43 protein-coding genes and 1 pseudogene are annotated in these 44,849 nt (G+C 67.1%); 21 read left to right on the top strand and 23 right to left on the bottom strand.

Annotated elements, in window-relative coordinates; genetic code table 11:
- Positions 1 to 104, top strand: a pseudogene (locus CJZ80_RS15985) (photosystem II protein D2); the annotation flags it as partial.
- A 456-nt stretch (positions 105 to 560) separates the two neighbouring features.
- Here CJZ80_RS15985 and CJZ80_RS14505 read toward each other — a convergent pair.
- The 4 genes from CJZ80_RS14505 to CJZ80_RS14490 are packed head-to-tail and all read right to left on the bottom strand — an operon-like array spanning position 561 to position 7,537.
- Positions 561 to 2,201, bottom strand: a complete 1,641-nt coding sequence (locus tag CJZ80_RS14505) for a DUF2079 domain-containing protein (protein ID WP_094514853.1) — start codon at positions 2,199 to 2,201, stop codon at positions 561 to 563.
- On the bottom strand, positions 2,185 to 3,876 hold the full coding sequence (locus tag CJZ80_RS14500; protein WP_094514850.1) for a glycosyltransferase family 39 protein: 1,692 nt from the start codon (positions 3,874 to 3,876) through the stop codon (positions 2,185 to 2,187). Before CJZ80_RS14500 ends, CJZ80_RS14505 begins: the two co-directional genes overlap by 17 nt.
- 4 nt (positions 3,877 to 3,880) lie before the next feature.
- Positions 3,881 to 5,446, bottom strand: a complete 1,566-nt coding sequence (locus CJZ80_RS14495; RefSeq protein ID WP_094514847.1) for a glycosyltransferase family 39 protein — start codon at positions 5,444 to 5,446, stop codon at positions 3,881 to 3,883.
- A 27-nt stretch (positions 5,447 to 5,473) separates the two neighbouring features.
- On the bottom strand, positions 5,474 to 7,537 hold the full coding sequence (locus tag CJZ80_RS14490) for a glycosyltransferase family 39 protein (protein WP_233133144.1): 2,064 nt from the start codon (positions 7,535 to 7,537) through the stop codon (positions 5,474 to 5,476).
- Between the two features lie 221 nt (positions 7,538 to 7,758).
- On the opposite strand from CJZ80_RS14490, the gene CJZ80_RS14485 reads away from it, so the two are divergent.
- The 3 genes from CJZ80_RS14485 to CJZ80_RS14475 all read left to right on the top strand — a co-directional run bounded on the left by CJZ80_RS14485 (position 7,759) and on the right by CJZ80_RS14475 (position 12,164).
- The gene (locus tag CJZ80_RS14485; RefSeq protein ID WP_094514843.1) at positions 7,759 to 9,360 is read left to right on the top strand and encodes an iron uptake porin; all 1,602 of its coding nucleotides are present in this window, start codon (positions 7,759 to 7,761) and stop codon (positions 9,358 to 9,360) included.
- 286 nt (positions 9,361 to 9,646) lie between these two features.
- Positions 9,647 to 11,347, top strand: coding sequence for an iron uptake porin (locus CJZ80_RS14480; RefSeq protein ID WP_094514840.1), 1,701 nt, complete (start codon positions 9,647 to 9,649; stop codon positions 11,345 to 11,347).
- A 121-nt stretch (positions 11,348 to 11,468) separates the two neighbouring features.
- A complete protein-coding gene (locus tag CJZ80_RS14475; RefSeq protein WP_094514838.1) occupies positions 11,469 to 12,164 on the top strand; it encodes a J domain-containing protein in 696 nt (231 codons plus the stop codon).
- A gap of 23 nt (positions 12,165 to 12,187) precedes the next feature.
- Here CJZ80_RS14475 and ndhO read toward each other — a convergent pair whose 3' ends face one another.
- Positions 12,188 to 12,430 (bottom strand): NAD(P)H-quinone oxidoreductase subunit O, encoded by a 243-nt coding sequence (ndhO, locus tag CJZ80_RS14470; protein ID WP_094514834.1) that lies wholly within the window; start codon positions 12,428 to 12,430, stop codon positions 12,188 to 12,190.
- Between the two features lie 97 nt (positions 12,431 to 12,527).
- Here ndhO and CJZ80_RS14465 point away from each other — a divergent pair, with 97 nt between their 5' ends.
- Positions 12,528 to 13,469 carry a TIGR01777 family oxidoreductase gene (locus tag CJZ80_RS14465; protein ID WP_094514830.1) on the top strand — a complete coding sequence of 314 codons (942 nt, stop codon included), beginning with the start codon at positions 12,528 to 12,530 and terminating at the stop codon, positions 13,467 to 13,469.
- Here CJZ80_RS14465 and CJZ80_RS14460 read toward each other — a convergent pair.
- The 4 genes from CJZ80_RS14460 to CJZ80_RS14445 form a co-directional block, all read right to left on the bottom strand.
- Positions 13,405 to 13,683 carry a hypothetical protein gene (locus tag CJZ80_RS14460; RefSeq protein ID WP_094514828.1) on the bottom strand — a complete coding sequence of 93 codons (279 nt, stop codon included), beginning with the start codon at positions 13,681 to 13,683 and terminating at the stop codon, positions 13,405 to 13,407. The two genes, CJZ80_RS14465 and CJZ80_RS14460, sit on opposite strands and share 65 nt — an antisense overlap.
- Complete coding sequence (locus CJZ80_RS14455) at positions 13,676 to 14,884, bottom strand: lipid-A-disaccharide synthase-related protein (RefSeq protein ID WP_094514825.1); 1,209 nt, start codon at positions 14,882 to 14,884, stop codon at positions 13,676 to 13,678. The genes CJZ80_RS14460 and CJZ80_RS14455 overlap by 8 nt, the downstream gene beginning before the upstream one ends.
- A 23-nt stretch (positions 14,885 to 14,907) precedes the next feature.
- Positions 14,908 to 15,333 (bottom strand): hypothetical protein, encoded by a 426-nt coding sequence (locus CJZ80_RS14450; protein ID WP_094514866.1) that lies wholly within the window; start codon positions 15,331 to 15,333, stop codon positions 14,908 to 14,910.
- A gap of 140 nt (positions 15,334 to 15,473) precedes the next feature.
- The gene (locus CJZ80_RS14445) at positions 15,474 to 15,878 is read right to left on the bottom strand and encodes an iron-sulfur cluster assembly accessory protein (RefSeq protein ID WP_094514822.1); all 405 of its coding nucleotides are present in this window, start codon (positions 15,876 to 15,878) and stop codon (positions 15,474 to 15,476) included.
- A 172-nt stretch (positions 15,879 to 16,050) separates the two neighbouring features.
- Between CJZ80_RS14445 and zds the strand changes: the two genes are divergently transcribed.
- The 3 genes from zds to CJZ80_RS15505 are packed head-to-tail and all read left to right on the top strand — an operon-like array spanning position 16,051 to position 18,636.
- Positions 16,051 to 17,556, top strand: a complete 1,506-nt coding sequence (gene zds, locus CJZ80_RS14440; protein ID WP_094514819.1) for a 9,9'-di-cis-zeta-carotene desaturase — start codon at positions 16,051 to 16,053, stop codon at positions 17,554 to 17,556.
- Positions 17,557 to 17,561: 5 nt separating this feature from the next.
- Positions 17,562 to 18,011, top strand: a complete 450-nt coding sequence (locus tag CJZ80_RS14435; RefSeq protein WP_094514816.1) for an SRPBCC family protein — start codon at positions 17,562 to 17,564, stop codon at positions 18,009 to 18,011.
- A gap of 40 nt (positions 18,012 to 18,051) precedes the next feature.
- Complete coding sequence (locus CJZ80_RS15505; protein WP_198948332.1) at positions 18,052 to 18,636, top strand: hypothetical protein; 585 nt, start codon at positions 18,052 to 18,054, stop codon at positions 18,634 to 18,636.
- Here the strand turns inward: CJZ80_RS15505 and CJZ80_RS14425 are convergent.
- The 5 genes from CJZ80_RS14425 to CJZ80_RS14405 are packed head-to-tail and all read right to left on the bottom strand — an operon-like array spanning position 18,623 to position 23,003.
- Entirely contained in the window at positions 18,623 to 19,432 is an 810-nt protein-coding gene (locus tag CJZ80_RS14425; RefSeq protein ID WP_094514813.1) for a uroporphyrinogen-III synthase, read from the bottom strand. The genes CJZ80_RS15505 and CJZ80_RS14425 overlap by 14 nt on opposite strands.
- 30 nt (positions 19,433 to 19,462) lie before the next feature.
- Positions 19,463 to 20,656 (bottom strand): glycosyltransferase, encoded by a 1,194-nt coding sequence (locus CJZ80_RS14420; RefSeq protein ID WP_094514811.1) that lies wholly within the window; start codon positions 20,654 to 20,656, stop codon positions 19,463 to 19,465.
- A 49-nt stretch (positions 20,657 to 20,705) separates the two neighbouring features.
- Positions 20,706 to 22,388 carry a glycoside hydrolase family 3 N-terminal domain-containing protein gene (locus CJZ80_RS14415; RefSeq protein ID WP_094514809.1) on the bottom strand — a complete coding sequence of 561 codons (1,683 nt, stop codon included), beginning with the start codon at positions 22,386 to 22,388 and terminating at the stop codon, positions 20,706 to 20,708.
- On the bottom strand, positions 22,345 to 22,794 hold the full coding sequence (gene rbfA, locus CJZ80_RS14410) for a 30S ribosome-binding factor RbfA (RefSeq protein WP_094514807.1): 450 nt from the start codon (positions 22,792 to 22,794) through the stop codon (positions 22,345 to 22,347). The genes CJZ80_RS14415 and rbfA overlap by 44 nt, the downstream gene beginning before the upstream one ends.
- 2 nt (positions 22,795 to 22,796) lie before the next feature.
- The gene (locus CJZ80_RS14405; protein WP_094514805.1) at positions 22,797 to 23,003 is read right to left on the bottom strand and encodes a DUF751 family protein; all 207 of its coding nucleotides are present in this window, start codon (positions 23,001 to 23,003) and stop codon (positions 22,797 to 22,799) included.
- A gap of 169 nt (positions 23,004 to 23,172) precedes the next feature.
- Between CJZ80_RS14405 and CJZ80_RS14400 the strand changes: the two genes are divergently transcribed.
- Positions 23,173 to 23,931: a glutathione S-transferase family protein gene (locus CJZ80_RS14400; RefSeq protein WP_094514803.1), complete on the top strand. Its 759-nt coding sequence runs from the start codon at positions 23,173 to 23,175 to the stop codon at positions 23,929 to 23,931.
- On the opposite strand, the gene CJZ80_RS14395 is transcribed toward CJZ80_RS14400, so the two are convergent.
- The gene (locus CJZ80_RS14395; RefSeq protein WP_094514800.1) at positions 23,891 to 24,676 is read right to left on the bottom strand and encodes a DUF6816 family protein; all 786 of its coding nucleotides are present in this window, start codon (positions 24,674 to 24,676) and stop codon (positions 23,891 to 23,893) included. The genes CJZ80_RS14400 and CJZ80_RS14395 overlap by 41 nt on opposite strands.
- On the opposite strand from CJZ80_RS14395, the gene CJZ80_RS14390 reads away from it, so the two are divergent.
- A complete protein-coding gene (locus CJZ80_RS14390) occupies positions 24,675 to 24,944 on the top strand; it encodes a chlororespiratory reduction protein 7 (protein WP_094514798.1) in 270 nt (89 codons plus the stop codon). The genes CJZ80_RS14395 and CJZ80_RS14390 overlap by 2 nt on opposite strands.
- Before the next feature lie 10 nt (positions 24,945 to 24,954).
- Here CJZ80_RS14390 and CJZ80_RS14385 read toward each other — a convergent pair whose 3' ends face one another.
- Positions 24,955 to 25,569 (bottom strand): shikimate kinase, encoded by a 615-nt coding sequence (locus CJZ80_RS14385; RefSeq protein WP_094514793.1) that lies wholly within the window; start codon positions 25,567 to 25,569, stop codon positions 24,955 to 24,957.
- 62 nt (positions 25,570 to 25,631) lie between these two features.
- Between CJZ80_RS14385 and CJZ80_RS14380 the strand changes: the two genes are divergently transcribed.
- Together CJZ80_RS14380 and CJZ80_RS14375 are read left to right on the top strand one after the other, a co-directional pair.
- Positions 25,632 to 26,555: a 6-carboxytetrahydropterin synthase gene (locus tag CJZ80_RS14380; RefSeq protein ID WP_094514789.1), complete on the top strand. Its 924-nt coding sequence runs from the start codon at positions 25,632 to 25,634 to the stop codon at positions 26,553 to 26,555.
- Positions 26,546 to 27,253, top strand: a complete 708-nt coding sequence (locus CJZ80_RS14375; protein ID WP_369803111.1) for a dihydrofolate reductase family protein — start codon at positions 26,546 to 26,548, stop codon at positions 27,251 to 27,253. Before CJZ80_RS14380 ends, CJZ80_RS14375 begins: the two co-directional genes overlap by 10 nt.
- Here the strand turns inward: CJZ80_RS14375 and CJZ80_RS14370 are convergent.
- A complete protein-coding gene (locus tag CJZ80_RS14370) occupies positions 27,238 to 27,687 on the bottom strand; it encodes a hypothetical protein (RefSeq protein WP_233133141.1) in 450 nt (149 codons plus the stop codon). The genes CJZ80_RS14375 and CJZ80_RS14370 overlap by 16 nt on opposite strands.
- Positions 27,688 to 27,743: 56 nt before the next feature.
- On the opposite strand from CJZ80_RS14370, the gene CJZ80_RS14365 reads away from it, so the two are divergent.
- Both CJZ80_RS14365 and CJZ80_RS14360 read left to right on the top strand, forming a co-directional pair.
- Entirely contained in the window at positions 27,744 to 28,922 is a 1,179-nt protein-coding gene (locus CJZ80_RS14365; RefSeq protein WP_094514779.1) for a GNAT family N-acetyltransferase, read from the top strand.
- A 16-nt stretch (positions 28,923 to 28,938) separates the two neighbouring features.
- A complete protein-coding gene (locus CJZ80_RS14360) occupies positions 28,939 to 29,322 on the top strand; it encodes a DUF4346 domain-containing protein (protein WP_094514774.1) in 384 nt (127 codons plus the stop codon).
- Positions 29,323 to 29,348: 26 nt separating this feature from the next.
- Here CJZ80_RS14360 and CJZ80_RS14355 read toward each other — a convergent pair whose 3' ends face one another.
- Positions 29,349 to 30,953: a B12-binding domain-containing radical SAM protein gene (locus CJZ80_RS14355; protein WP_094514770.1), complete on the bottom strand. Its 1,605-nt coding sequence runs from the start codon at positions 30,951 to 30,953 to the stop codon at positions 29,349 to 29,351.
- A 118-nt stretch (positions 30,954 to 31,071) separates the two neighbouring features.
- On the opposite strand from CJZ80_RS14355, the gene CJZ80_RS14350 reads away from it, so the two are divergent.
- Positions 31,072 to 31,188 carry a cytochrome B6 gene (locus CJZ80_RS14350; RefSeq protein ID WP_233133140.1) on the top strand — a complete coding sequence of 39 codons (117 nt, stop codon included), beginning with the start codon at positions 31,072 to 31,074 and terminating at the stop codon, positions 31,186 to 31,188.
- A gap of 52 nt (positions 31,189 to 31,240) precedes the next feature.
- On the opposite strand, the gene CJZ80_RS14345 is transcribed toward CJZ80_RS14350, so the two are convergent.
- Both CJZ80_RS14345 and rimO read right to left on the bottom strand, forming a co-directional pair.
- Positions 31,241 to 32,458: an MFS transporter gene (locus tag CJZ80_RS14345; RefSeq protein WP_094514764.1), complete on the bottom strand. Its 1,218-nt coding sequence runs from the start codon at positions 32,456 to 32,458 to the stop codon at positions 31,241 to 31,243.
- On the bottom strand, positions 32,455 to 33,930 hold the full coding sequence (gene rimO, locus CJZ80_RS14340; protein ID WP_094514760.1) for a 30S ribosomal protein S12 methylthiotransferase RimO: 1,476 nt from the start codon (positions 33,928 to 33,930) through the stop codon (positions 32,455 to 32,457). The genes CJZ80_RS14345 and rimO overlap by 4 nt, the downstream gene beginning before the upstream one ends.
- A gap of 168 nt (positions 33,931 to 34,098) precedes the next feature.
- On the opposite strand from rimO, the gene CJZ80_RS14335 reads away from it, so the two are divergent.
- Positions 34,099 to 35,025, top strand: a complete 927-nt coding sequence (locus tag CJZ80_RS14335) for a vitamin K epoxide reductase family protein (protein ID WP_233133138.1) — start codon at positions 34,099 to 34,101, stop codon at positions 35,023 to 35,025.
- A 110-nt stretch (positions 35,026 to 35,135) separates the two neighbouring features.
- Here CJZ80_RS14335 and nadB read toward each other — a convergent pair whose 3' ends face one another.
- From nadB to CJZ80_RS14320, 3 genes are all read right to left on the bottom strand, one after another.
- The gene (gene nadB, locus CJZ80_RS14330) at positions 35,136 to 36,806 is read right to left on the bottom strand and encodes an L-aspartate oxidase (protein WP_233133145.1); all 1,671 of its coding nucleotides are present in this window, start codon (positions 36,804 to 36,806) and stop codon (positions 35,136 to 35,138) included.
- Positions 36,807 to 36,963: 157 nt separating this feature from the next.
- Positions 36,964 to 37,341: a photosystem II complex extrinsic protein PsbU gene (gene psbU / locus CJZ80_RS14325; protein ID WP_094514757.1), complete on the bottom strand. Its 378-nt coding sequence runs from the start codon at positions 37,339 to 37,341 to the stop codon at positions 36,964 to 36,966.
- A gap of 198 nt (positions 37,342 to 37,539) precedes the next feature.
- Positions 37,540 to 38,160, bottom strand: coding sequence for a DUF3120 domain-containing protein (locus CJZ80_RS14320; RefSeq protein ID WP_094514753.1), 621 nt, complete (start codon positions 38,158 to 38,160; stop codon positions 37,540 to 37,542).
- 255 nt (positions 38,161 to 38,415) lie between these two features.
- On the opposite strand from CJZ80_RS14320, the gene CJZ80_RS14315 reads away from it, so the two are divergent.
- The 5 genes from CJZ80_RS14315 to CJZ80_RS14295 form a co-directional block, all read left to right on the top strand.
- Complete coding sequence (locus tag CJZ80_RS14315) at positions 38,416 to 39,291, top strand: undecaprenyl-diphosphate phosphatase (protein WP_094514749.1); 876 nt, start codon at positions 38,416 to 38,418, stop codon at positions 39,289 to 39,291.
- A 120-nt stretch (positions 39,292 to 39,411) separates the two neighbouring features.
- Complete coding sequence (locus CJZ80_RS14310; RefSeq protein WP_094514857.1) at positions 39,412 to 40,800, top strand: TIGR03279 family radical SAM protein; 1,389 nt, start codon at positions 39,412 to 39,414, stop codon at positions 40,798 to 40,800.
- Between the two features lie 68 nt (positions 40,801 to 40,868).
- Positions 40,869 to 42,623, top strand: coding sequence for a TolC family protein (locus tag CJZ80_RS14305; RefSeq protein ID WP_094514747.1), 1,755 nt, complete (start codon positions 40,869 to 40,871; stop codon positions 42,621 to 42,623).
- A gap of 67 nt (positions 42,624 to 42,690) precedes the next feature.
- On the top strand, positions 42,691 to 44,091 hold the full coding sequence (locus CJZ80_RS14300; protein ID WP_094514743.1) for a BCD family MFS transporter: 1,401 nt from the start codon (positions 42,691 to 42,693) through the stop codon (positions 44,089 to 44,091).
- Positions 44,088 to 44,849: inositol monophosphatase family protein (locus CJZ80_RS14295; RefSeq protein WP_094514740.1), on the top strand; the 762-nt coding region annotated here is incomplete at its 3' end. The genes CJZ80_RS14300 and CJZ80_RS14295, both read left to right, overlap by 4 nt.

Here is a 44,849-nt window from a genome sequence, read left to right as displayed (position 1 = left end):
TTCTTCTGAATGAAGGTCTGCGTGCCTGGATGGCACCGGCTGACCAGCCGCATGAAAACTTCGTCTTCCCTGAAGAGGTTCTGCCCCGTGGTAACGCCCTCTGAGCCCTAAGTCAATCAGGCAGTTCCAGAGGATCAATTCAAATTTGGCGCCCTTCGGGGCGCCTTTTTTGTTGGGTCCCCAACTGTTGCCGATCTCTCAGGTTTTCTTCTAAGATCAATGGGTTGTGTCAGCAGTGCCGTGGGGCGAGGCTTCGGGGTTTTCTCCCTTGTTTCGCTCCGAAGGCGTCACCGGCTGGCGTTATCCCCCAAGGGAGGAGGTGCTTGTGAGCCAAAGTTCCATGTGCAAGGGTCTGTTGATCGCGGAGAACGCCGTCTGATGCCAGGCAGCTTGATCTGAGTTCATTCGGTTCCGCGCCAGAGCGGACCCGGCGATGCCCCCATTCAGCAATCGGCTGAATGGGGGCATCGTTCATTCTGGAGACAGGGTATTGATTGAAGAGCAGTCTTTCTATGGGGAAAGACTTTTCATTTTCGATCGGGTTCTTTGTTCCAGGGAAGTCACTTTTTGGATTCCCGCTCCAGCTTCAATGATCCCACCAGGCGAGCAAGGCGCTCCTGGGCATCGGCATGATCGACTGCGCCTCTGGCCATTAACACGATGCCCCCATCAACATCTACAACCCCATAGCCGGGCGAAAGATCGGGGATCATTTCAAGGATGCGCACCAGCTCTTTGCGATCACCATCAGACACCCTGAGATTCCTGTTGAGCATCTCAAGATCTGCAGCAATCCAGTCAACCTCCTGGGGCTTTCCTTGCCTGTCGAGATAGCGCCAACTGCGGGGAAAACGCACCAGCACCTCCCGCTCAGCAAGCAAAGGAACCAGCGGGGTGGTGGCTGAAACGGTTGCCGTTGGGGGGATCTGCTGGAGAACGCGCCGGGCGGCCTGGCCATGGGCCCAGAGCTGGGCTGGGTTGGAGTAAATCCAGGGCTGCACGCTGTCGGGAATGACGAACGAGAGGCTGCGATTGGGGTTGCTGCTGATCGTCAGCAGGATCGACAGCCCGATTGCCCCGATCCAAACGGCACGAAACTTGGGTCGACGGAAGGTGTCCTGATGGTGCTCCCACCAGAGCACGGCCCCTGCAAACAAGCCCGGGACCACCAGCAGCGCGTAGCGCACATTGATGGCCAGTGGTGGTGGCTTCCCGTCCGCCAGCAGCAACCCTAGAAATGGCAACCCCATCAGCAGCCAGCTGTCCAGGGAGATCAAGGGAATGAACAGCAGCGGCAGACTCTGGGCGAGCAGGTAGCGAAGCGTGTGCCCAGGTTCGCTGAACAGTTCCATGATCAGCGCCATGGGCGTTGAAAGGATCCTTCCCGCCACCTCCAGGCTGCTGGCGCGATCCTGATCACCGAGAAAGTGGCCGAAGTTCTCCACCATGAACCGGCGTGAATTGTCTTCGCTGAACAGAGGCATCAACACATTGGTGACGATCAGGACCCAGCTGACCCCCACCCCACCAATCAGGAGCGCCAAAGGCCACTCTTCCCTGCGTCGTCGCAGCAGCATCCACAGACTCACCCCCACCAGCAGCACGCCGGTGTCCTCCCGGATCAACGGAATCAGCAGGGTGCAGAGCGCCACCAGCCACCAGCTCCGTCGGCGCAATCCCCAGATCAGCAGAAAAAAGGCCAGGGGCAACTGGCAGAGATCCGTGAAGTTGCCCCAGGTGGGGCCGAGTACGGCATTGGCTCCGAAAAAGGAGCAGGCCAGCAGAGCGGCCAGCCGATCGTTGTTGCTCCCCAGGATCTCGAGGGCAAACCGATGCAGCGCCAGACCTGCCGCCGTCATCAGCCCCACCTGAACCAGGGGCAAGGCTGCCGCTCCCAGCAGACCCACCAAGGGAGCCCAGAGCAGCAGCACCGGGGTGAAGTGCTGCCCCAGGCGGTGATAGCCCAGGCTGGGCAACTGGCCGTCGTGGACCACGCTGGCGGAAAGCTGGGAGGAGAGGGTGCTCTCGAAGGGGTGGCCCCGCAGGCTGTTCCAGAGCACCTGCAGAAAGATGCCCTGGTCGTAGGAAGCGGCGAGAACCTGGAGGCGCCATGCCTGCAGGGCCAGGCCAACCACGGCAAACAGCACGGCTGCAGTCAGAACCGCGCGGCTCCAGGAGCGTCGTTCAGGGGCGAGGGTCATCGGATTGAGACGCGAGTGTGCAGCGCCAGAGGCGCCAGTCCTGCTCGCCCAGCCCACTCAGGCGGCAGCGGACGCCGGGCTGGAGAAGCATGGGCGGAGGGGGGGCGGAGGCTTTCTCAATGAACAGGAACGGGCTCGGAGAACCGGGGCTTGCCCGGGACGGCAACCGTTCGATTGGCCGTTGGGCATACCAGCTCAGGCTTGGACGTCGCCCGGATTGTCCGGCCATGTAGATCGGCATCGGGCGATGGTCCGGCTCGGTCGCCGCACCCCTGACCAGGCTGGCCACGGGGCGAACGTCGTCATGTTCGTTCAATTCCCAGTTCCAGAGGGAACTATGGAAGAGCAGCAACAGGGAGAGGCACCAGCCCGCGAGCAGCAGGACCAGGCCGCGGCGGCGCTGCCGTTCGGCCGGGCGCAGCAGCAGCAGCCCCCCCCCAAGCAGCCCTACGCCCGCCGGCAGAACAAGAAGACTGGTCCCACTCGGCAGTCCGGTCCGGGCTGTTGCGGCCGCCAGGGCCAGCAGGATCAGGCCGCCACCCAGCCAGGACCACAGGATTGGAACGAGCTGGAGAGGCGGACGGGTCTGCCGAGCCTGCAGCATCTGCGCCAGCAGCGGCCCGCAGAGCAGGGCGAACGGCAGCCAGAGCGGGTGGCTGTACCAGGGGAGCTGGGTGCGCAGCGGCAGGATCGACCCGGCGATCACCAGCTGCAGCACCAGGCACCAGCGCCCCCAGCTGCGGTGGCGCTGGCGCCAGGCGATCACCACCGCCAGGGGCCAGAGCGGCAGCCAGGGCCAGCCACCTTCCAGCATCTCGATCACCGGCACCCGCCAGCCCAGCTGGCTGCCTTCGCCCGCATCCAGCAGAACCCGCGTCACGCCGTCGCCGCCCCAGAGCCAGAGCGCATCGCTGCCGCGCATGAGCGCATGCCAGCCGTGCCAGGCCAGCCCGGGCAGCAGGCCCACGCCAAGGGCCGCCAGCAGCGGCGCCAGCGAACGGCGCGGCCGCTCCGGATCGAGCACCAGGGCGGCCAGGCCGGCGGCCAGCACCGGCAACAGGATCGGGGCCTTCAACATCAGCAGCGCACTGCCCGCCAGGCCGGCGACCAGCCCCCAGCGCCAACCCGCTCCAGTGCGGCCGGAACGGCTGCGCAACAGTGCCCACCAGAGCAGCCCCATGGCGGTGAGCTGCGCGCCGTCCAGCATCGCCAGCCGCCCGTGGCGCGCCACCGGCAGCAGGGTGAGCAGGATCGCCGCGGTCGCCAGGGCGGCACGGTTGTCGCCCGGCCGCAGCTGAAGCTGCACCAGGCCCCCCACCGGCACCACCAGGGAGGAAAGCAGTGCCGGCACCAGCCGCACCACCCATTCCGGCGGTAGCGCCTCCGCCGGCGCCTGGCTGAGCTGGCGCCAGAGGCCGATGGCGGCGGCGATCAGCACATGCAGCCCGGGCGGCTTGTTGAGGTAGGGGCTGCCCCAGATCGTGGGCAGCCAGCCTTCCGGCAGCCCCCTGTTGGCGATCTCCAGCGACACCCGCGCCACGATCCCCTCATCCCAGTCGCGCAGGGGCAGGTTGCCCAGACCCACGACAGCCAGCACCACGGCGGCCAGCCAGAGCAGCAGCAGGCCCCGCCAGGGAATGGCGCGGGGCGGGGTCTGGGGGTGCAGGACGGTCATGGGCTCAGCCTGCCGGCCGCCCGGCCCCTGGAGCCAGCGGAATCACGAAACCGGGCCCGCTCTGGCAGCCCGGTGGCTGGTCGCAGACCCAGCGTTTCAAGCGCGTTTTGGCCTCGCCTTCGGGGAAGGGCGCATAGCTTTCGATCACCGCATAACTGCCGGCCAGGGCATCGGCGCCGTCGGCTCGCCAGGCTGCCGCATCACGCCGCATCAGCCGCTTGGGACTCACCAGCCATCCCTTGCGGTTGGCGAGATAAAGAACAGTGGGGTCGGAACCGCTCATCACCACGACTCTGGCCCCGGGCGGTGTGCGCGCCTGGATCTGCTGCGCCAGCTCCCACACCGGGGATCCGGCCACCCGCTCCCGACTCCAGTAATCCACAGCCAGCACCGTGAGGCTCACCACGACCAGCAGCGTGAGCAGTGCCCAGGCCCCCTGCCGCCCCCAGACACCGGCCTGGCGCCGCAGCCGCACCCAGCCCAGGCCCATCATTGGGCAGGCGAACAGCATCAGCGGCAGTTGGTAATACTCATGCACCGCGCTGGATTCAGGTGCCAGAGCTCCGGCCAGCAGCACGGCCACCAGCCCCACCGGCAGCACCTGCGCCTGTGGCCCCGGCAGGGCGTCGGGGGGGGCAGCGGCGCCTCGATTGGCAGCGGCGTCGCCATTCCCGCGCGGCAGCAGGCCGAGCACCAGCAACGGCACCCCCAGCACCGCCAGGTTGCGCACGGCCACCCTCAGGCCAAGGCCGAGCCAGTAGCCAGGCGCGAAAAGGTCGGCCCAGCTATAACGGTTGGCCTCGCCTCCCCAGAAGCCGAAGCTGAGGCCGCTGGCCTGCCCCAGTTTGTGGGCATGCCAGTACCAGGCCGCCGTCACCACCACCGCCGACAGGGCAAACATCCAGCTGCCTGATCGCCGGAGGATCCTCCACTGGTGGGCCTGGCCCCATAGCCATAGCAACGGCAGGCCCAGCCACACGAACGGCAGAACTTTGATCAGACAGGCGGCGGTGAAGGCCAGCCAGGAGATTCCCAGGGCTGCCAGCCTGCCGGTGCGCAGCCAGGCCAGAAAGCGCTCCAGGGCCAGAGCCGCCAGCAGCATCAGCGTCGCCTCCGGCTGCACCGTGCGCCCGTAGAACACCGAAATCGGCAACACCGCATAGAACAGTCCGCCCCACCAGCCGGCCCGCTCCCCCAGCAGCTGGCGGCCGATCCGCACCACCAGCACGATCGTGAGCAGGCTGCAGAGCACGGAGAGGCCCCGCGCCAGCCATTCCTGCACCCCGAACAGGCGGTAGAGCAGGGCAACGCTGTAGGGATACAAGGGAAATTCCGCTTCCACCACGCCGCTGCCGGCGCCGCCCCAGTCGATCTGGGGTGTGAGCAGGTTCATGCCCTGCTCGGCGAAGTTGCGAGCCATCGCCGCCGTGTCTGCCTGCCTCCAGCTGTGGATGCCGAGGACCGGGGCCTGGATCTGGATCAGCCGCAACCCGGCCCCCACCAGCAGTGGCAACCACAACGGCAGGGCCGCGCCGGGCTTGGAAGGGGAAGCTGGCGCCGCAGGGGCCATCAGCAGAGTTCAGGCGTGGGCAGGAGGCTACCGGCCCTCTTTGGCGCCGGCCTCGATGCGCGCCTCCACCGAGGCGATCGCCGCCTCGACGGCGGCGCGGGTGCCAGGGAGGCGGCGCAGATCGCCGCCGAGGACGCCGGCCACATGGATCAGCCCGTCCAGCACCGGTTCGTCGTGGCGCAGGCGCGCCGCCTCGGCCACCGCCGCCGCCTGCCAGGGGCGCCAATCGGCCAGCAGCACCACGGAGCGGTAGGCGCTCGGCCACGGGTTGGCCGGGTCCACCGCCTCCAGCTGTTTGAACCAGCCTTCCGCCGCGGCGGGCCGGTTGAGCAGCACGTCCAGCAGCGCCAGTGCCCAGAGCGCCTCGCGGTCGTTGGGGTTGGCGCTGAGGCGGGCCTCCGCCCAGCGGCGCACACGTGCTTGGTAAAGGAAATGCCCGTCCAGCTGGTGTTCCGGTCCGATCGCGTCGAACACGGCACCCAGGCCGGCCGGGCCCTGCTCCAGGCCGCGGGCGAGTGTGATGAAGCGGCGATCGAACGGCACGGCCGCGGGCGCAGCGGCGCGACGTTGCCAGAGTTCGAGCTGGCGGCCCTTGGTCCACGGCCAGCTGCCCACGCGCTCGAAGCGGCCATCGCTGCGCACGCTCCGGCTCAGCTGCCTGGATTCCTTGCGCTTCGTGCCCTGGTCGCCGCTGGCCAGCAGTAGCCACTGGGCCTGCTGCAGCACCAGGTCATGCTCCCGTTTCTGCTTCCCGCTTTCCCGCCCGAGGATCTGCCCGCCCCCCAGGCGTCCGAAGGTGCTCACGTTGTGCTGGTTGACCTCAGCGGTGCTGGGGATCACCAGCACGGTGGTGGGAGCTGTGCCCACGCGTTGACGCACCGCCTCGATCGCCTCAGGCACCGGGGACTCCGCGCGCCGCTCCAGCTCGCCGACACGCTCTGAGGCGGTGGTGGCACCCGTTCCCAGCAGGCCTACCCCCAGCAGCACGGCCCCCAGCCAGGGTCCGAAGCGGGCACGGGCCGCCTGCAGCAGCACCCACCAACCCCGTGCCAGCAGCAGCACCAGCAGCGGCAGCACCGGCGCGATGTAACGCGGATCCTTGTTCGGGCTGAGGCTGGTGACCAACCAGCCGGCGAGGGCGCAACCCAGCAGCCACCCCCAGCCGGAGCCCGTGCCACCGGATTCCGTAGGCGGCCCTGAGTCCTGATCGGGCGGCTCAGCAGCAGCATCAGCAGGGCGTCTGCGCTGCCAAAGGGCCAGTGCCCCTCCGGCTGCACCGACAGCGAGCATCGGCGCACCGAGCTGGGCCGGGAAGAGCCTTGGATACCAGAAGAGGCTGGCCAGGCTCAGGGGCGATGGATCCCCTTCGGCGGCGCCCGATTCGATCACCGCCCGGTTGGTCCCGCCGAGGGTGGTGATCCAGTTGTGCTTCAGCCAGGGCAGGGCCACGGTCAGCACCAGGGCCAGGGCGGCCAGGGTCTGCAGGCGGCGCTGCGGCTGGCCCAGCCCGGTGCCCGCCGCCCACAGGCATGGCAGCAACAGCACCAGCAGGGCGCTCTGCTTCACCATCACCGCGGTGGCCACCGCCGCTGCCGCCACCAGCGCCTGGCTCCAGCGTCCGCCCCTCGGGGCGGGGGCGTACCAGCACCCCAGCCGCCAGAGGGCAAGCATGGCGGTGGCGGTGAGTGGAAGGTCGAGGGTGAAATCCACCCGCAGCGCTGCCAGGGCCGGCGCCAGGCACACGAGCGCGGCGGCCAGCAGGCCGAAGCGCGGCCCGCCCAGCTGCCGGCCCCAGCAGGCCACCACCGCCAGCAACAGCAGCTGCCAGATAGCAAGCGCCCAGCTGGCCTGATCGGGGCTGTCGCCGCTGAAGGCCATCACGCTGCCATTGACCAGGCTGGCCAGCGGGGGAATCTTCGGGGAGAGATCGAGCAGGGCGCTCCACCCCTGCCAGCCGCCGCCGGCCAGCAGTCCCAAGGCGCGGCCATGGTCCACGGCGCTGTTGATGTATTCGGCCTGATCCCAGGCAGGCAGCCGCTGGTCGAGCTGCAACCAGAGCCGGTCGGCGAAGGTGCCCGCCAGCCAGATCACGCCCAGACCCAGCCACCACAGCCAGGGGCGAGAAGAACGGAAAGCCAGGGTCTGCGGGCCGGGCCCCTCACTCTGGACCGGCCGGTGCTCGCCCGATGGCGGCCTGGCAAGCCATGGCGCTCACTGTCCATTGTCATTTCTGTCACATCCGGCCTGGTGGCTGCTTGAACTGCCGTGAAGATGTGGTCGGCGCATTGCGCCCCTTTTTGTGTGAGGACACAATGAAACTCTTCCAGCAACTGCTGCTGGCACCTGCCGCTCTGGGGCTTCTCTCCCCGATGGCCGTGTCTGCTGCAGAGCTCAACCTCGACGGCGTCAACCAGTACGCCTCTGAGGAGCAAGTCACCAGCATCAACCAGTTCTCCGACGTTCAGCCCACTGAGTGGGCCTACCAGGCGCTCTCGAACCTGATCGAGCGCTACGGCTGCGTCGCTGGCTATCCCGACGGCACCTTCCGCGGCAAGAAAGCCCTCAGCCGCTGGGAAGCCGCTGCTCTGCTCAACGCCTGCCTCGACCGCATCACCGAGGTGACCGACGAGCTGCGCCGCCTGCTCAAGGAATTCGAAGCTGAACTGGCCGTGCTCAAGGGCCGGGTTGATGGCCTCGAAGCCAAAGTCGGCGAGCTGGAAGCCAGCCAGTTCTCCACCACCACCAAGCTGAACGGTAAGGCCACCTTCGTGGTCGGCGCCAACTCCTACAGCGGCTCCAGCGACGGTCTTGTGGACGCAGCCCGCGCTCTGCAAGGCGCCACGGCCTTCAACTACGACATCCAGCTCAACTTCGATACCAGCTTCACCGGCAAGGACCTGCTGCGCACCCGCCTGCGCGCCGGCAACTTTGCTGACGGCCCCTGGGCCGGCGGTCCGGTCGTTGGCCTGAACGCCCTTGAAGCTGCCTTCGAGGAGAACTGTGGCACCGGCGCTGATTGCGGCGACGTGGTCGCGATCAACCGCCTCTTCTATCAATTCCCCATCGGCACCGGCTTCACCGCCACCGTTGGTGGCCGTGTCCGTCAGGACGACATGCTGGCCGTCTGGCCCAGCGTGTACCCCGCTGACACCGTCCTCGACATCTTCACCTACGCCGGTGCTCCTGGCGCTTACAGCCTGAACCTTGGTGCAGGTGCCGGTCTGTGGTGGAAGAGCGGTGGCTGGACCATCAGCGCCAACTACGTCTCTGCCAACGGTGACTCGGGCAACCCGAGCGAAGGTGGCATCGGCACCTCTGGCGCAGCCCAAACGGGTACTGCCCAGATTGCTTACACCCAGCCCAACTGGGGCCTGGCTGTGGCCTACGTCTACACCACCCCTGAGGGTGGTCAGGCTGGCCTCTACAGCGGCAATGGCACCCCTCTGGCCGTCACCGGCTTCGGGCTCTCCACCTCGGTGAGCTCGGTGGGCATCAGCGGTTACTGGCAGCCCTCCAACTCCGGCTGGATCCCTTCGATCAGCGCCGGTTGGGGCATCAACGGCCACAGCGCTGACTCTGCTTCCGCCGGTTCTCTCGAGAGTGTGATCGACGGTGCTCAGACCCAGTCTTGGTACGTCGGTCTTCAGTGGAGCGATGTGTTCATCAAGGGCAACTCCCTCGGTATGGCCGTCGGTCAGCCCACCTTCCTCACGAAGTCGGGCGACAACGACACCCTGTCACCCAATGACGGCAACTATGCCTGGGAGTGGTGGTACAAGTTCCAGGTCACCGATAACATCAGCGTGACTCCTGCGATCTACTACCTGAGCGCTCCTCTCGGTCAAGATCAGAAGTTCAACAACGAATCGTTCAGCAACTTCGGCGGTATCGTCAAGACCACCTTCAAGTTCTGATTCTGCCTTCCTTCACTTGAATCGTCTCCTCTGAGCCCCTCACACATTGCTCAGGCGACTACGTCGATTCAAGTGAACCTTGACGAAGCATTCAGTTCTTTCGCCCCGCCATCTGGTGGGGCTTTTTGTTGGCTGGATTCCAGGCTGGGCCCCACTTCAGGGGAGGCATGGAATGTCGCCTGGAATACATGCTCGGGTAGCTCAAGCCAGGCTATACGCGTTGTCAGTTCATACAATTTGCAGGCTTCACTACAGAAGCATCCCCTCAATTGGTGTGAGGACTCTCATGAATCGCATTCAGCACTTGTTGCTGGCTCCTGCCGCTCTTGGCCTGCTCGCCCCCGTGGCAGCTTCGGCCTCAGAGCTGAACATGGATGGCGTCAATCGCTATGCCAATGTCAAGGAACAGGTCACCAGCATCAATCAGTTTTCTGATGTTCAGCCCACCGAGTGGGCCTATCAGGCGCTCTCGAACCTGATCGAGCGCTACGGCTGCGTCGCTGGCTATCCCGACGGCACCTTCCGCGGCAAGCAGGCCCTCAGCCGCTGGGAAGCCGCCGCTCTGCTCAATGCCTGCCTCGATCGCATCACCGAGGTGACCGACGAGCTGCGCCGCCTGCTCAAGGAATTCGAAGCCGAACTGGCCGTTCTCAAGGGCCGGGTGGATGGCCTCGAAGCCAAAGTGGGTGAGCTGGAAGCTACCCAGTTCTCCACCACCACCAAGCTCCAGGGTCAGGCCACCTTCGTGCTGGGTGCTGTCAACGCCGGTGGCAACAGCACGAGTGGGCGCTTCAGGACATCCTCAATCACCAGTGGCAATGACAGCGAGAACTACAACGCTCGCTTCGGTGCCACCTCGTTCAACTATGACGTTCGCCTGAACTTCATCACCAGCTTCACGGGCAAAGATCAGCTCTATACCCGCCTGCGCTCCGGCAACTTCAACAACGCCTTTAATGGCAACGGTCTCAACCTCACCGCTCTGGACATCGCCAGCAACGGCTTTGGTCAGACGAGCTGCACCGGCAACCGGAACTGCTCCGATGTGGTCGGCATCGACCGTCTCTGGTATCGCTTCCCTGTTGGTCGCGACGTAGCGATCACCGTTGGTCCCAAGGCCCGGAACACCGAAATGCTGGCGGTCACCCCGTCGGTGTACGGCAAGGGCGACAAGATCCTTGATCTCTTCACCCTTCACGGTGCTCCCGGCGTCTACAACAAGGCCACTGGCGCTGCTGCTGCTATCACCTGGCGGCAGAACGTTCCCAAGGGCAAAGGTCGCTTCAGCGCCGGCGCCAGCTATGTGGCGCAGCAGGGTGATTCGGGCACTTCGTTCGATGGCAACCCCTTCAGCTGCTCCAGCGATGAAGGTGGCATCGGCACCGATTGCGCCCGCGGCAACTTCCTCGCTCAGCTGAACTACACCACCCCACAGTGGAACATCTCAGCGGCTTACCGCTACGGCCAACAGGCCACCAACTTCCGTCGCGGCACCAACTTCGCCGCTTCCAACAGCTGGTTCCTGGCCAACGGTGATTCCAACAGCGTGGCAGTCAACGCCTATTGGCAGCCCAAGAAGAGCGGTTTCATCCCCTCCATCAGCATTGGTTGGGGTCTCAACAGCCTCTCCGGCAACGAGACCCAAGCCAGCGGCGTTGAGTTCGCTACCCCCTTCGTGAGCGAGTCGCAAAGCTGGTTCGTCGGCTTGGAATGGTCTGATGTGTTCGCCAAGGGCAACGCCGCCGGTATGGCGGTGGGCCAGCCGGTGTTCGCCACCCAGCTGAAGTCCGGCACGACCTCGGGCCTGGAAACCACCCCGAACGACGGCAACTTCGTCTGGGAATGGTGGTACAAGTTCCAGGTGACCGACAACATCTCCGTCACCCCGGCGATCTTCTACCTCAGCCGCCCGCTCGGCCAGCAAACCGGCGCCGACCAGACCTTCAACGTGTTCGGCGGCCTCGTGCAGACCACCTTCCGTTTCTGAAGACCGGCACTCGGTTCAACCTGCCCTCACACACCACCTCACGGCCTCCCGGAAACGGGGGGCCTTTTTTCGCGTTTCCGCCCTCGGCGTGGAGATGATGGCTCCGCTACCGGGCTGTTGGATGGCCGCTTCCCCCACCTCCGCAAACCCTTATGCCGTGCTCGGCGTTGGCGTTCAGGCCAGCGCGGCGGAGATCAAGGCGGCTTATCGCCAGTTGGTGAAGCAGCACCATCCCGATGCGGGAGGCGATGCGGCCACGATCGTGGCGCTCAATGCCGCCTGGGAGGTGCTGGGAGACCATGAGCGTCGCCGGCTTTACGACAGCACCCACAGCCCGGCCCTCGGGGATGGAGGGCCGCCGCCAGCGCGAGGTGCGCGTGTGCAGACCCCAGCCGCAGGCAGCAGGGGTGCGGCCCGTGACGGGGAGTTGCTGGTGTGGCTGCAACGGGTGTATGCGCCGATCGATCGTCTGCTGGGGCAGGTGATCCTGGCCTTCCCGGGTGAGCTGCGCGCCCTCGCGGCCGATCCCTACGACGACGTGCTGATGGAGGCGTTCTGCGCCTTCCTGGAGCAAAGCAAGGCCAAGCTCGACAGAGTACAGATGCTCTACAGGTCCATGGCCTGCCCGTCGGCGGCCAAGGGTTTTGGCCTCAGCCTCTACCACTGCCTGAGCCAGGTGGAAGATGCCTTGGCGGAACTGGAGCGCTACACGCTCGGCTACGTGGACAGCTACCTCCACGACGGTCGCGAGATGCTACGGGAGGCCAAGCAACGCCGCTCCCTCATGAAGGAGGAGCGGCGCCGGCTGGATCTCTGAACCGGCTGGATCTCTGAAACGGTTCAGCAGGCTTCGAGCTGATCGAGCCGCAGCCATACGTCGGGAACAGGCAGGCGCCAGCGCAGTTGGGCGTAATCGCCTTTGACGGCGAGCACTTCGCCGGGACCCTCGAACAGGTAGGCCGGTGGCTGGGGATCGCTGGCCGCCGCTTCCAGGCTGCTGGCATAGCGCGCCGCGCTCACCTTGACCAGGCTGCCTTTCTTGATCGGTGCGGGCTTCGTCGGTGCGGGTGCAGTGTCAGCCATCACGACAGTGATCGATGCGCGCAGGTTAGTGCCCCTCTTCGGTCGCCTTTGCCACCGGTGCCAGCCCTACCGTTGATCAACGTGCGTCCTCCCTGCTGTGCGGCTGTTTCTGCTCGGATGTACCGGCTTCATCGGTCGTGAACTGGTGCCCCTGCTGCAGCGGGAAGGGCACAGCTGCACGCTGCTCAGCCGTCAGCCGGCCAGCTCCAGCGCCAGTGGCCTAGGGCCTCCGGATGTGGCCCGGCTGCAGGGGGATCCTGCCGAGCCGGCCACCTGGAGGCGCCCCGAAGTGCTCGAGGCTCTGGCGGCTGCCGAAGGGGTGGTGAACCTGGCCGGTGAGCCGATCGCCGACCACCGCTGGACCCCGCAACACCGCCAGCGCCTGCTCGACAGCAGGCTGGTGACCACCACAGAGCTGGTTGAGGCCATGGGCCATCTGGGCACCCCGCCCCGCGTGCTGGTGAACGGTTCAGCCGTGGGCTACTACGGCACCAGCCCGAGCGGCAGTTTCACCGAAGCCTCACCACCGGCGGCTGATTTCCTCGGCCAGCTCTGCGCCCAGTGGGAGGCAGCGGCTGATCGAGCCGCAGTGCGCATCCGCGTGGTGAAGTTGCGCATCGGCATCGTGCTCGGCGCTGACGGCGGCGCCCTCGGCAAGATGCTGCCGGTGTTCCGCACCGGCTTCGGGGGGCCCGTGGGTTCGGGCCGCCAATGGATGAGCTGGATCGAGCGCACCGACCTCTGCCGGTTGATCGCCGCCGCCCTGGTGGACCCGGCCTATGTGGGGGCTTACAACGCCGTGGCGCCCACGCCGGTGACCATGCAGTCGTTCGCCACCAGCCTCGGGGACGTGCTGGGTCGCCCGAGCCTGCTGCCGGTGCCGGCCCCGGTTCTGCAGCTCATGCTCGGCGATGGCGCCAAGGTGGTGCTGGAGGGCCAGCATGTGGTGCCCGAACGCCTGCAGCAGCAGGGATTCAGCTTCCAGTATCCGGATGTTGCCGCTGCGCTCGCCGCTGCCACCAGCCCAGGATCCCGCTGAGCACGGCCGCCGCCATCAGCAGCCCGATCGCCGGGGTGAACAGGGGCTCCCACAGCTGCTGAAACAGCTTCAGGGGGGCGTCGACGCTGCGGCTGTGCAGGGCGATCGCCAGGCCGAACCACACCGCTCCGGCGATCACCAGAAACACATTGGCCACCAGGAGGCTGTCGAGCCAGCCCTTCAGGCGAACGCTCAGGGATTGCGGCTCAGACATCGCTTAACACCGCATGGATCTCTCGGGCCATCCTGGCAGCGCCGCCGGGACCCCCGATGCGCTCGTGGCCATTGCGGCGACAGCGTTCTGAAAAGGCAGGATCCGCAAGGGCCGTGAGCAGGCCGGTGGCCAGTTCCGCCGTGCCCGCCAGGCTGTCTTCCGAACCGGGCTCGCCATCGCTGCAGGCCAGGGACGAGCCCAGCAGCCGGCGTTGCGCCTCGGCGAAGCTGACCGTGAATTGCGGTCCGTGGCCCACCAGCTGCAGCACCGGTTTGCCCAGACCCACGGCCTGTTCGGCTGCCGTGCCTGTCATCGAGAGCAGCAGATCGCTCTGCTGAACCACCGCCGCGAAGCCTCCCCATACCAGGTGCAGCACGAGCGGGCCCCGTTTCAGCCGATCGCCCTGCAGGGTCCACCCCAGCGGGGCGGCGCAGCGGCCCACCAGCTCCCGGTGAAGATCCTTCACCAGCGCCGCCACCAGCTCCAGCCGCTGCTGTTGCTGCCAGGACGGCGGCAGCCGCATCAGCACTTTCAGCATGAGCTCCAGATTGCGCAGCGCTTCCGGCAGCCGGCTTCCAGGTAGAAGCCCCAGCAGCCTGGCCCCGGAGCTGCTGTGCGGCTCCAACGGCTGCAGCGGGGGCGCTGGCTCCCGCGCCCGGTCCAGGAATGGATTGCCGAGGAAGTGCACCGGGCGGCCCAGCTGGGCCGTGAGGTCAGTGGCGGTGAGGCTGTCGCGGCTGTACACCCGCTGGAAGCGGCCGCTGCGCAAGCACCAGCCGCAGGGCCAAGGCAGGCGCAGACGCCCTTCGTAATGGCTGGAGTAGGCCACCAGATAGGTGACCACCGGCCGGCAGCTCAGCCAGGCCGCCACCACCGGCAGCACATCGCCGATCACCACGACCAGATCGAAGTGCCGCGCCTGGCAGAGGAAAAGGGCAAGGCGCCTGAGCACGTAGCTCACCTGCCCCTGCAGCAATTCCGTGAGGCGGCCCGCCAGGCTTGTGTAGCCCAGCCCGCCGGTGCTGTAGGTGCGGGTGCGGCCCAGCACCTGTATCCCCGCCTGCCGGTAAGCGTTCCCGTGGCCCACCAGGGGCAGCGCCGCCACTTCGGCCCCGTGCGCCACCAGTTCCTGGCCGATCAGGCTGCCGCTGAGATCTTCCCCATGCCCATTGCTGATCAGCAGGACGCGTTTCGGGACCATGGCTGGGGCCGGCACCGTCCCGATCACCCCTTCAGCCAGGCGTTGACTTTCTCCAGCGAGGTCCAACCGGGACGACGCCGCAGGCCATCGGTGATCGATTCCTGCAGCTCCTCACCCAGCTCCGGCGCCACCGCCGTGACCCTGAGCACCATGTCGATGTGCTCGCGCACGCCTTTGGCGCCGGTTTCGAGCATGGCGACCGAAAGGTTCACGCGCGACTGAGGATCCTGCGGATTGAGCTTCACGGCCGTACGCGCCGACCGCAGCGCCGCCACGGGCTGATCGTCGAGCAGCTGCAGCCAGGCCAGGCAGGTCCAGCCTGCGGCCAGCCGTGGGGCGGCGGCCGTGATCGCCTGGAACTCGGGGATCAGTTCAGCGGGCTCGGCACCTTCCTGGTAGCGGCGGATGGCCTGCTCGAAGGCGGATTCGGTGGAAGCGTCCGTGGCCATCGTGGACACTGCGGCGAGGTAGAGCCCCTCAGATTCCCACGGCATGGAGCAGTGGCTCAGCTCCGCAGGAGGCCTGCATGTCGTGGTGCCGGAGGTCGGTTCAGAGTGCTGGGGTCAGGCCGTGCCATCAAGCCGCTGGCTCAGACCGCGAAGGAGCTGCCGCAGCCACAGGTCTGGCTGGCGTTGGGGTTCGTGAAGTTGAAGCCACCACCGATCAGAGCGGAGCTGAAATCCAGCTGCATGCCATAGATGTACAGAAGGCTCTTTGGATCACACACCACGCGGAAGCTGGGGGCTCCATTGGGTTCGTAGGTATACACCTCATCGTCGGCGCGGATGCCGGCGGCTTCGATGAAATCCATGGTGTAGCTCATGCCGCTGCAGCCACCGGAGCGCACGCCCACCCGCAGCAGCTTCTCCTCACCCTGTTGCCGCATCAACGTGGCCAGCTGCAGCATGGCCGGGGCGGTGATCAGGATCCCCTTGCCATCGCGGCCGGTGTGGGTGAGGGGAGCTGCTGGGGCCGCTGGGGTGGAGCTGCTCATGGGCGGAGCCTGGGGGAAAGGGAAACGTCGTGCGATCACTCTATGGAGGGTGGCCGGTTTTCGAAGCCACGTCCCGCTGACGCCCGGGCCGCCGCAGCCCTGGCGGGAGCGGCCATCCGAACGCCGCCGCCCACTCCGGCTCCATAGAGTCGCCGGGTACGGGAGGTCAAGGGTGCGGGTCGCCATCGTGGGTTCGGGTCTGGCCGGTCTGGCGGCTGCAGTGGATCTCTGCGACGCCGGCCATCAGGTGGACCTCTACGAGGCGCGGGCTTTCGTGGGCGGCAAGGTGGGCAGCTGGGAAGACGCGGGCGGCAACCACATCGAGATGGGGCTGCACGTGTTCTTCTTCAACTACGCCAACCTCTTCGCCTTGATGCGCAAGGTGGGGGCCTTTGAGAACCTGCTGCCCAAGGAGCACACCCATCTGTTCGTCAACAAGGGCGGCGACCTCCGCGCGCTCGATTTCCGTTTCCCCGTAGGGGCTCCCTTCAACGGCCTCAAGGCCTTCTTCACCACACCGCAGCTCGACTGGATCGACAAGCTGCGCAACGCCCTGGCCCTTGGCACCAGCCCGATCGTGCGGGGCCTGGTGGATCCCGACGGCGCCATGGGTGTGATCCGGGCGCTGGATCGCATGAGCTTCCGCGACTGGTTCGTCGGCCATGGCGGCAGCCCGAAGAGCATCGAGCGGATGTGGGATCCGATCGCCTACGCGCTCGGTTTCATCGACTGCGCCTCGATCTCGGCCCGGTGCATGCTCACCATCTTTCTGATGTTCGCCACCCGCACCGAGGCCTCCAAGCTCAACCTGCTGAAGGGCTCGCCGCACCGTTGGCTGCATCAGCCGATCCTCGACTACATCGTTGCCCGCGGCGCCAGGCTCCACCTGCGTCACCGGGTGCTGGAGCTCTGCACCAGCGACGGAGCCAACGCTGAGGGGCAGAACAGCCCTGCCACGGCGGCGCCGCAGGTCACGGGTCTGCGGTTGGGCACGCCCGAGGGAGAGATCCACGTGGAAGCCGATGCCTACCTGGCCGCCTGCGATGTGCCGGGCATCCAGAAACTGCTGCCCAGCGCCTGGCGCCGCTATGAGCAGTTCGACAACATCTATAGGCTGGAGGCCGTGCCGGTGGCCACCGTGCAGCTGCGCTACGACGGCTGGGTGACCGAACTGGGGGACGGCGAAGCCCAGACTGCCGCCCGCTCCGATCTTCAGCACCCCAGCGGGCTGAACAACCTGCTGTACACCGCAGACGCCGATTTCAGCTGCTTCGCCGATCTTGCCCTGGCCAGCCCTGCCGACTACCGCCGCGAAGGCCAGGGCTCCCTGCTGCAGTGCGTGCTCACTCCTGGAGATCCCTGGATCGCCAAGAGCAACGAGACGATCGTGGCGGCCGTCGATGCCCAGGTCCGGGAGTTGTTTCCGTCCGCCAGCCAACTCACGCTGCTGTGGAGCAATGTGGTCAAACTGGCCCAATCGCTCTACCGGGAGGCTCCTGGCATGGAACCGTTCAGGCCTGAGCAACGCACGCCGGTGAGCAACTTCTTCCTGGCCGGCAGCTACACCAAGCAGGATTACATCGATTCGATGGAGGGGGCCACCATGAGCGGTCGCCTGGCGGCCGGGGTGATTCTTGGTCAGCCGGTGGCGATGGCGTCCATCGGCGCGGCGGCCTGACGATCATGGGCCGTTGGCTGGAGCACAGCGTCACCACGGAGATCAAGGCCCCGGTGCAGCGGGTCTGGGAGGTGTGGAGTGATTTGGAGGCCATGCCCCGCTGGATGCGCTGGATCGAGTCGGTGGTCACCCTCGACGATCCGGACATCACCGATTGGACCCTGGCAGCCCAGGGCTTCCGCTTCCACTGGAAGGCCCGCATCTCCCAGCGTGTCGAGGCCCAGCAACTGCACTGGGAATCGGTGGGGGGGCTTCCCACAAAAGGCGCCGTTCGCTTTTATCCTCAGGGCGATTCGCTCACTGTCGTCAGACTGACGGTGAGCTACGAACTCCCTGGGGTGCTCGCACCACTGATGGAGCCTTCCATCCTTGGCGGCATCGTCACCAAGGAATTGCAGGCCAATCTCGATCGCTTCAGGGATCTTGTTGAGCGTGGAGACGATGGCCAGTCCTGATCAGCTTTCCGCTTCCGGTCCCTGCTTCGGGGCTTGCCGTTTGTCCAATAAGCCTGGGAAGACGTTCCTGGCTTCGGCAGCCCTGCTGCTGCTTTCCAGCCTAATGGGGTGCGGCGGCGCCCCCGAGGCGAGTGCGCCGCCTCCGCCGCCTCCCGCCCCGGCACCAGCGGCCCAACCCGCCGATGCCGCAGCCGCCCCTGGTGCTGCGGCCGCTCCCACGGCCGGAGCAGGTGTACTCGCCGGCCTCACCCCCCTGCCCAGCAGGCAACAGGTGCTGGCGGCTGCTCCAGCCGATCGCGCTGATCCCTTCGCCCCGGTGATCCGGCCCCGGCCCACGGGAGCGGCCGCTGCTGCCGGCGGCGATCCCACCCGTCCGGCCGCTCCGGCGCCCCTGCGCCTCCCCGATGATTTTCGCTTCAGCGGCGTGATTGACATTTCGGGTGTGCCCCAGGCCCTGGTTCAGCGCTCTGAACAGAGCGGCACCGTGGTGGTCGGTGACCAAGGCGGTCGCTCCACGCGCCTTCTTCCCAACGGCTGGGTTGTCACCTCCATCGATGTCCAGAACGGCAGCCTGCGCATGCGGCAGGGCAAGCAGACGATCAGCGCAGCGCTCAGGCCCTCCTGAACGGTCCGCTGATCCCTGCCACGCAGGCGCGCACCAGCCCCTGAAGGTCATGGGGGTCGGCCTCCGCATCGACCCGGCCCAGCAGCTCCAGGCAGCGGGCACTGGTCTGCGGACCGATCGAGATCAGGGCGACCCCCTCCAGAACCTCCTGCCACGCGTCGCCGAAGCTGTGCTGCAGCAGAGCGCAGGTGTGCTGGACGGTCTTGCCGCTGCTGAACGTGAGGGCATCCACCTGGCCGGCCCGCAGGGCGGCTGCCGTCGCCAGGGGCAGTTCCTGCGGACAGCGCGATTCGTAGGCCGGCACCTCGACCACGCGGGCGCCGGCGGCGGCAAAGGCGTCGCCCAGGATGGTGCGGCCGCCGCTTTGCACCCTTGGCAGCAGCAGCCGCAAGCCCCAGCCTGAAACGGGGAAATGCTCGATCAGGCTGTCGGCCACGAAGGCCGGCGGCACGAAATCGGCCGGGGTACCGAGCCGTTCCAGCCGGCTGGCTGTTGAGGCCCCCACGGCGGCGATCTTCACGCCCCGGGGCCGGTCCGCCAGGTTGCTGCCGATCCGCTCCAGCCGCGCCTCCACCGCCTCCACGCCGTTGGCGCTGGAGAACACCAGCCAATGGAAGTCTTCGAGTTCGGCCAGGGCGTCGTCCAGGGGGCCCCAACTGTCTGGTGGGCCGATCACCAGCGCCGGCAGGTCGAGCACCCGGGCGCCGGCTGCCTCGAACAACCGGCGTGCTTCACCCAGCTGGCTGGCTGCGCGGGTGACGACCACGCAGCGCTGCTGCAGCGGCGGCGACGTCATGGGCGGCGGTGTCAGCGGCTCCGGCACGGCTCAGCCCTCCAGCTTGACGATGGCGCCGGCCTGCTGACGAAGCCGGTCGGCTTCTTCAGCGCGGCCCTGCTGGCGCAACAGGCTGATGGCTGTGCGGAAACTGCCGCGCGCCGCCTCGATGTTGCCACCCAGCAGCTGGGCGGCTGCCAGGTTCTGGTGGGTTTCGGCGTGGTCAGGGGCGAGCTGGCGGGCCGCCTCGTAGGCCTCCAGGGCACCGGCGATGTCTCCCTGGCGCCGGCGGACCAGACCAAGGTTGTACCAACCCAGCGCCACCTCGGGACACAGTCGCACCGCCGCGTCACAGAGACGGTTGGCCTCCTCCAGCGCACCGCGTTGCACCAGAAGGGCAGCAAGGTTCAGCCGCGCCGCCAGGCTGAGGCGGGGGTTGAGGCCGAGGGCCAGGGCCTCCTGGTAGAGCTGCTCGGACCGCGCCGGTGTGGTGCTGGCGTGGCCGATGCCCAGATGCAGCAGCAGCTCGTAGCGCTCCACGCGGGCCGAGGCGGGGCAGTGGGCGAGGGCCGCCTCCAGCAGGGCGAGGCCCCGCTCCCGGTTCCCTTCACTGATCTCCAGGCCGCCCAGTTTGGCGCTGGCATAGGGATCGTTGGGCGTCGCGATCAGCTCCTGCTCCATCGCCTGGCGCAGGCGCTCTGCCTTGCGGCCGGCCAGCAGCAGATCGGGGCGGTAGCCGTCATGCACCAGGCAGGGCTGGGAGCAATCGGCGATGCGCCAGTGGGGTTCGGCCGTCAGCACCGCCGCCACGCTGTCGTCGACCATCGCGTGATACGCCTTGCTCCAGCGGATGCCTGGATGGCGGCGGAACAGGCGGCTCACGTTCGAATAGGGCGACTGCCGGGCGCCCCGCTCGTAGCGCAGCAGGTTGATCAGCAGCACGTCCGGCTGGGCCATCAGCGCCTTGAGGGCCGGCCGCGCTTCCGGCAGCAGCTGCTCATCGGCGTCCAGCACCAGCACCCAGTCGCCCTGCACCAGTTCCAGGGCCGCGTTGCGCGCCGGGGCGAAGTCGCCCGGCCAGGGCAGCGCATGCACGGTCGCCCCCTGCTGCCGGGCGATGGCCACCGTGTCGTCGCTGGAGCCGGTGTCCACCACCACCATCTCCTGCACGAAGCCCGCCACCGAGTCGAGGCAGGCCGCCAGCCGCTCGGCCTCGTCCCGCACGATCATCGACAGGCTGAGCATGGGAGCGGCTCGGGTCTGGGGGCGAGGCTAGTGCCCCTCCCTTACGGGTTCAGTCGGTGAAGCCCCCCTCCAGGGCGCTTCGCGGCAGGCCCAACTGCTCCAGCAGCTGGGCCTGGGCCAGGGGCATCTGGGCCAGGCTCAAGCCGGCCGGGAGGTCGGGCGGCAGCAGCGGCTGCAGAGTTTCCCAGAGGTAGGGGCTGCCGTAGACCGCCAGGCCGGCCAGGCGGGAGGCCGCCAGCAGTTGCCGCACCACGGCGGCCCAGTTTTCCTCGCCGCCTGCGCTGCCCCGGAAGGGATTGCCCCGCACGAACAGCTGGAGCAGCACCGGCCCCTGGGGCAGCCGCTCGATCGCCAGCGGCGCTTCCGGGTCGGCGCGCCAGGGACTCGGGGCGCGGCCATCAATCAGCACCGGCGCGTAGCCCTTGCCCAGCGGGCGCTGCAGCGCCGGCGCCAGTACGGGCAGGAAGGGATTGGCCAGGGCGCTGTCGACCCGGATCAGGTTGACACCGGGCCCCGGCGGCAGGCCGCTGGGCCCCTGGCTGCCGGTGCTGAGCTGCACCAGCTCTCGGCTGAGCTCCAGATCCTCTGCCGTTTCCAGTTGAGCCACCGCGTGGGCGAGCTGCAGCAGGGGCCTGGCTGCCATCGGGTTGTCAGCGGCTGCGGCCGGCGGGCGCAGGCGGGCCAGCGCGGCGTCACGCCGGCTCAGGCTCTGCGTGAGTCGCGCCAGGCTGATCCGGCCGCTGCTGAGGGCTGCCACCAGCGCGTCGATCGCGGTGTGGGCATCGGCCGGCATGAGCAGCAGGTCGGCTCCGGCTTCAAAGGCCAGCACCGCCGCTTCCCCCGCTCCCCAGCGCGCCGCGATCGCCTCCATCACCAGGGCGTCGGTCACCACCAGACCACCGAAGCCGAGATCCACGCGCAGCAGGCCCTCCAGCACCCGGGCCGAGAGGGTGGCGGGACGCTCGGGGTCCAGGTCGCTCAGCTGGAGGTGCGCGGTCATCACCGCGCCCACACCGGCGGCGATGGCGGCGCGGAAGGGTGGCAGCTCGATCGCCTCCAACCGCTGGCGGTCGTGGGGGAGCACCGGCAGAGCCAGGTGCGAATCCACAAGGGTGTCGCCGTGGCCGGGGAAGTGCTTGGCACAGCAGAGCACTCCTTCCGCCTGCGCCGCCGCCACAAAGGCGGCGGCCAGGGCTCCTGCCGTGGCCGGATCCTCCCCCCAGGCCCGCACGTTGATCACCGGATTGGCGCGATTGTTGTTGACATCGCAGACGGGGGCCAGCAGCCAGTTCAGGCCCAGGGCGCGCGCCTGGCGGGCTGTGCAGCGGCCATAGCGGCCAGCCAGCAGCAGCGCCTGCTCCGGGGCGCTGGCGAACAGGCGACCGAGTGCCAGCGGAGGAACCAGCCAGGTGGCGCCCTCGAACCGCTGCCCGACCCCCTCTTCCACATCGGCGCAGAGCAGGAGGGGATGGCGGGCCCAGCCGCTGAGCTGCTCTGTGCGCAGGCGCAGTTCCGCGGCGCTGCCGCCCAGCAGGATCACGCCGCCCACACCGGCGGCAAGCAGGTCCTGCAGCTCGCCGTTGGGAAGCTCCCAGCGGGGATAGCGGCGCTGGCCGTCGCTGAGATGGCCGCTGCCGCGCACCACCAGCAGGCGGGCGACCTGCTCCCGCAGGCCGGGGGAAGGGGCTTCAGTCACCCCGGTCGTCGGCGTCGCTGCCGTCGGACACCGCATCGCCGCTCATCGGTTCCTGATCGCTGCCTGGGGGCACGTCGCCCCGCCGCTCCCGTTCGCGTCCCAGTTCATTGAGCAGACCGAGCACCGCGGTGCCCCGCTCCAGGCCACGGTCGAGATGGAACACCACCTCAGGCGTTCGGCGCATCTTCAGGCGACGGCCCAGCTCGCCTTTCACGTAGGCGCTGGCGGAGCGCAGGCCCTCCATGGCTTGTTCGCGATCGGCGTCGCTGCCGTAGATGCTCACGAAGATCTTGCAGTGCTGAAGATCGCCGGCCACGTCCACATTGGTGACGCTCACCATGCCCAGCGACACCCGCTCGTCCTTGATGCCGTTCACGAGCAGCTCGCTGATCTCACGCCGGATCAGAGCTGCGACCCGCTCGACCCGTCGGGTCTGTGCCATTGCTAAGCCAGTGGTGCTGAGCCAACCATCGCACGCAGCACCAGTGAAAGGCTCACCAGCCCACTCACCAGCGCCCCCACCAGCGCCACGGCGGTGACCGGGTTGCTGCGCCGCCGGGCCAGCGGTTCAAGCACCGAGTTGAACACCCCGAGGCTGAAGGCGATCAGATAACGCGGGTAGCGCGTGACGTTGAGGAAGAACTCTTTCATGGGGCAGGCCTTGGAACGATGGTGAGGAGCAGGAGGCGCGGGGTGCGGGGCAGTGAGGCGCGGGCCTGGGCATGGCTCAGGGGGGGTGCTGAAGCCGAAGCCGACGCACCCATCTGCACGCGGGTCTCGTTTCGATGGCTACTCTGCCGCCACCGGGTCAGGGCCGCCGATGCTGGAACTTCACCAGTTCAGACATTCCGCCTTCTGCGAGAAGGTGCGCCTGATTCTGGCCGCCAAACGGCTGGACTACACCGTGGTCGAGGTCACGCCGGGCTTCGGCCAGCTGGCCCTGTTCCGCCTCTCTGGCCAGCGCCAGGTGCCGGTGCTGGTGGACGGCACTGAGGTGATTGCCGATTCCTCCGCGATCGCTCTGCATCTGGAGGCCCACTACCCAACGCCCTCACTGCTGCCGGTGGACCCCCGCGCCCGCGCCCAGGTGCTGCTGCTCGAAGACTGGGCCGATACGGCGCTGGCGGCCGGAGGCCGCATGGCCCTGCTGCAGGCGATGGGCACCGACAGCGTGGTGCGTGGCGCTCTGTTGCCCGACGCCACCCCGGCTCCCCTGCGCTCCCTGCTGGGTGCCCTGCCGACGGATCTGTTCGCCGGCGTCGGCGAGGTGATGGGCCGCTCGGAGCGCCAGCAACTGCAGACCAACCTTGAGCAACTGGCGGCGCTGGTGAGCCGCCACCCTTACCTGATCGGCGATCAGCTCTCGCTGGCCGATCTGGCGGTGGCGGCCCAGTTGTCGTTGCTGCTGTTTCCCGCCAGCGCCGGTGCGCCACTGGCGGGCCGCGGCGTCGCCGGTGTGGCGGACCATCCCCTGCTGGAGGGGCTGTTCCGCTGGCGTGACGCCATCTACGCCGAGGTGGGTCGGCAGCCTGAACCGGTCAACTCACCTGACCCTCAGACGCCGGCAGCGGCGTCGTAGGAATCCGCTGCAGATCCAGGCTGAAGCGGTGGGTGCTGAGCGGCACGGCCGCCAGCCCGTCCTCCGGCGAGGGGTAGGTGGCCTGCCACTGCAGCGCGCGTAAGCGGCCTGGCTGATCGAACCCTGCGCTGCTCGCGGTGCCGCTGGGCCCAGGACCTGACGGGAACGCAGCCAGCTCGTAGCGGGTCAGGGTTTCCACCCGGCTGATCCGGGTGCCGCCGGGGCTATGCACCACCTGCAGGGCCAGCTCATCGGCGATGAAACGGTCGCCAGCTGCCGCCTCGGTCCGCCGCCCCACCACCGTGGATTCCAGTGACAGATCGCCGCGCAGAGTGGCGAGCTGCCGGTTGGGGTTGGCCGGGTCGTTGGCCACGGTCAGCAACTGGGGTCCCAGCAGCGCCTTGCCAACCTGGGCGGCATTGAAGGCCCGATCCCCCACCAGCTCGCCGCGCCGGTTGCGCGCGAAGCGCACCCGATACGTCAGTGGAGCAGTGCTGCCGGGCGCCACCTCCTCGCTGCGCACCTCCCAGGTGCCTTCAAAGACGTCGGGGTACACCAGGTCGCGGCGGCCGGGGCGCGGCAACGGCGCCGGCAGGTTCCAGTCGGGCCACATGGCCAGCCGTTCCGCCAGCACTCCACCCCCGGCAGGGTTCAAACCCGTCCCCGCGTCCAGCCCCAAGGCAGCACCCGGGGGCCAGATCGCCAGCAGCACCGCCAGGATGGGGCCCATCAGTGCGGCTGCCATGTCCGATCCCCTGCTGCGCGAACTCGATCATTACGTGGTGCTGGAGCCGTCCGCTGCGGAAACCTGTCTCACGGCCGCTGAAACGCTGCGTTGGCTGGAGACCACCCTGGCTGCCATGGCCACACCACCGGCCGAGCTCGCCCACCTGCCCAGTGATGCGGCCCGCGCCCAGCGCCTGCTCGACACCGCCTGCGAGCTGGAGGTGGAGCCGGGCGTGGCTGTGCAATGGTTCGCGGTGCGGCTGGAGGCACCCAGCCGCCCGGACTGAGTCCCCCGGTTCAGGAGGCCGGATCTGACGGACCCTCAGGTGCTTCCGGCGGCTGCGGCGGCTCCTTGAGCACAGCGGGAAGGGCCGCCAGCAGCTGGTCGGCCACGGCCTGCGGCGCGCGGCCGTCCTGCAGCACCTGCAGATCGGCCTCGGCATAGAGCGGCCGGCGCTGCTGCAGCAACTCCCGCAGCCGAGCGCCTGAATCCGGGCTCTGCATCAGCGGGCGGGGGGTGGGATCGGCGGCGAGCCTCTCCAGCAGCAGTCCTTCAGGGGCATCGAGCCACACCACCACGCCTTGCCGCAGCTGTCCCCAGTTGGCCGGCCTTGTGACCACCCCACCGCCGGTGGCCACCACCAGCGAGTGCCAGCTGGCGATGCTGCCGAGCACCTGCGTTTCCAGCTGTCTGAACCCTTCTTCTCCATCGGTTTCGAACACCGCGGCGATCGAGCGTCCGGCCGCTGCCTCGATCACCTGGTCGGCGTCGATGAAGCGGTAGCCGAGCGCTTCGGCCAGGGGCCGGCCGACGGAACTCTTGCCCGCCCCCATCATCCCGATCAGGTAGATGTTCATGCCGCTGAGCCGTTTCCTCAGGGCCTGGTGCGGATGCGCAGGGGCGGCGGACATGGTGGGGAGATGGAACGATGCAGGGAGGAGATCCCTAGGATGACTCCTGAGGCTTTCCGGTGATGACGGCACCTGCCACCAGATCCCAGCGCCATGGCCGCGGCCGCGGCTGCGTGATCACCCGCAGGGCCACCTTCAGTGCCAGCCATCTGTATGTGCTGCCTGAACTCACGCCCGAGCAGAACCAGGAGCGCTTCGGCCGCTGCAGCCTGGCTCCCGGCCATGGCCACAACTACGAATTGATCGTGGCGATGGCTGGCCCGCTCGATGGTGACGGCATGGTGCTCAACCTCTCCGAGGTCAAGCACGCCATCCGGCGTGAGGTCACCGATGCGCTCGATTTCCGGTTCCTCAACGCGTGCTGGCCGGAGTTCGATCTGCGCCGGCCCGAGGGCCGCCTGCCCACCACCGAAGCCCTCTGCCAGGTGATCTGGCAGCGGCTGGCTCCCCACCTCCCCGTGGTGGGTCTGCGCCTCTACGAGCAATCCAACCTCTGGGCCGATGTCCTCGGCGATTCCATGGAAGCCTTCCTCTCGATCCGCACCCACTTCGCCGCAGCCCACCGTCTGGCCCGGCCCGAGCTCTCGATGGCTGAAAACGAAGCCATCTACGGCAAGTGCGCCCGCCCGCACGGCCATGGCCACAACTACCTGCTCGACATCACCGTGCGCGGCGCGATCGATCCCCGCACCGGCATGGTCTGCGATCTGGCCGAGCTGCAGCGGTTGGTGAATGACCTCGTGGTGGAGCCCTTCGACCACACCTTCCTCAACAAGGATGTGCCCCATTTCGCCGACTGCGTGCCCACCGCCGAGAACATCGCGCTGCACATCGCCGATCTGCTGAGCGCTCCCGTTTCCGCCACCGGTGCCACGCTCCACAAGGTGCGGCTGCAGGAGAGCCCCAACAACGCTGCCGAGGTCTATGCCGAGGTGCCGCAGCTGGAGATGCGCCCGCTGGCGCTCGAAGCCCTCGCCTGCGCCTGAGCCACTCCGCCGCCACCCTCCCGCTGCCCCAGCTGCGGTTGGTGCTGGCGATCAGCCTTGATGGCCGCCTGGCTCCCGCCGGGGGCGGTGCTGCCCAGCTCGGCGGTTCCGGCGATCGCGCCGTGCTGGAAGAGTCCCTCGCCTGGGCTGATGGCTGCCTGATCGGAGCCCGCACCTTGCGTGTGCACGGCAGCACCTGTCTGATCCGCGAGCCCGGCTTGCTGGCCCGGCGCGCCGCCCAGGGCCGTTCACCGCAGCCGCTGGCCGTGGTGGTGAGCCGCAGCGGCCAGCTCGAGCCCGCGTTGCCGTTTTTCAGCCAGCCGCTGAGCCGTTGGCTGCTGCAGGCCGCCGGCCCAGCTCAGCCGCTGCCGCCGTTACCTGCCGGCTTTGAGCGCCGGCTGCAGCTGGATCACTGGCCCGCCTGTCTGGCGGAGCTGCGCGCCCTGGGGCTGGAGCGTCTGGTGCTGCTCGGGGGTGCCGAACTGGCGGGAGCCTTGCTGGCTGCCCAGCTGGTGGACGAGCTGCACCTTACCCTGTGCCCGCTCCTGCTGGGCGGGACCCACAGCTGGCTGCCGGCGTCGGCGCTCGCCGCGGCTTCGGCCTGGGAGCTGCTGGAGCACCGCGACCTCGGTGGCGGGGAACTGCTGCTGCGCTACCGGCGCACAGATCCCCTGGCCCCCCGTCAGGGGGAACCCTGAGAGCTGAAGCGGCGCCCGAGATCTTCCAGCGACACATCCTTCAGGCTCTCGGGCGGCAGGCCCAGCAGCTTGGCGGCGCAGCGCTTCGCCACCACCTCGCTGTCGTCGCCGAAGCGGCCGCCCACCATTTCGGTGATCACGCCGAGGGTGCGACCGGTGGCTTCCGATTCCCGGATCAAGCAGGTGCTCACGGGCCCCGCCAGCTGGCGGCAGGGTTGGCGCAGGCTCTGCTCCAGCCTGGTCTCGCCCCCTGCGCCCAGGCGCACACACAAATCGGCCAGTCGGTTCTCCAGCTGGGGACGCATCAGCAGCAGCAGGGGTTGCAGCAGGCTCGCCTGCGCCGGCTGGCCGCTGCCAGCGGTGGCAACGAGCAGGCCCAGCCCCAACAGCCTGGCCAGGGGATGACCCCTGAGGGTTCGGTGGCGCACCGTCATCCGGCTCCTGTGGTTAGTTTTGCGTCCGGCGCGATGCACGAGCGTGGTCCGGCGGCATGGCTGAACTTGAGACCCGCTGGCACCCCTCCACGGCCGGGCTCAGCGAAATCCAGTGGCAGGAACTCTGCGGCGCTGCCGGGATCCCGTTCTTCAGCTGGCGCTGGCTGCATGGTCTGGAGGCCTCCGGCAGCATCGTTCCCCGTCAAGGATGGCAACCCTGCCACCTGGGGGTGTGGCGCGGCGACGCGCTGGTGGCCCTGGCGCCGCTCTACCTGAAGGGCCACAGCTACGGGGAGTTCGTTTTCGATCAATCCTTCGCGCAGCTCGCAGGACAGATGGGCCTGCGCTACTACCCCAAGCTGGTGGGGATGAGCCCGGTGAGCCCGGTGCAGGGGTACCGCTTTCACATGGCCCCCGGCGAAGACGAGGCCGCGCTCACCCGCCTGATGCTCGAGGAGATCGATCACTTCTGCCGGGAGCAGCGGCTGTTGAGCTGCAACCTGCTGTACGTCGATCCGAGCTGGCAACCGCTGGCGGAGGCCGCGGGCTGGGCCACCTGGCTCAACCAGCAGAGCCTCTGGAGCAACCCCGGTTTCGCCAGCTTCGACGACTATCTGCTCGGCTTCAATGCCAACCAGCGGCGCAACATCCGCCGTGAGCGCCGCGCCGTTGCAGACGCCGGCCTCACGGTGAGCCCACTGGTGGGGGAGGAGATCCCGGCAGTGATGCTGGCGCGCATGCATGGCTTCTATGAGCAGCACTGCGCCCGCTGGGGGGCCTGGGGCAGCAAATACCTCACCGAGGAGTTCTTCCGCTACGCGGCCGAACACCTCCGCCACGACCTTGTCCTGTTCAGCGCCCACCGCGGCGATCCGCTGGTGCCGGTGGCGATGTCCCTGTGCGTGCGCAGTCAGGAAGGGCTGTGGGGCCGCTACTGGGGCAGCAACGAGGAGATCGAGAACCTGCACTTCGATGTCTGCTACTACGCCCCGATCGAGTGGGCGATCGGTCAGGGTCTGCGCTGGTTCGATCCCGGTGCGGGCGGCAGCCACAAGCGCCGCCGCGGCTTCGTGGCTCAGCCGCGGGCCAGCCTGCACCGCTGGAGCGACCCCCGCTTCGACCGCCTCGTGCGCCAGTGGCTGCCGCAGGCCAACGCCCAGCTGCTGGAGGAGATCGAAGCCGTCAACGCGGAGCTGCCGTTCTGTCGGCGGGAGTTGCCCCTGGCAGCGGCCTGATTCCTACGATCAGCCGATGAACACTCTCCTCAGCGAGCGTGACAGCCTCGATGAACGGCTGTCGCAGCGCTCCATCGCCCTCGATCCCGCCGGTTACTTCCTGATCAAGGTGGATGCCGTGGCCGGTGAGTTGGTGGCCGAGCACTACAGCAACGGCATCGATGATCGCGGCCTCGCCACCGACCCCGACACCGGTGAGGTGCTGAGCTGCCGCGGCAACGGGTCACGCACGCCAGTGGCCACCTACCGGGGCCGGAGCGCCAAGGAACTCGGCATCCGGCTCACTGAAAGCACGGAACCGTTGCCGCTCAGTCGCCTCGACCACGCCCTCTATATCGGGCGCGAACTGCAGAAGGCGGAAGCCTGCCTCCACAGCGGGCTTCCGTATGTTCAGGATTGAAGCCTTGGGGGGAAGCCTGCCGGAGTTCAGGCGGGCTGCAGCTCCTTCTCCACGCTGGTGGCGGGAGGGAGTTCGGGCGGCAGTGTCTTGAGCTGCTCCTGGATCTCCATCGTCACCACGCTGCGATATTCCAGGAAGTGCTCGTTGTGGGCCAGCACCACCAGGAACTGCTCAAGCTGGCTCGGATTGCGACGGGCGATGTCGAGCATGTAGCGCCAGAAGCGGGTGCGGGTGTTGCGCCTGATGCCTTGCCTCCACACCACGATGCTCAGGGCGCGCACGTCACTCATGGCGGGAAGTTTGGGCAACCCTGTCGACGGTCGCAGGAACTGATGCCAGCGCGGCGCCCCTACCTTGAGGTAGTAGCTGTGCACCCGGTCCATGTAGGCATTGGGCTCGTAGAGCGCGCAGAACGCATCGACGTATTCATTGGCGATGTCACGGATCGGCCGGGTGGGCACGAAGTTGAGCAGGTTTGTCTGGTTCACGCCCTTGGCGGCGGCTTTGTCCTGAATCAGACGGCCTTCCTTCTCCAGCCGGTGCCACAGCCCGGTGTTCGGCAGGGCCTGGAGCATGCCCATCATCGCGGCGGGGATACCGGTGCGAGTCACGAACTCCACGATGCGCTGGCCGGCACCGGTCTTTTCACCATCGAAACCGATGATGAAGCCAGCCATCACCCGGATGCCATACGAGGTGATCCTGTCGACGGACTCCTCCAGGGAACTCCGGGTGTTCTGGAGTTTTCGCGCCGTTTCAAGGCTGGCTTCGTCCGGTGTTTCGATGCCCAGGAACACGCTGTCGAAGCGGCTCTCCGCCATCATCTGCATCATCTCCTCGTCGGAGGCGAGATCGACAGAGGCTTCAGTGGCAAAGCTGAAGGGGTAGTCGTGTTCGATCTGCCACTGCTTGAGTGCAGGCAGCAACAATTTGGCGTTGCGTTTGTTGCCGATGAAGTTGTCATCCACCAGGAAGATCGAACGCCGCCAGCCCAGGTCGTAGAGGAACTGAAGTTCGGCGATCAGTTGTTCCGGGGTCTTGGTGCGTGGCTTGCGCCCATACAGCACGATGATGTCGCAGAACTCGCATTGGAATGGGCAGCCCCGCGAGAACTGCACCGACATGGAGTCGTAAGCATCCAGCTCAAGCAGGTCAAAGCGAGGGATCGGCGTGCCGGTCACATCCGGCTTCTCGCCGTTGGAGCTGAACCGGCCACTGGAGGCGCCGCTTTCGATCGCCTCGATGAACATCGGCAGGGTGATCTCCCCCTCGTCAAGCACCTTGAAGTCGGCGAGATCGAGCTCAGGTGCGTCGGGTGTGGAGCTGGCGAAGGGGCCGCCCACGGCCACCGGCAGGCCCCGCTGCTTGGCTTTGGCAATCTGGGTGGCCATGTCGGCCTTCTGCACGATCATCCCCGAGATGATCACCAGCTCGGCCCAGGCCCACTCCGCCTCGGTCACCTCGCGCACGTTGCGGTCGGCCAGCTTGAACTCCCAGTGCTGCGGCAACAGGGCCGCCACAGTCACCATGCCGAGTGGGGGAAGCAGAACCTTCCGGTTGACGAGCTCGAGGATCTTCTCGTAGCTCCAGAAGGTCTTGGGAAATTCCGGGTAGATGAGCAGGGCGCGCATGCCGTTCCGGGTGAGGGGGAGACACGAAACCCACGCCGCTGGAGGCGGCAGGGAACTGCCGTGAGTAGCAGCCACCCTAGGGGCTCCTCAAGGAAGAAGGCTTGTTCTGCTCTAATGGGTGGACGATTTCGCATCCATCGCCATGGGCATTGCGCTGTATCTGGGTCTCGTGGCTGGTGGTCTGGTCACCGCCTTCGCGCTTACCACCGTGCTGCGCGGCATCAAGCTGATCTGAGGCGACACCCCAGCCTTCAGCAGCTCAAGGCAGTCAGCGGCTCTGAGGCCCCTCAGGCCTCCAGGAGCAGCAGCCGTCCCCGACCTCGGGCCAGTTCCAGCACGGCAAGTGTGAGTCCCACCGACCCCATCAGGGCGAATGTGGCGGGCAGTCCCACCCGCAGGCTGAGGGCCGCGGCCAACAGGCCGCTCAGGCCCCCACCCCCAAGAAAGGCGATCTGAGCCAGCCCGGCCATGCGGCCGCGCAGCACCACCGGGGCAGCCACCTGCGTGATCAGGCTGCTCCCTGCCAGCAGGCAGGCGGTACCGGCACCGATCAGGAAGGTGGTGAGCAGGTGGAAGCCGCTGCCCAACGGCGCGGCCATCAGCAATTGGCCCAGGGCCGTGAGCAGTGTGGCGCCACCCAGCAGCAGGGAAGGGCGGCGGCTGAGCCAGGCGCTGTGGCGCTGCAGCAGCAATCCTCCACTGATGCTGCCGGCCGCCAGCACGCTGGTGAACAGGCCGAGGTCCTGCGGGCTGGGCCCGAGCACCTCCGCGGCGATCAACGGGGCCAGCCCCGGATGGAAGAACACCGCCAGGCATGCCAGGCCGGTGAACACGAGCACGTGGCGCAGCGGCGACCCGCACTCCCGCCAGGCGGTTCCCAGGCTGGAGGCCGAACCACCGCCACTGCGCTGCTCCGCTTCCCGGTGCGGCGCCAGTAGCCACACCACCGTGGCGATCGGCAACAGATAGGACGCGGCATCAATCGTGAGCGTGACCGCCGGGCCGCTCAGGGCGAGCAACATCCCTCCCACCGGAGGACCCACCAGCTTCCCCACGTTGAACACCACCGCGAAACTGGTCAGATAAGGGGCCAGCTGCTGTGGCTCCTCCACCAGCAGGGCGCAGTACTTCTGGCGCGCCGTGAGCTCAAAGGCGCTGGCGAGCCCCACCACGAGCGTGCTCAGCATCAACAGCGCCACCTGGGCCGTGCCGGTCAGCAGGGGAATGGTGATCGCCCCGAGGGCAGCGCCGCCCACCAGCCCCCACTGGGACAGCACCAGGATCCGCTCACTGCCGAGGCGGTCGGTGAGCACCCCGGCCGGGCCGCTCACCAGCAGGCTGGGCAGGGCCAGCGCCGCGAAATTGATGGCCAGCAGCAGAGGGTTGCGCGTGCCGTCCATCAGGATCCAGGCCTTGGCCGTGAGGCCGGCGAAGGATCCGGCCGTGCTCACCCCTGAAGCGATCAGAAAGGTGGTGCGTTGATGCCGCCGGATCCAGCCCTTCAATCGCTGCTTCCGCGCGAGGCTCGGGCCTGAAGCACCATTGCCGCCGAGCCCACCACTTCCCCTTCCAGGTCGTAGGGATGGGCCGCGGTGATCCGCACCGGCACCATCTGGCCCGGGGAGGCGGTCAGGCCGCCCTCGCCCGGCTTCACCCGCACATCGCCATCCACATCGGGCGCGAAGCGGGCGCAGCGGCCGATCAGTTCGCCGGTGGCAGGGTTCTCCTGCTCGATCAGCACATCGACGATCCTCCCCACCCAGGCGCCGTTGCGTTCGGCGGCGATCGGCTGCTGCGCTTCCATCAGCCGGTTGCGGCGCTCCTGGGCCACGGCGGCGGGCACGGCATCGGGCAGATCGGCGGCCGCCGTTCCCTCCTCGGGCGAAAAGGTGAACACCCCCACGTGATCGAAGCGCTGCGTGGTCACGAAGTGGAGCAGGTGCTCGAAGTGCTCCTCGGTTTCGCCTGGGAAGCCCACGATGAAGGTGGTGCGCAGCACCGCCTCGGGCAGCAGCTCGCGGATGCGATCCAGCAGGTCGCCGTTCACGTTGGCCTGCCAGGGGCGGTTCATGGCTCGGAGCACGTCCGGATGGCTGTGCTGCAGGGGTAGATCCAGGTAGGGCAGCACGTTGGCCACTTCCCGGTAGGCGGCGAGCACCGGGGGCGTCAGGCCCGTGGGGTAGGCGTAGTGCACGCGGATCCAGGGAATCTCCACCTCGCCGAGGGCGCGCAGCAGCTCCGCCAGCTGCGGACGCCCGTAGAGGTCGAGGCCGTAATTGGTGGTGATCTGGCTGATCAGGATCAGCTCCTTCACCCCCTGAGCCGCCAGTTGCTGCGCTTCCGCCACGATCGACTCGATCGTGCGGGAGCGCTGATCGCCGCGCAGCTTGGGAATGATGCAGAAGGCGCAGCGGTAGTCGCAGCCTTCGGCCACCTTCAGGTAAGCCACCGCCTCCGAGGTGGTGCGATACCGGGGTAGGTGCTCATCGGCCACAAAGGTGGGGGTGGCACTTACCCGGTTCACCCGTTCGCCTGCCTCCACTCGCCGCAGCACCTCCACGATGTGCTGATAGTCGCCGGTGCCCACGATTGCCCTGGCTTCCGGCAGGGCATCCAGCAGTTCCTCCTGGAAGTGCTGGGCCAGACAGCCCGCGATGATCAGCTCCTTGCCCTGCTCGGCCAGCTCCACCAGGGTGCGTACTGATTCTTCGCGGGCGTCCTGGATGAAGCTGCAGGTGTTCACCACCACCACCGAGGCCTCGCTCTCATCGGCGCTGACGCCATAGCCGGCTTCTGCCAGCAGGCCGAGCATGTGCTCGGTGTCCACCCGGTTCTTTTCGCAGCCGAGGTGCGCGAAGGCCACGGTGGGCGGACGGCTGGCCTCCACAGGAGCGCCGGCCGGCGAATCCGGAGCGAGGGAAGGGGCGGAACCGACCAGCGAGGAATCGATGCCGGCCCTGACGGCGGCTTGGCGCATGGGGGAGGGAAGACCGGGGCCGTCGAAGGGCCAATGGAACACCCTATGGGAGACGAGCCGTTCGCCGGCACACGCCCCGCGCCCAGATGGGCGGGTGGTGACCTCCGGCCCGCGGGTGGGCGCCCCGAAACGGAAGCTGCCACAATCGCTGCAGCGAGCGTCAGTCCTTTGACCCCCTCCCGTCTTACCAGCCGACTCAGTAGCCGTCGCCGCGGTGAAGCCGGCAGCCGCTGGGCGCGGGTGGCCATTGCCGTGCTGGCCACGGTCGGTGTGATTGATACCGGTGCCATCACCCTCAAGCGCTGGGGCCTGATCGGCCCCCTCAGCTGTCCTGGGGGTGGGGATGGCTGCGACAAGGTGCTCAGCAGCGTCTGGGGCAGCCTGTTCGGCCAACCCCTCTCCCTGTTCGGTTTTCTGGCCTACGCGGCCTTGCTGCTGCTGGCGGTGGTGCCGCTGGTGGTGCGCGGCGAGCGTGGCAGCGACCTGCAGAGCCGCAGCTGGTGGGGCCTGTTCCTGCTGAGCGGCGCCATGTCGGTGTTCAGCCTCGTGCTGATGGGCCTGCTGATCTTCAAGATCCAGGCCTTCTGTTTCTTCTGCGTGCTCTCCGCGCTGCTGAGTGTTTCAGCCTTGGTGCTCAGCCTGATCGGTGGTGATTGGGAGGATCCTGGCCAGCTGGTGTTCCGCGGTGTGCTGGTGCTGCTGGTGGTGGGTCTGGCGGGCCTCGGCTGGGCCGCCTCCGTCGACCGTCCGGCTGCCCTCAGCACCCAGGGCATGCCCCCCGAAGTGGTCAGGCCCAGCACGGCGGCCACAATCGCCCTCGCCAAGCACCTGAAGGCGGAGGGAGCGGTGATGTATTCGGCCTATTGGTGCCCCCACTGCCACGAGCAGAAGGAGCTGTTCGGCAAGGAGGCGACCAAATCGCTCACCATCATTGAGTGCGCCCCCGATGGCGCCAACAGCCAGACCGCCCTCTGCAAGGAGAAGAACGTGCAGGGCTTCCCCTCCTGGGAGATCCGCGGCCAGATCACATCCGGCGTGAAGCCGCTCGCCGGCCTTGCCAATGCCTCTGGCTACACCGGACCGACTGACTTTTGATCCTGACTTCTGAGCGGTGGCTCCGCCCACCAACTGCTGAGCTGTCCCCAAAGCAAAGCTCCCCTTGCTGTCCCTGAAGCTCGAGGTGCTGAGGCCAGGGGGCTGAACAGCTAGGAGCCAAGGGCCAAGGCCTTCTCCAGTGGCGCCGTGCTGATTGTCTGCCCCTGCTGCTGCACGGTGTGGCGTTGCCAGAAGGGTTGGGAGCCGGGGCAATCGGTGCGGAAATGCCCCCCCCTGCTTTCGGTGCGAAAGAGGGCGGCCTCCATCAACAGCTCTCCCAGTTCCAGCTGCCGCAGCAGATCCTGCAGCGGTCGGATCAGCCCCAGCTGATCAGCGGGAAGTTCCAGCTGATCTGAAGGCGCCAGCTGCGCCACCTCGGCCAGCAGAGCCAGCCTCTCCATCGCGCTGCGTTGCTCCTGGATCGCCGCCAGGCCCTGACGCAGGGCCGTGCCGCGTCGCTCAACGCCGGCCACCCGCCAACAGCGGCGTCGCAGCGACGCCACCTGAGCGGCAATCGTTTCAGCGCTCACACCGCGGCTGAGCCCGGGGCTCATGCCGGTGGGCCCGGCCCCGTTGCCCCCGAAGCTTCCCACAGGGCTGGAGAACAACATCGCCCCCGGAGCTCCACTTCGTGCAGTAGCAGGGCGCGGTGCCGTGAAGGTGTCGTTCAGCTGGATCCGGCTCAACTGGCGGGCGAACACCAGACATTCCATCAGCGAGTTGCTCGCGAGTCGGTTGGCCCCATGCACTCCCGTACAGGCCACTTCCCCCACGGCATACAGGCCAGGAAGGCTGGTGGCGGCGTTGAGGTCAGTGCTGACGCCTCCCATCCAGTAGTGGGCCGCGGGAGCGATCGGGATCGGTGCATCGGCCGGCTCAAGGCCCAGTTGGCGGCAACGGGCCAGGATCGTGGGGAACTGCTTCTCCATCCGTGCGCCGCCGATGGGGCGCAGATCGAGCCAGAGGTGGTCCACACCTTGCTCGTGCATCGTGCGCACCAGCGCCCGGCTGACCTGGTCGCGAGGCGCCAGATCCCCGCCCGCCAGGGCGCGCACCGGGCTGCGGCCCTGCCTGTCGAGCAGCTTGGCGCCTTCACCCCGCACGGCCTCAGAGATCAGGAAGTGAGGAGCGCCGGGGAGCATCAGCGCCGTGGGGTGGAACTGAACGAACTCCAGGTCACGCACCTGGGCTCCCGCCCTCCAGGCCATGCCCACGCCGTCGCCGGTGGCCTGGCTGGGATTGGTGGTTTTCTCGAACAGATGTCCGCCGCCGCCACTGGCCAACACCACGGCCCCTGCACGCAGCCAGCGCACCTGGTCGCCCTCCAGCACCTGCAGCCCCTGGCAACGGCCGGCTTCGACCCAGAGCTGCAGCGCCATCACCCCCTGGCAACGCACCAGCAGGGCACGCCGCTCAACCGCCCGCTCCAACGCATCCACCAGGGCGCCGCCGGTACGGTCCTGGGCGTGCAGCACGCGGCGATGGCTGTGGGCTGCTTCAAGTGTTGTGCTGAGGCTGGCGCCATCCCGATCAAAATCCATCCCCAGCTGGAGCAAGCGCTCCACGCAGCGGGGGGCTTCATGAACGAGCAACTCCACGGCCGCAGGATCACAGAGCCCTGCACCGGCCTTGAGTGTGTCCTCCCGGTGGCTGGCAAAGCTGTCCTCGGGGCGTGTCACGGCGGCGATACCCCCCTGCGCCCAGCGGCTGGCCGAGCGCGGGCCCCGCTCTTTGCTGAGCAGCAGCACCCTCAGTTCACTCGGCAGCTCCAGGCAGGCCATCAGGCCGGCAGCGCCCCCGCCGACCACCACCACATCCCAGGTGGTCGCCAGCGGTGGCTGGGAAGACGACGGCCTGGGGGTCGATGCAGTCAACGGAACGACAAAAAAGCCGCCGGATGAACCCCGGCGGCCAGATGGGAATCAGAAGAGAGCTGGATCAGCGGTAGACACCATTGTTGATGCGGTCAAAGCCTTCGTTGAGGGCAATGGAAGGAGGAGTGATCGTGAAGTTATCGCGGTACTTCTCAAACAGCTCCTTCTGGCGCTCCGTGAGGTCAAGGCTGAGCACGTCGTCAATGGATTCGTAAGGGCCGCCCAGCACGATCTTGCCGGCCAGCGTGGGGTACATCCCAGGGAATTGCTGGAAGCTACGGACCGGAGAGTTGTTGAGGTCCACCTTCCCGACGGCAGCGGCGATCTTGTCGTCCGCCACGTTGCGCGGGGCATCAGCGAAGGCCGCAGGGGGCAGAGCCATGGCCATCAGCAGGCCCGCAAGAAGCACACCACTCATCAGCCAGGCAACCACCCGTTTCATCGAAAATCTCCTGTTGAGGCAGCCGGTCGGCACCGCGGCAACGCTACAGCGGCCCACTGCGATCCCTGCACCGCAGCCGCCTGGCTTTTGCAGTTCTTCAATCGGCCCATGAACGGGCGGGAGGCTTCGCTCCAGATCAGACCTCCCTGGCCTTGGCCCTGCTTGAAAGGCCCAGCCGGAGCCGCTCAGCAGATGGGATCAGATCAGTCCGCTCAGGTGCGGGCTCAACAGCGCTGCACCCAGGAAAATCCCATCAACCGCGAGGGTGGTGATCAAGGCGGCTGCCGCCACCCGACCACTGGCTCCCTGCGGCCACCAGCGCCGCCCAAGCAGGATCAGCCCGGTGGCGATCGTGGCGATTTCGATCAGCGCCAGCGGCTGCAACACGAGCTCCGCGGCTTTGCGCAGCAGCTCGGGTGCCTGCTCGGCTGGTGCCTGAAGCACCTGGGGCCAGAGGGGCATCACGCCTGTGAGCAGCATGGCGCCATCCGTGCAGGCCGTTCCCAGCAGGGAGGCGAGGTAGAAAGCCCCGGCGCTGCGCCAGCGGGTCGAGAGTCCGGCCCAGGCGATTGGCACAGCGAAGGCTTCGACCGGCAGATGCCAGGCCGGGTGCAGACGGAACCACCCCCAGAACAGACAACCAGCCAGCCAGCTGCCGCTGAAGCCCACCAGCACGCCGCCCAGTTCGCGCCAATGGCCCTGGCCGCGCCAGCCGAGCAACAGCCCGGCGCTCAGCAGCACGGTTGTGAAGGCGGTGGCGCTGGTGGGATGCAACCGCACCCATGGCGCCTGCAGAAACACCGGCAGGGCCACGAGCATCCCCACGGCGACCGGCAGAAGCCAGCGCAGCTCGCGCGTGGCAGGGGAGTGCTTCGCTGGCCAGGTGCCCCTCGATGACCGTGGTAGAGCCAGAACCACCTCGGGGGATCGCTCCAGGGTTGAGACGCGGGCAAGGTAGAGCGAAACCCCGGGCACCTGTACGTATGAAGAAAGGTTGCCAACCTTAGGGGATTGCTGGGTGGCTGGCGGGAGCCGCCCGCCATAAGGTCACGTCATGTCCTGACGACCGTCCCCATGCCTCCTGTCCTTCCGTCCCAGGCACCGGGACTGCTGGAGGCCTGCTGGCAGGCCCTTGTGCTGGGTGTGGTCCAGGGACTGACCGAATTCCTGCCGATCAGCAGCACCGCCCACCTCAAGGTCGTGCCCGTGCTGCTGGGTTGGGGTGATCCCGGCGTCGCCGTCACGGCCGTGATCCAGCTCGGCAGCATTACCGCCGTGGTGCTCTACTTTCGCCGCGATCTGCTGGATGTGGGGGTGGGGATGTCCCGGGCCTTCCGCCATGGGCAATGGCGTGATCCGTCCGCCCGACTTGGACTGGCCATGGCCGTTGGAACCTTGCCGATCGTGGCCGCCGGCAGCGCCATCAAGCGCTTCTGGAGCGGCTACGAAACCTCCGTGCTGCGCAGCATCCCCTCGATTGCGATCGTCTCGATCGTGATGGCGCTGTTGCTGGCCTGTGCCGAAGTGGTCGGCCGTCGCCGCAAGGAACTGCCCCAGGTGCGTCCCATTGATGGCCTGGTGGTCGGGCTTGCCCAGATGCTCGCCATCATCCCCGGCGTGTCCCGATCCGGCAGCACCCTCACGGCCTCGCTGTTCGATGGCTGGCAGCGCCCTGCCGCCGCGCGCTTCTCGTTTTTACTCGGCATACCGGCGATCACCCTGGCCGGGCTGGTGGAGCTGAAGTCGGCGTTTGCCGCCAGCGCCTCGCTGGGCCCGCTGCCTTTGCTGGTCGGAATCCTCTCTGCGGCGGTGGTGTCCTGGCTGGCGATCGCCTGGTTGCTCCGTTTCCTTCAGGCCCACAGCACCTGGGTGTTCGTGGCCTACCGGCTTGTTTTCGGCGTCGCATTGCTGGTCTGGGCTCGTCAGGCGGCCCCGGCCTTGCTCAATTGACGGCAGCCGGCAGGAGCGTTGCTGCACAGAGCAACCCCGCGTGCCCAGCAGAGCCCTTGCGACCTGGCCCACCAGCCCCGCCTGCTGGGTTCCACACTGGAGCCTGATGCCCACCGCCCGATGTGGAACGAACCATCCGCCGGCCTGGCGTTGGCCGATGCCACCCCGGGCCGTCAGCCCCAGCCCGCCGTTGTGGCCACTGTGGAGCCCGGTTCGATCGGCGAAGACCTGGGCTTCCAACCCGGTGATCGGCTGCTGAGCATCAATGGAGTGCGTCCACGCGACCTGATCGATCTGCAGGTACTGGTGGGCGAAGAGGAGCTGGTGCTTGAAGTGGAGGATCCTGGCGGCGAGCGTCATCGGGTGGAGCTGGAGAAGGAGGCTGATGAGGGGCTTGGGCTCGGCTTCACCGAGGCGCTGTTTGATGGCCTGCGGCAGTGCAACAACCACTGCCCCTTCTGCTTCATCGACCAGCAGCCGCCGGGGCGTCGCGGCAGCCTCTACCTCAAGGACGACGATTACCGCCTCAGCTTTCTCTACGGCTCTTACCTCACCCTCACCAACCTCACTGCCGCCGATTGGGAGCGGATCGAACAGCAGCGGCTGTCGCCGTTGTTCGTCTCCGTCCACGCCACCGATCCGGCTCTGCGCAGCCGCCTGTTGGTGAATCCACGTGCGGGCTTGCTGCTGGAACAGCTCGTCTGGTTCGCCGAACGTCGCCTGCAGATCCATGCCCAGGTGGTCGTCTGCCCTGGCCTGAACGATGGCCCTGCACTCGAGCGCACCCTCAAGGATCTGGCGGGGTTTGCGTCGGGGTCCTGGCCTGCCGTGCTCTCTGCCGCAGTCGTGCCCGTTGGCCTCACCCGCTTCCGCCCCAGTGGTGATGGCCTCAGGCCTGTTGATCCTGCCTGTGCCGGGAGGGTGATCGCCCTGGTGGAGCGGCTGCAGCAGGGTTTCCAGCAGCAGCTCGACACTCGTTTCGCCTGGCTGTCCGATGAGTGGTACCTGATGGCCGGTCAGCCGCTGCCGGAGCGCCTCAACTACGAGGATCTGCCGCAGCAGGAAAATGGCGTCGGCAGCATTCGCGCCTTCCTCGAAGCGCTGGATCGGGCCACCACCTCCCTGCCGAAGCGCCTCGCCGTTCCACGGCGTGTCAGTTGGGTGGTGGGTGGACTTGTGGCCGGTGCGCTCTCGCCTGTGGTGGAGCGGCTCAACGCAGTGCAGGGGTTGACGTTGCAGTTGTTCGGCTTGCCCAGCCCCTACTGGGGGCAGGATCTGGTGGTCACTGGCCTCTTAACGGGTTCAGATGTGTTGGCGGGGCTGGCCGGGGCGGATCTCGGCGACATGCTTCTGCTACCCGGGGTGATGCTGCGGCAGGGAGAGCCGGTGTTCCTCGACGACCTCCCCCTTTTTGCGATCAAAGACCGTCTGGGGGTGCCGATCCGGGTCGTGGATGGGGCAGATGATTTCGTGTCTGCCTGCGTCGGCGCTCTTGCCCATCCTCCTTAAACTCAGCTGGTTATCAGGTCTCACGACGCGTGCGCCCCTCCCTCCTTGCTTCGTGTGCTCTGGCAGGGATGGTGTTCCTTCCGCTGGGCGCCCGTCCATCGCTCGCACAGAGCACCTCAGTCCTTCCTTCTGGCCCAGACACCACTGCTCAGCAACCCACCACCACCGCTGAGCCAAGCTCCAAGGCTGCGGGCACTGCTCCGTCTCCTGCCCAGCCTTCCACTGCCGGCTCTGGCGCCCTGCCCACGGCTACCGAGCTGAAGGGGGAGCGCCCGCTGTCCGATCCCTCGGTGCTTGCACCGGCTGCTCGCCAGTTGCCCGAAGCGCTGCAACCGTTGGTTGCCCCCCCGCCGCTTGCACTCCCGGATCTTCCTTCCCAAGTGAGAATCCAGCAGCTCCGTCCATTGGGCCTGCAGGAGGTGGAAACCCTGGCAGAGGTGAACAACCCCAACCTCAAGGCAGTGGCGTCACAGGTTGAGCAGGCGCAGTCCAATCTCAGGGCTCAGATATCGGCCTGGTATCCCACAATCAACCTCACCACCCAGAACAACTTCCCGTCACTCCGTAATAACTACAGCTTCCAGAACTCCGCCACCGGACTGTTTGCTCCTACCGGTGCCACCATTGGTGCCCGGATCGGTGCCTCGATGAATATCGGCATCAATTGGGATCTGATCAATCCGCAGCGGGTTCCCCAGATTTCCGCAGCACGCGATTCCTTCGAGAAAGCGCAGAACCAATACCTGATTGCCCTACGAGATCTTCGTTTGCAGGCTGCCCAGGCTTATTTCGACCTTCAGCTCAGCGACGAGGGTGTGAGGATCGGTCAGGAGTCTGTGCGGGCCTCCCTCGTCAGCCTTAAGGATGCTCGTGCACGGTTCCAAGCGGGTGTCTCTACCAAGCTGGATGTGCTTCAGGCTGAAACCCAGCTTGCCCGCGACCAGCAGCTACTCACCAACCAGTTGTCCTCCCAGTCGATTGCCCGCCGCAGCCTGGCCGCTCTGCTCGACCTCCCTCAAGACATCACCCCGACGGCCAAGGAGCCTGCGCGGGTTCTTGCCACCTGGATTCCCTCGTTGCAGGAGAGCATCGTGGCGGCTTTTGCGTTCCGCGAGGAGCTCGATCAAGTGTTGCTCGACATCTCGATTGCGAACAGCAATGCCAACGCTTCCCTCGGCGCAACGCAGCCATTCTTAAGCATCGTCAATAACTTTGGCTGGGATCGCAGCAATGGTCAGACCAACGTCCCGGAGGGTCAGTCGATCAACTTCGACAATTTTTCCTACTCCATTGACAACGCCATTGGTCTGAATCTTCGCTGGACGCTCTTCGATGGCGGACGCGCTGCCGCCGAGTTCCGTCAGCAGAAGCAGGCCGCAGAGCAGAACCGCTTCAATTTCGCCAGCCGGAGGGATGCCATCCGCTTTGAGGTGGAAACCAGTTTCTATCAGCTGCTGCAGAACAACCGCGACATCACCACCACGTCCCGGGAGGTGATCTCTTCCCGTGAAGCGCTGCGGTTGGCCAGGCTGCGGTTTCAAGCCGGCGTCACCACCCAGCGGGAAGTGGTTGACAGCCAGCGCGACCTCACCCAGGCGGAGGTGAGGTACGCCACCGCCGTCACCGACTACAACAAGCGCTTGGCGGAACTGCGCCGTCGTACGGGCCTTGATCAGGTGGCCTTCTGCAAGCCTCCGGCATTAAAAGCGGTCAAGCCGGCCGTCGATCCCGCCACCCAGATTCCAATCGATCCCCAGCCGCTCCAACCTGCCTGTCAGGCGGAAGTCCGAGGACCCGGTGGCGCAGCACCGCTTTCCCCCTGATCGCCACATCCCTTTTGGCTGACTTGGTTCCGTTGATAGGGTCACGGTGTCGTCGCCGACCACCCGGATGACCCAAGCAGCGACGGCGCGGCCAGGCCTTTCGTTCGTCACCACCATTCGGTTGGGTCTGTTCCAGGGATCGCTCGGTTTTCTCGCGGTTGTGTTTGCCGGTCTGCTGAACCGGATCATGCTCAGCGAACTGGGCTTCCCCGGTTTGTTGGTGGGCGGAGCACTGGCTTTCGAGCAGTTCGTTGCCCCGTCGCGCATCCTTTTCGGCCAGATTTCCGATCGCCACGCCATCGCTGGCCGGCATCGCACGCCTTACATCTGGGCGGGCAGCGCTTGTTTCTGCGCTCTGGCGGTGTTGGTGGTTCCCTTGATCTTCCGCCTGGCGGAGGCCATGGACAGCGCTGACGGCCAGGCGGTTCTGCTGGGGGTGGTGCTGTTGTGCGGGCTGTTTGCCTTCTATGGGCTGGCGGTGTCGATGGCCACCACCCCGTATCTCGCCCTGGTGATCGACCGCACCCAGGAGCAGGAACGCCCCCGGGCCGTGAGCATCATCTGGTGCATGCTCACCATCGGCATTGTGATCGGTGCCATTGCCATTTCGTTGAGCCTCCGCGGCCTCGATGGCATCACAGATCGGACCACCCTTGAAACGGTTCTCGGGCCATTCATGCTGCGATCGGCCGGGCTGGTGTTCCTGCTCACGCTCGTGGCCACCTGGGGGATCGAGCCCGCCCGGGCTGGTGAATCGCTCAGCAGCGCCGCCGATCGCGACGACGCCATCACCCTGTCGCGGGCCTGGCGTCTGATCCGATCAAGCGCGCAGGTGGCGATCTTCTTCACCTTCCTGATTCTTTTCACCCTGGCCCTGTTCCTCCAGGACCCGATCCTGGAGAGCTATGGAGCTGATGTGTTCGGCATGCCCATCGCCGCCACCGCGTCACTCAATGCGCTCTGGGGGTCCGGCACATTGGTGGGTCTGATCCTGGCCGGTTTGTGGATCGTGCCGCGTCTAGGCAAATTCGCGGCGGCCCGCCTTGGCTGTCGACTGATCCTGATCTCCTTATTGCTGCTGCTGCTGGCCGGCTTCACCGCCCGTGTGGCAGTTCTGCAAGGGCTGATGATCCTGTTCGGCCTGGCTTCCGGCATCGGAACCAACAGTGCGCTCTGCCTGATGCTTGATCTCACCCTGCCCGAGGCGGCCGGCACTTTTGTCGGGGTGTGGGGCCTGGCCCAGGCATTGTCCCGGGCCATCGCCAAGTTGCTCGGTGGTGGCCTGCTCGACCTTGGTCGAGCACTCTTCCCTTTGCAGGGACCCTTCCCCCCCTTCGCTCTTGTGCTGGGCATCGAGGCACTGGTCGCACTGGCTGCCTTGCTGATGCTCAGCCGCGTCAATCTGCACCGGTTCCGCGAGGACACCAGCCGCAGCCTCACCCAGGTGCTTGCCATGGAGCTCGGATGACCTTTGCCCACGCGTTGCCGGCGGATGCGCTGCGGCTCAACTCCCTGCTTGATGCGGTGGCAGAGCGGCAACGCAACGATTTTGGCCATATGGCATTCGAAGCCAAGGCCGATGGCAGCTTGATCACTGCCTGCGATCGCTGGAGTGACGAGACCCTGGTGCAGGGCCTGGCTGAGCTCTATCCCGGCGAAGGGGTGCTGAGCGAGGAGGGGAGGCATCTTGTCCCTGCCACAGAGGCGTTCTGGGTGGTGGATCCCCTTGATGGCACCACCAACTTCGCGGCGGGCATCCCTTACTGGGCCATTTCGATGGCCCGCTTCGAGGCAGGGGTTCCCGTGTTGGCCCTGCTTGATGTCCCTCCGCTGCGACAACGCATCGTGGCGGTGCGGGGCCAGGGAGCGTGGCGTAACGGCAAACGTCTCTTGCCGCCGTCCACCCAGCAGCTGCAGACCGGTTGTGCGTCCCTTTGCAGCCGGTCGATCGGCGTGCTGCAGAAGCTCCCCGACCGCAGGTTTCCCGGCAAGATCCGCCTGCTCGGTGTGGCCAGCTTGAACCTCGTCAGCGTGGCAATGGGCCAGACCGTCTCAGCTCTGGAGGCCACGCCCAAGATCTGGGATCTGGCCGCGGCCTGGCTTGTGCTTACAGAGCTGGGCTGCTCTCTGCAGTGGCTGCAACGCAGTCCCACCCCACTAGTAGCGGGCGAAAGCCTTGCGAGCACAGACTTTCCCGTGCTTGCGGCGAGCAATAGCGAGCAGCTG

The organism is Synechococcus sp. MW101C3, assembly GCF_002252635.1.
Lineage (GTDB): Bacteria > Cyanobacteriota > Cyanobacteriia > PCC-6307 > Cyanobiaceae > MW101C3.
The sequence above is the reverse complement of the archived record's forward strand: the minus strand, read 5'-3'. Positions and strand labels throughout refer to the sequence as shown.

Bases quoted from the DNA above. Each gene is read 5' to 3' on its own strand.
- CJZ80_RS14505 (WP_094514853.1), bottom strand. From the start codon at position 2,201: ATGACCCTCGCCCCTGAACGACGCTCCTGGAGCCGCGCGGTTCTGACT.
- CJZ80_RS14500 (WP_094514850.1), bottom strand. From the start codon at position 3,876: ATGACCGTCCTGCACCCCCAGACCCCGCCCCGCGCCATTCCCTGGCGG.
- CJZ80_RS14495 (WP_094514847.1), bottom strand. From the start codon at position 5,446: ATGGCCCCTGCGGCGCCAGCTTCCCCTTCCAAGCCCGGCGCGGCCCTG.
- CJZ80_RS14485 (WP_094514843.1), top strand. From the start codon at position 7,759: ATGAAACTCTTCCAGCAACTGCTGCTGGCACCTGCCGCTCTGGGGCTT.
- CJZ80_RS14480 (WP_094514840.1), top strand. From the start codon at position 9,647: ATGAATCGCATTCAGCACTTGTTGCTGGCTCCTGCCGCTCTTGGCCTG.
- CJZ80_RS14475 (WP_094514838.1), top strand. From the start codon at position 11,469: ATGGCCGCTTCCCCCACCTCCGCAAACCCTTATGCCGTGCTCGGCGTT.
- ndhO (WP_094514834.1), bottom strand. From the start codon at position 12,430: ATGGCTGACACTGCACCCGCACCGACGAAGCCCGCACCGATCAAGAAA.
- CJZ80_RS14460 (WP_094514828.1), bottom strand. From the start codon at position 13,683: ATGTCTGAGCCGCAATCCCTGAGCGTTCGCCTGAAGGGCTGGCTCGAC.
- CJZ80_RS14455 (WP_094514825.1), bottom strand. From the start codon at position 14,884: ATGGTCCCGAAACGCGTCCTGCTGATCAGCAATGGGCATGGGGAAGAT.
- CJZ80_RS14450 (WP_094514866.1), bottom strand. From the start codon at position 15,333: ATGGCCACGGACGCTTCCACCGAATCCGCCTTCGAGCAGGCCATCCGC.
- CJZ80_RS14445 (WP_094514822.1), bottom strand. From the start codon at position 15,878: ATGAGCAGCTCCACCCCAGCGGCCCCAGCAGCTCCCCTCACCCACACC.
- CJZ80_RS14435 (WP_094514816.1), top strand. From the start codon at position 17,562: ATGGGCCGTTGGCTGGAGCACAGCGTCACCACGGAGATCAAGGCCCCG.
- CJZ80_RS14425 (WP_094514813.1), bottom strand. From the start codon at position 19,432: ATGACGTCGCCGCCGCTGCAGCAGCGCTGCGTGGTCGTCACCCGCGCA.
- CJZ80_RS14420 (WP_094514811.1), bottom strand. From the start codon at position 20,656: ATGCTCAGCCTGTCGATGATCGTGCGGGACGAGGCCGAGCGGCTGGCG.
- CJZ80_RS14415 (WP_094514809.1), bottom strand. From the start codon at position 22,388: ATGCGGTGTCCGACGGCAGCGACGCCGACGACCGGGGTGACTGAAGCC.
- rbfA (WP_094514807.1), bottom strand. From the start codon at position 22,794: ATGGCACAGACCCGACGGGTCGAGCGGGTCGCAGCTCTGATCCGGCGT.
- CJZ80_RS14405 (WP_094514805.1), bottom strand. From the start codon at position 23,003: ATGAAAGAGTTCTTCCTCAACGTCACGCGCTACCCGCGTTATCTGATC.
- CJZ80_RS14400 (WP_094514803.1), top strand. From the start codon at position 23,173: ATGCTGGAACTTCACCAGTTCAGACATTCCGCCTTCTGCGAGAAGGTG.
- CJZ80_RS14390 (WP_094514798.1), top strand. From the start codon at position 24,675: ATGTCCGATCCCCTGCTGCGCGAACTCGATCATTACGTGGTGCTGGAG.
- CJZ80_RS14395 (WP_094514800.1), bottom strand. From the start codon at position 24,676: ATGGCAGCCGCACTGATGGGCCCCATCCTGGCGGTGCTGCTGGCGATC.
- CJZ80_RS14385 (WP_094514793.1), bottom strand. From the start codon at position 25,569: ATGTCCGCCGCCCCTGCGCATCCGCACCAGGCCCTGAGGAAACGGCTC.
- CJZ80_RS14380 (WP_094514789.1), top strand. From the start codon at position 25,632: ATGACGGCACCTGCCACCAGATCCCAGCGCCATGGCCGCGGCCGCGGC.
- CJZ80_RS14370 (WP_233133141.1), bottom strand. From the start codon at position 27,687: ATGACGGTGCGCCACCGAACCCTCAGGGGTCATCCCCTGGCCAGGCTG.
- CJZ80_RS14365 (WP_094514779.1), top strand. From the start codon at position 27,744: ATGGCTGAACTTGAGACCCGCTGGCACCCCTCCACGGCCGGGCTCAGC.
- CJZ80_RS14360 (WP_094514774.1), top strand. From the start codon at position 28,939: ATGAACACTCTCCTCAGCGAGCGTGACAGCCTCGATGAACGGCTGTCG.
- CJZ80_RS14355 (WP_094514770.1), bottom strand. From the start codon at position 30,953: ATGCGCGCCCTGCTCATCTACCCGGAATTTCCCAAGACCTTCTGGAGC.
- rimO (WP_094514760.1), bottom strand. From the start codon at position 33,930: ATGCGCCAAGCCGCCGTCAGGGCCGGCATCGATTCCTCGCTGGTCGGT.
- nadB (WP_233133145.1), bottom strand. From the start codon at position 36,806: ATGGCCTGCCTGGAGCTGCCGAGTGAACTGAGGGTGCTGCTGCTCAGC.
- psbU (WP_094514757.1), bottom strand. From the start codon at position 37,341: ATGAAACGGGTGGTTGCCTGGCTGATGAGTGGTGTGCTTCTTGCGGGC.
- CJZ80_RS14320 (WP_094514753.1), bottom strand. From the start codon at position 38,160: ATGCTCGTGGCCCTGCCGGTGTTTCTGCAGGCGCCATGGGTGCGGTTG.
- CJZ80_RS14315 (WP_094514749.1), top strand. From the start codon at position 38,416: ATGCCTCCTGTCCTTCCGTCCCAGGCACCGGGACTGCTGGAGGCCTGC.
- CJZ80_RS14310 (WP_094514857.1), top strand. From the start codon at position 39,412: ATGTGGAACGAACCATCCGCCGGCCTGGCGTTGGCCGATGCCACCCCG.
- CJZ80_RS14305 (WP_094514747.1), top strand. From the start codon at position 40,869: ATGGTGTTCCTTCCGCTGGGCGCCCGTCCATCGCTCGCACAGAGCACC.
- CJZ80_RS14300 (WP_094514743.1), top strand. From the start codon at position 42,691: ATGACCCAAGCAGCGACGGCGCGGCCAGGCCTTTCGTTCGTCACCACC.